We start from the raw sequence: 57,671 nt of genomic DNA on the forward strand, positions 1-57,671 counted from the left end.
ATCTATTTGATCAAGAATTGCACCTATAGATTGCGCATTGCCTGGTAATGTTTTTAAGACTAATAGATTGTCTGTTCCTTCGATGTTTACAAATGAATCCATCAAATATCTTCCAAGCTTTTCTAATGGATGATACTTACGATCATTAGGTAGGCTGTAGACATACTGACCTGATGGTGCTGGAACTTTGATTAGTTGTAATTCTTTAATGTCTCGTGAAACAGTAGCTTGAGTAACATTAAGGTCGTATTCATTTAGACGTTTAACAAGTTCATCTTGGGTCTCTATCTGTTCACTTGAGATAATTTCTCTAATTTTTATATGTCTCACTGATTTTTTTGTCATTATGAACACTCCTGGTTTCGAATATTTATACATTAATTTTAACACAACTATATATGAACTACTACTAAAGTTGATTTGTGTAAAATGCTGGTATGACGTGCATCTTATCTTGAAGTTAAGTTGGTTTGACATATTAAATTGTTGAATAATCCATTTGTATAATGTATAAAATTATAAATACTTATGAAAAAAGTTAGTGTTTTTTAAAATAATTAGCAAAATCTATTCTAAAAATAAAACCCTTCAAAGTCATTATGTATTTACTATCTACTTTGAAGGGAAAAGTTATTTAAATTGTTTAGTGTTCTCTATTATAAAAAAGATTTACAATATCTAGTAAAGGCTCAATATCATAGTTAGAAGACAATTGGTTAATTGATTGAATGGCGCTATTTTTATGATATTCTAGTTTTTCTTCAGCGCCCTCTTTACCTAATAATGATACATAAGTACTTTTATCATTTTCTAAGTCGCTTCCAATTTTTTTACCTAATTTCTCTTCATCACCATAAATATCGAGTAAATCATCTTTAATCTGAAACATTAAACCGAGATGTTCACTATATGTTTCAAGTGCTTCGAAAGTGGGTTGGTCGACTTCTGCTATTTCAGCGGCACTCAGAATAGCAAATTTTAATAATGCGCCAGTTTTAGCTTTGTGAATTTGTTCCAATGTTGCTATATCAATTGATGAATCTTCACTTTCCATATCAAGCGTTTGTCCACCGACCATACCTAAATGACCACTATCATGCGCTAATCTAGAGATAATTTTTACTTTAACATCAGCACTTAATAGGTCATCATTAGCGACTAATTCAAAAGCCTTAGTCAATAATGCATCTCCAGCTAAGATGGCTTTCCATTCACCATAAACTTTATGATTTGTAAGTTTACCACGTCTATAATCATCGTTATCCATAGCTGGTAAATCATCATGGATAAGTGAATAAGTGTGAATCATTTCAAGCGCAAGCGCAGTTTGACGTCCTTTGTTATAATCTGCATTTAATACATCTAGTGTTAGTAGTATGAGTAAAGGACGTATTCTTTTGCCACCTGCATTTAAAGAATATTGCATGCTCTCTTCTAAATTAGTTTTTAAAGGTGATGTCCCAATAATACCGTTAAGATCATTATTAATATTTTCAATCAAATCATTCATTGACTTCTTCATCATCTTCAACCTCGGTTTCGTCTTTGATCAATTGATTTACTTTGTTTTCAGCATCTTTTAAAGTTGAATCACATGCTGCAGATAATTTCATACCACGTTGATATAAATCTAGTGACTCTTCAAGAGAAACTGTTTCATTATCTAATTTCTGAACTATATTTTCTAATTCTTGCATCATTTCTTCAAAGCTTTGTTGTTCTTTACTCATCTTCACACCTTACTTTCTTAACAATGGCATCAACACTACCATCTTTCATAGATAATGTAATTTCATCATTTTCCGCTAAATCATGAGTACTCGTAATGACTTTGTCCTTTTTGTTAATAATTGAATAACCTCTCAACATTGTATTTGTAGGACTTAAATTATCGAGTTGTTCTATTTTATTCTTTAGTTTGTTATGACTATTTTGGATGTTTTTATTAGTCGTATTAATTAAGCGATTACGATAATTATTTAAGTGTTGTTGATTCTGGGTAATTGATTGGTTGAGCTTTTTCAAATTAAAATAATTGCGTAATAATTTAATTTCATTTCTTTTATTTTCAATTTTCGATGTTAGCAATTGTTTTAATTGTCTTTCTAAATCATCTCTTCTTTGAATTTGTTGGTCATACAGTAATGAGGGTTGCTTAAATTTATAATACGAAGAAAGATGATTTAAATGTTGTTGTTGTTTCTCGACAAATTGTTTAATAAATTTAGTTAATGAAAATTGATACTGTTTGATTTGTTGCATGAGTTCATATTGATCTGGCGTTGCAATAACGGCTGCTTGTGTAGGCGTTGCTGCCCTTACATCCGCAACAAAATCACTTAGTGTGAAATCCGTTTCATGTCCAACTGCCGAAATGATAGGAGTATTACAATTATAAATTGCTTTTACTACGTCTTCTTCATTAAAGTTCCACAAATCTTCAATTGAACCACCACCGCGCCCTACGATAATAGTATCAACGCCTAATGTATCAGCATATTCAATTTTTTCGATGATATCTTTTTTAGCTTGTGTCCCTTGTACTAAAGTACTTAATGGAATTTTTTCAACTAAAGGATATCTACTTTCAATTGTAGATTGAATATCTCTAATTGCAGCTCCTGTACTAGCTGTTAATATAGCTATTTTTTTAGGGAATTTTGGAATTGCTTTTTTATGTTTCTTATTAAAATAGCCTTGCTTAGATAGTTTGTTTTTAAGCTGCTCTAATTTTTGATAGAGATTACCTATCCCATCTAATTCCATTTTATTAACATAAATTTGATAATTCCCTCTACGCTCATAGACAGAAACCCGTGCCTCGAGTAGCACCTCATCTCCTTCTTTAGGATCAAAAGTAAGTTTAGAAGCACTTCCTTTAAACATCATTGCACTGATAACGCTATCCTTATCCTTTACATTAAAGTATAAGTGCCCACTAGAATGTCTTTTAAAATTAGAAAGCTCTCCTTTGAGCAGTACTGACTGTAAATGAGGATCTTGGTCAAATTTATATTTAATATATTTAGTTAAAGTTGTTATGCTTAAATACTCTGACATAATTATCACTCAATATTATTAGTTTATATTACTTAAAACACCATTGATAAATTTATAGTGGTCGTCATCACTAAATTGTTTAGTTAATTCTACAGCTTCGTTAATAATTACTTTTGGAGGAGTATCACTATGAAGTAGTTCGAATGTTGCCATTCTCAAAATGATACGGTCTGTTTTTAATAAACGTTGAAGTGACCAGTCTTTTAATTTAGGTTCAATCGTATTATCTAAAACTGGTTCATGGTCTTTTACACCAGTAACTAACCACTCTATAAATTTTAAATCTAAGTCTGGATAGTCATCTTTGATAAAGTTAATTGCTTCATTAATCGTTAAGTCAGTATTTTTTATTTCTAACTGAAATAATGTTTGAAACGCTTGTTTTCTCGATTCTTTACGACTCATAAATAACTCCTTAATTTAATGTTTCTTTATTTTATTCTGCAGTAATATGCATGATATGAACGTTAATCTCTTTAGGTTCTATAGCAGTCATAGTTTTAATTGAGTTGAAGATAGAAGTTTGTATTTTACTAGCAAATTTAGATATGTTAATACCATGTTTGATTGAGCAATATACATCTATTTGAATGCCATCTTCTTTTGCCTCAATTTTTAAATTTTTATTAAGGTTTTTACGACTTATTTTTTCGAGGTTACTATTTTTCAATTCGGAAAAATGACCTGTTACCCCTTCAACCTCAGAAACTGCGATACTCGCAATGACTTGAATTACCTCAGGTACAATTTCAATTTTACCTAAATTAGAAGATGAATAATCTGCTACATTTACCATATGATTTAACCTCCTACTCACTATCATCTATAATGTTGTATTTTTCTAAGAAATTAGTATTAAATGAACCACTTCTGAATATGTCATTATTCATTAGTTTGAGATGGAAAGGTATTGTAGTATCAATGCCTAAAATTAAATACTCACTTAAAGCTCTAATTCCTGTCATTATCGCTTCATCTCGAGTTGGTTCATGTACAATGAGCTTTGCCACCATTGAATCATAATATGGTGGTATCGTGTAATTGGTATAACATGCTGATTCGATTCTTACACCATACCCTCCTGGTGCTAAGTATTGAGTTATTTTACCTGGAGAAGGCATGAAGTTTTTATATGGGTTTTCAGCATTAATTCTATATTCAATTGCATGACCATTGATAGTTATATCATCTTGTGTGTATGGTAAAGCTTCACCCATTGCTACTTTTAATTGTAATTTAACTAAATCGATTCCTGTTACCATTTCAGTTACAGGATGTTCTACTTGAATACGCGTATTCATTTCCATGAAATAAAAGTTATCTTCATTTAAATCGTAAATAAATTCAATAGTTCCGGCATTTTCATAGTTAACGGCTTTTGCAGCTCTTACTGCTGCATTACCCATTTCTTGACGTTTAGCATCAGATAAAATTGGTGAAGGAGATTCTTCAACTAACTTTTGCATGCGTCGTTGAATTGTACAATCTCTTTCTCCAAGATGAATTACATTACCAAATTGATCTCCAATAATTTGGATTTCAATATGACGGAAGTTTTCGATGAACTTCTCAAGATACAATCCACCATTACCAAATGCAGTTTCGGCTTCTTGTTGAGTCATGCGATAGCCGTTTTCAAGTTCTTTCTCAGTGCGAGCCACTCGAATCCCTTTACCACCGCCGCCAGCAGTAGCTTTAATAATGACAGGATAGCCTATTTCTGATGCTATCTTTTTAGCATCTGCGATAGATTCAACTAAACCATCACTACCTGGCACAACGGGAACGTTAGCAGCTATCATTTCAGCTTTGGCTACGTCTTTTACACCCATTTTTTGTATAGACTCATAACTAGGACCAATAAATTTTAATTGACATGCTTCACATAGTTCAGCAAAATCACCATTTTCAGCTAGGAATCCATACCCCGGATGGACCCCATCACAGCCAGTTGAAGTTGCGATAGATAATATATTCGGAATATTTAAGTATGAATCTTTAGACTGAGTAGGACCAACGCAATATGCTTCATCAGCAATTTGAGTATGTAATGCGTCTTTATCTCCCTCAGAATAAATAGCTACAGTTTGGATACCTAAATCGTGACAAGCTCTAATAATTCTAACTGCAATTTCTCCACGATTAGCTATTAATATTTTTTTCATTATTTCACCTTGAATAACGGTTGGCCATACTCTACCATTTGCCCGTCTTCTACTAGGATTTCTACGATTTCGCCAGAAACTTCTGCTTGGATTTCATTAAATAATTTCATTGCTTCTAAAATACATACAGTTGAATCACTAGTTACTTTATCGCCCACTTGAACATAAGCGTCCTCTTCAGGTGATGGTGATTTATAGAATGTACCGACCATAGGTGCATTGATTGTTTGGTAATTTGTATCATCATTAGATGCACTATCAGCACTTGGTGATGCCGTAGCTTCATTATTGCTTGGAGCTTGAGTCATTGGCGCTGCTTGAGGTGCCATCATAGGTGCTTGTTGTGTATATTGTGGCGTAATTATTTCAGTTTCTTTTTGTTTCTTTAAATTAATTACACTACCCTTGTTATCTTCAATATTAATTTCAGTTAAACTCGATTGATCAAGAATTTCGATTAATTCTTTTACTTCTTTAAAATTCATAAGTTACTGACTCCTTGACTTAGTTTTCATCTACCAATCTATTTTACTTGACTGGAACAACCAATTCAAGCATGTCTCATTTTGGATGTGATAGAGTTTAGCTTATTACTATATTGTACTATTAATGGTAAAGTACATTCTATTATTAAGTATGTAACAAGTAAATTAATATAAAAAACAGCCAAGGATATTAATGTCCCTGGCTGTATAATTTAGATGTAGTTACAAGAATCCTATTACGATAAATTCTAGTTAACTAATATTAAAATTTGAGATTATGCTCTTGAGATGTAACTACCATCGCTAGTATTGATAACTAAGACATCGCCTTCGTTGATAAATAAAGGTACGTTTAAAGTGTAACCTGTTTCAACTGTAGCTGATTTAGTAGCACCAGTAGCCGTATCACCTTTAATTCCTGGTTCTGTTTCAGTTACTTCTAACTCAACAGTTTTTGGTAATTCTACGCCGATTGTTTCACCTTCATAAGACTGAATTTGAACTTCCATATTAGCTTTTAAATATTTTAATTCGTCTTTTAAATAATCAGCTGATAATTCAGTTTGATCAAATGTTTCATTATCCATAAATACATGGTTGTCACCATCTGCATATAAATATTGCATACGGCGATTTTCAATCATTGCTTGTTCTACTTTCTCGCCAGCTCTGAAAGTTTTTTCTTGAATAGCGCCAGTTCTAAGATTACGTAATTTAGAACGTACGAAAGCAGAACCTTTACCTGGTTTTACGTGTTGGAAATCAATAACTTTCCAAATACCATTATCTACAGAAATAGTTAAACCTGTTTTAAAATCATTAACCGAAATCATTCAGTTTCCTCCTCAATTATACGCTTACTTTAAAATAATAAGGTCTTTCGTGCATTTAGTAAAGACTTCACAACCATTTTCAGTAATTAAAATATCGTCTTCGATACGCACGCCACCAAGACCATCGACATAAATACCTGGTTCAATAGTAACACAGTTATTTACTTGAATTGTACCTTTAGCATTTTTAGATAATAAAGGTCCTTCATGAATATCTAAACCAATACCGTGACCTAATGAATGACCAAACTCTTTACCGTAACCATGAGCATCAATATAATCTCTAGATAAAGCATCAGCTTCTTGAACAGTCATCCCTGGTTTAATTTCATTAATTGCTTTAATTTGAGATTCTAGAACAATATTATATATTTCTTTCATTTTAGGGTCTGGTTCACCAATAGCGAAGGTTCTAGTAATGTCAGAACAATAACCCTCATAGTAAGCACCAAAATCTAATGTAATCATATCACCTTGTTCAATAACTTTATCACTTGCTACTCCATGAGGGAGCGCGCCTCTATAACCTGAAGCTACTATTGTATCGAATGAAGGACCCTCAGCACCTAAATGTAGCATTTTGCTTTCAAGTAATGCTTTTAATTCTTTTTCAGTCATACCGGCTTTCGCCACTTCTAAGATATAGTTGTACGTGTCGTCCACTATTTTAGCAGCATGTTTAATTTTCTCGATTTCATCAGGAGATTTAATTTGTCTAATTTCTTCAATTACTTCGCCAATACTAATGAAAGTAGCAGATGTTTCATTAAGAGATTGATATGTATCATAACTTATTAAATGACCTTCAAACCCAACACGTTGTAAATTAAGCTTAGTAATAATCGATTTAATTTCATCAATTAACCCCGCACTTCTATTAACTATTTCAAAATTAGTAGCTTGATTTGTTGCTTGCTCAATATAACGGAAATCAGTAATTAGTTGGTTTTGAGTCGATGTAATTACTAAAGCGCCACTAGTTCCCGTAAAACCTGAAAGATATCTTCTATTGTAATCTGATAAAATTACAATCGCATCAAGATTTTGCTGTTTAAGTATTTCGCGAACTTTAGTTAATTTATCCATAAAAATCACTCCTAGTATAACATTTGTACATTTTCCCTATTTACTTTAAAATAATAGCATACTTATTTTAGAAATAAAGAGATTTTGATTTAGGGAGATTTACATGAAAAAATTAATAGCAATTTTAGGAGCCTCTTGTTTATTGGTTGGTTGTGGGTCTCAAAACTTAAGTCCTTTAGAAGAAAAAACTACCAAATTAAGAGATGAAAATCATAATTTGAAGTTAGATATACAACAACTAAATCAAGATATTAGTAACCAAAAGTCTCAAGTTGAGGCCTTAAATAAAGATAAGAAGAACGTATCTAAAACCGTTGATAATAAAAAGCAAGCAAGATTTTTAGAAGCCTCTTCTCAATATTATCAAGATATTGTGAAAATCATTGGTAATTATAATCAAATTGATTTGAGTAAGAAAAAGAAAGAAGATAAAGAGCAAAATTTAGAAAAGCTTAATACTATTTCGAATGATATTGACGATGCATATAGTAAATATAAAGGCTCTATTTCAACTAATGAGATGAGTAGCAATAATAAAAAAGAAGATAAAAATATCCGTGAGATTAATAAAGATATTCAATCAGCATTTAAGGATATCAAAAATGGATATGAAAATAATAACAAGAATAAACTAAATCAAGGACGTACTAAATTATCACAAATAGACATGTCTAGTAGTTCTTAAATTAGGAGTTTTAAATTTGAAAAATGTAGTATTTTATATCATTTTAGCTATTGCAGCTATTGGTTTATTATTAAATCTAAATATGTTTTTAATGTCATTTGCTAAAACTATTTTTACTTTAATCATTATAGCTATAATCATTTATTTAATTTATTATTTCTTCTTCTTAACTGAAGAGCAAAGAAAATATAAAAAAGCAGTACGTAAATATAAAAGAAAGAATAGAAAATAATGACTTACGTTTAACATTACAAATATATATTTGTTTTAATATGAAAAACTCACGCTTATACTTTGCAAGTATGCGTGAGTTTTTTAGTAATAATTTAAGATTTGGTTATTTTTTGTATAACCATTCATCAGAACGATATTTTTCTTCAAGTTCTTTGACTTCAGCTAGTTGTTCCTCAGTTAATGTTAAAGGCTTGAATTCTAATCCTAAACCTTTTTTAAATCCTTCTTCAAAGGCTTGTTCCATTTCTTCTAACGTGATATGTCTATCTGAGATATCATTGATTGCAATTGCTTTATCGACAAACGCTTTTTTCATTTTTTCTTTTAAGCGATCATTTTTAAATGTAAACATATCAAATAATTCATCTACATCTACATCTTGTAATAATGAACCATGTTGAAGAATTACGCCTTTTTGACGCGTTTGAGCGCTTCCAGCTATCTTACGGCCTTCGACAACTAATTCATACCAACTAGGAGCGTCAAAACATACTGCACTTCTTGGTTGTTTTAATTTTTCTCTTTCTTCTTTAGAACGTGGAATAGCAAAGTATGCTTCAAATCCAAGTAATTTAAATCCTTCTAGTAGCCCTTCTGAAATAACACGATAGGCTTCTGTTACCGTTGAAGGCATATTTGGATGAGATTCAGGCACAATTACACTATATGTTAATTCTTTATCATGCAGCACGCCTCTTCCACCTGTTTGACGTCTTACTAATCCAAATCCTTTTTCTTTAACTTTATCAATATCTATTTCTTTTGTTAATCTTTGGAAATAGCCAACTGAAAGTGTTGCAGGGTTCCAAGTATAAAATCTGATAACAGGATCGATTTCACCTCGTGAAACAAAGTTAAGTAATGCTTCGTCCATTGCCATATTATAATAAGGGTCATGGCTACCAGTGTTTATAAAATTCCAAACTTCAGTCATAAAAAAACTCCAATCACAGCATTTAATCTTTTATAAAACTTAAATAAAAATTACTTACATATAATGTAACACTATAAATAAACGATAAAAAAATTTTGATAAATTTTGCTATCGGCCTTATAATTATAATATCGGTTAATTAGGGAGGATGCAATATGAATGTATCTTTGATCATAGCATTGATTATTATAGTTTTAATTATTCTTTACATGGTAGGAAATTGGTTTATTAATAAACGTGCAGTAACTGAATTAGATCAAAATGAGTTTCATAATGGTTTAAGAAAAGCTCAAGTTATTGATGTACGTGAAAAAGTAGACTATGACTATGGACATATCAATGGTGCGCGTAACATCCCAATGTCAATGTTTAGCCAAAGATATCAAGGTTTGAGAAAAGACCAACCTATATATCTTTGTGATGCAAATGGTATTGCTGGGTATCGTGCTGCTAGAATACTTAAAAAGAATGGCTATAAAAACATCTATATGCTTAAAGGTGGATATAAAAAATGGACTGGAAAAATTAAAACGAAAAAATAATTTAATAGTCCATGTTTAACTCTCAGAGAACTTGAATCTTTGAGAGTTTTTTATATTTTTGTTTGTCAGAGATATAAAATCTACGATTAAATATGATTACTCTATATGGTGGTTATGATTTTTAATTCTTAGTACAGAATAAATTTAATAAATAAAATGACCGCTTATGAAACTTAATATAATTCTAAAGAGTTCGGTCTCCCCCCTCTAAGATTGTTCAGAGATCAAAAATACGGTATTGATGCTTATATTCCCTTCAGTCAGCTACAAATAAAACTAAAAGCTGAGACATTCGTGTAAAAATGTCTCAGCTTTTCTCATAGTTCTAATTCAGTTCACTGCTCTATTACTATTCTTTTTCAGAATGTAAGTGTTCAAATTTAAGCACTGGTTTACGAGCAGCAGTTGTTTCATCTAATCTGTCGATAATTGTTGTATGAGGAGCTTCTAAAACTGTATCTGGATTTTCTTTAGCTTCTTCAGCAATTTGAATCATAGATTTAATGAAGTAATCTAATGTTTCTTTAGATTCAGTTTCAGTTGGCTCAATCATCATACCTTCTTCCACATTAAGTGGGAAATAGATAGTTGGTGGATGTACACCAAAGTCTAATAAACGTTTAGCCATATCTAATGTACGTACACCGTTTTCTTTTTGCTTAGAACCACTAAGTACAAATTCATGTTTACAATATTGTTCATATGGAATTTCAAAGTGGTCTTTAAGACTTGCTTTAATATAATTAGCATTTAATACTGCAGCTTCAGATACTTCTCTTAAGCCTTCAGCACCCATAGTTCTAATGTACGTATAAGCTCTTAAGTAAATTCCGAAGTTACCATAGAATGGTTTAACACGACCAATAGAATTTTCAATATCATTGTCATATTTAAATTTATCGCCGTCTTTAATTACCATTGGTTTTGGTAAATAGCTTGCTAATTCTTTTTTAACGCCTACTGGTCCTGAACCAGGTCCGCCACCACCGTGAGGGCCTGTGAACGTTTTGTGTAAGTTTAGATGTACTGCGTCAAAGCCCATATCTCCAGGACGTACTTTATCCATAATAGCGTTTAAGTTCGCACCATCATAGTATAATAAACCGCCTGCTTCATGCACAATTTCACGAATTTCCATAATGTTTTTCTCGAAAATACCTAAAGTATTAGGGTTAGTTAACATGATAGCTGCTGTATTTTCATTAACAACACGTTTTAAGTCTTCGATATCGACTTCTCCACGTTCGTTTGATTTTACAGTCACTGCTTTAAAACCAGCAAATGAAGCTGATGCAGGGTTAGTACCATGCGCTGAGTCAGGCACGATAACTTCGTCACGATGACTTTCACCGTTTTTAATATGGTAAGCTTTAAAAATCATTAATGCAGTCCACTCACCATGAGCACCTGCAGCTGGTTGTAATGTTACTTCATCCATACCAGTAATTTCTTTAAGTTCTTCTTGTAAACTATAAATGATTTCTAAAGAACCTTGGACTTGTTCTTCTTCTTGAAGTGGATGTGATTCAGCAAACCCTGGAATACGTGCTACTTTTTCATTAATTTTAGGGTTGTATTTCATTGTACAAGAACCTAATGGGTAAAATCCTGAATCAACACCAAAGTTTTTATTAGAAAGTTCTGTATAGTGACGTACTAAATCTAATTCTGCTACTTCAGGAAATTCAGCTTTATCTTTACGAATAAATTTATCGTCTAAGATACTCTCTACAGAATCACTTTTGATATCACTTTGTGGTAATGAATAAGCATATCTATCTGCGCGAGATCTTTCGAAAATTAATGGACTTGATTTACTTACTACCATTTAGCTCACCAGCTTTCTCAACAAATGTGTCAATTTCATCTTTTGTTCTTAATTCAGTAACGGTCACTAGCATATGATTTTCAAAGTCTTTTGAAGCTTCGCCTAAATCAAATCCGCCAATGAAACCTTCATGTGCTAATTTTTTATTGATTTCTTTAATAGGTTGATCGAATTTAACAACGAATTCGTTAAATGAAGTACCGTCTAGAACTTCGAAACCTTTATCTTTAAATTGATTTTTAGCGTAATTAGCATGTTCTAAGTTTTGAACCGCAATATCGTAAACACCTTGTTTACCAAGAGCAGACATTGCAATTGATGAAGCTAACGCATTAAGCGCTTGGTTAGAACAAATATTTGAAGTCGCTTTATCACGACGAATATGTTGTTCACGAGCTTGTAATGTTAATACAAATCCTCTATTACCATCTTCATCTTTAGTTTCACCAACTAATCTACCAGGTACTTTACGCATTAATTTTTTAGTTGTTGCGAAGTAACCACAGTGTGGTCCACCAAATTGTGTTGGAATACCAAATGGTTGAGTATCACCTACAACAATATCTGCGCCAAATGAACCTGGAGGAGTTAATAATCCTAATGCTAATGGGTTAGCATATACGATGAATAAGGCTTTTTTATCTTCAATAAATGATTGAATTTTTTCTAAATCTTCAATAGAACCGTAGAAGTTAGGATATTGAACTGCTACAGCTGCAGTTTCATCATCCACTGCTTTTTCTAGTTTATCTAAATCAGTAATCGTACCATCTAAGTCGACTTCAACAATCTCGAAATCTTCACGTATTTTTACATAAGTATTTAGAACTTGTAACGCTTGATAATGAAGACCTTTAGAAACTACAATTTTATTTTTCTTAGTATGGTTAAAGGCTAAAATACAAGCTTCTGCAAAACTAGTAATTCCATCATACATAGAAGAGTTTGCAACATCCATATTTGTTAATTCACAAATTAGTGTTTGGAATTCAAAAATTGCTTGTAATTCACCTTGAGAAATTTCTGGTTGATAAGGTGTATAAGCTGTATAAAATTCAGAGCGTGAAATCATAGCGTCTACTACGGCTGGCGCATAATGATCATAAACTCCTGCTCCTAGGAAAGAAGCATGTGTTTCTTTAGTAACGTTCTTTTTAGCTACATTACTTAATCTTCTTAATAGTGATGTTTCAGCTTCACCACTTGCGATATTTAAATCTCTATTTAATAAAATATCTTCTGGTACGTCACCAAATAATTCATTGATAGAGTTAGCACCAATCGTGTCTAACATTTCTTTTTTATCTTTTTCAGTTAACGGTATATAACGATGACTCACAATACACACCCCTTAGTTATTTTTCAATTTGGTTTTTCTTAACAATTGTAGCTTTTAGTTGTTTTTTACGGACTTGAACTAATAATTCACGTCCCATTTCAAATTCATCGCGTTTAATAATTGCCATAGCAATTGATTTACCTGAAGAAGGAGATTGTGTTCCTGAAGTAACTTCCCCAATTTCATTTCCATCAAGGTCATATACTGTATATCCAGTTCTAGCAATACCTTTTTCAAGTAATTCTAGTCCTACAGTTCTACGAGATGAACCATTTTCTTTTTGGTCTTTTAATACTGATTTACCAATAAAGTCTTCTTCAATTAAAGGCTTAGCCGCAAAAGCAATTCCACCTTCATATGGTGTAATTGATTCAGTTAAATCTTGACCATGTAAAGGTAATCCAGCTTCTAATCTTAATGTATCTCTAGCTCCTAAACCACATGGAACTACGTCATGTTCAACAAAGCCGTTCCAAATGTCTAGTGTATCTTTAGAATTACAATAGATTTCAAAGCCGTCTTCACCTGTATAACCAGATTGAGATAAAATAACATTTTTTCCGAATAGTGTTACATCTTGTTGAAAATCAAATGGTTTCATTTCACTTACATCGATGTCTACTAATTCACTAACTAAATCTCTTGCTTTAGGTCCTTGAACCGCTAATTGACCATATTGGTCTGATACATTTGATACTTCTACGTCAAATTTATCAGCGTGTTTTTGAACCCAATTAAAGTCTTTATCTGTGTTAGCAGCATTTACAATTAATAAATAACTATTATCTCCCACTTTATAAGTTACTAAGTCATCAATAATACCGCCTTCTTCATTACATAAAGCAGTGTATTGAGCTTTAGTATCAGTTAGGTTATTAGTATCATTTGAAAGTAAGTATTGGACAAATTTACTAGCATCATTGCCTTTAATAGAAATTTCTCCCATATGGCTAACATCGAACATACCTACGTTATATCGAACCGCATTATGTTCTTCTTTGATACTTGTAAACTGAACAGGCATAGCCCATCCACCGAATTCTACTATTTTAGCACCACTATCAACATAATTTTGATACAATGGTGTCTTTTTTAATTCGCTTGTCATTTGAAAACCCCCTATAATTTTTATAAATAAACAGAGTAGCAAAAAGCTACCCTGTTTATACACTTAATCCAGGAATGCGTAACAGTATTATCCTTTTGCCTGAGAGTTTCGTATGAATACTTGCACCTTCGGCGATAATGTTTAATTACTATGTGTAAATAGAATTAACATTATTCTCTCTAATACTGATCAACCGCAAGATAGATGATTTGTGATTAAATCACAAACATCTTTGATTGTTTTTTCACTATTCACTTTCATGAATGCGATTTCATTATATCTTGAAACCCTTGATAAATACAAGTTTTTTAACTGTTTTTTACTTTTGTCTTTTGCATTCGGTCTATGGGCATCGTTTCGAATTCTATTGTAAATTACCTCTATATCGCAATCTAACCAAATGACATGTTTGGATTTTTTTAAGATTTTTAGCGACTCTGGATATTCAATAATTCCACCACCGGTAGCGATAATGTCGTATTTCTCTATACATTCTTTCAAGTATTTGCATTCCAACTTTCTAAAACCTAACTCGCCTACCTGTTCAAATAGTTGTGGAATAGATTGTTCTTCCTTGAATTCAATATAAATATCTAAATCGACAAAAGACGTGTCTTGGGCTAGTGATAAGTATTCGCCAATAGTACTCTTACCAGTTCCCATGAAACCAATTAAAATAATTGGGGTTTGTTTATTATTCAATTCAATCACCTTTTTCAAATTTCTCAATAATTGTTCGGTCATAATAATTATTAATGTTCTGGATTGTTTTTAATTTTAAACCAAATTGAGTGGTATAAAAAGTGATTAAAGACAAGTAAATCATAAAGATCATTAAAGTGTAAGGGCTGATAAATGCTTTTAATTTAAATATATAATATTTTCTCATAGTATTGGTTAGCATCACCTATCTTTAGATTTATTACTATTACTTTTGAGTTAGTATTATGAAATTTAGCAGCGATAACATTATTAAGTAGTGTGATGTTCTCTCGTCCTTCATTTTCGTAGATTAGTTTATTATTCTTAAACTTTATATAATTTCGTTCATCCTTAGTTTGAACGATAATCGAATTGTGATTTTCTATTTTTAAGGTTGCATGTGAGTTGTTAACTATGTGGGATAAATCGGCTTGAAAAAATGAGTATTCGGTGCGGTTATTTTCATAGGCTTCATGAAAGTAGAAATTTGTTAATTTAATTATGTTTGGTAGTAACGTTAAAATTGTAATTGTGATTAAGAGTGAGAGCACCATTTCAATGAAAGTGAAGGCTTTAAGTTTAGTACTTAATGCAAATTTTCTTATTAAGAGAGAGATTGTCGTTACATATAGAGTTTTTAGAAAGTTTAATGTCATATTCACCTAATCTAATTCCTTTAAAAAGATCCTCCTTTTTATAATGATTAATACTAGTTAAAATAGCCTGTTTCATTTCCAATTTTTCATATTCGTCATCTAGAGATAATGTTAATTTCAATAAAATAGGGATAAAGATAGTTGATATTATCATAATGGTTAGAAAGCTAAGTAGACTATCGGCAAGAATACTAGCGTTAAATTTTGGCATATCTTATTCTTCCCTTATCGATATGGAAGATAATTCTGTATAAATGATTGTGTACTTGTAATATAAAGGAACCAAAGTTATTTATTGTACCCTCTTTATTAAATGTGATTGTTTTTACTTTTGAAACGTAAGTGATTTTTCCGTCTAGTATTTTAAAATTATATTTCTTACCCTTTTGTTCTATAACCTTGATTACAGATGAATTCTTACTCAATAATAGTGTTATAGATTGATTTTCACCAATTGCTTTTGATTTAAAATACTCAAGTTGAGTAATTAATTGATTTACTTTTAGTTCATCATTAACTCTTAATAACGTTGAGAAATTAAATGAGGATAAAGATAGTTGTAATAATATGGTTAGTACTAACATTACTAATAAACTCTCAACTAAAGTAAAGGCTTTTAGTAAACTAATTTGCAATCGCTTCACCGTTACTAATTGTAATCGATTCTCCAGATTTACAGTTCTTTTGTCCTTCTTTAATGTAGCCTTCTGTTACTAAATCATCAATACTTGAAGGCATTCTATTATGTTTTAAATTGTATGCTTCTATTTGACTATTAACCATCTTCACTTGTGCTTCGCATCCTGTAGACTGTATGTGTGCTGTTTGTTTAGCGATATTTGGAATAATTAAAATTAACAATACGCTTATGATTAGAAGTACTAATAACATCTCTATTAACGTGAAAGCTTTCATTTTTTTGATATATTGCAGATATTTTCTCATTATATTAACCTCATTTCTTATTTAATACTTTGCATTAGTTGGAACATAGGAAGCATAATTACTAAATATAAACTTATGATGAAAAAACCTAAGAAGAAAAATACTAAAGGTTGTATTATTTTAGTGTGCTTTGTAGCAGTATCTTGAAATCTTTTAATTAAAATTTGACTATAAATAGTAAGTTCAACATCTAATTTGCCACTTTTCTCTCCTTGTGAAATAAAATTAATTAAATCTTTTTGAAAACATGGAATTTTATCTAGACTATCAGCTAAAATAAGGCCGTTGTTAGTACTAGCCAGTAGTTGACGACCTAAGTATTGTAAAAAATTATTATCTTGTTGCGTATATATTTTGACTATATCCTGTAGGTTAATACCATTTTTATAAAATAGCGCTAAGTCTGTAGAAACTTGATAGGTTTTAATAATCTTAAAGTAAATGTTTAAAATTGGAATATGAGTTAATAACTTAATCTTTTTAGCAGTATCGTATTTAGTATAAATAATATATAAAGTCGCGCTTATGAGTATAAGTGAGATAATAAAGGTGAATATTGAAGCGGGCAACGTGGAAATGATATGCGTTAAAATTCTTTGAAACAAAGTTAGATTAACATTCAACGTCGTATATAATGCTTCAAATTGAGGCAAAACAGTATAATTTAGAAGTAAAATCATACTTAAAAAAATAATAATCAATATTAAGGGATACTGTATCGTCTTTATAATTTGTTGTTTAGCGTTAACATTAATTTTTAAATATTGAATTGATTCTTTTAAGGCGTTGTCTATATGACCATATGTCTGCGCGAAAAATATTTGGGTAATAATAGAATGTGGATAGCCTATCAGCTTTAATATTTCGCTACAAGTCATTCCATTTTTAATATTTTTAATAATTTTAGTGTCTAACTGTTTATCTTTATATTTAAAATATAGATTGATAAAGTTAAAGCATTCTAAAAGTGTAAATCCATTACTAAGTAAGCTTGTTAAATTCTCTAAAAGCATAATCTGTTGATAAGCATTTAAGTTCTTTTTAGGAAGTTTAAATATACTTATTTGCGATATCTTCACATATTGTTCCTTCTCTCGATAAAGATAGTAACTTATCTTCTAAATGATTAAAGTTGTTAGGTAATGTATTATTATGTTCGAAAAAATATTGGATTTGATTATTATTAATTATTTCACAAACAAGTTGTCGTTGGTTCTTGTTGTTAGTAATTAAACGTTGATTCGATATTAGATTAATAGCTTGGCATATTTCTTGGACACTAATGCCCATTTCAAGTAATCTTAAAATCGCTCCTTTACAATTACTCGAATGCATCGTGGATAACACGAGATGGCCACTCAAGCTTGCTTGTATAACACATTTAGCTACTTCAGCGTCTCTTATCTCTCCTATTAAAATTACGTCAGGATCACATCTTAAAATTGCCTTAAAGGAGTTCACGTAATCAATGCCAGCTTTTTTATTAATAGAAACTTGTGTAATTCCTTTTATAAGCTGTTCTACCGGATTCTCGATTGAAATAACATTGAGATTCAATTCCTCATGCGCATATAACACCATTTGATACATTAACGTACTCTTACCAGAACCAGTTGGTCCAGTAAATAATATAAGCCCTTGCTTTTTATTCATTAAATACTTAAAGTCTTTGAAATCTTTATATTCTTTTTTGCATTGAAAATATTGTGGAATGATTCTAATGACGCAACTTTCTATGCCAAGTGATAAAGGTAATGTAGAGACTCTTAGGTAATAAATTGATTTCGATTGGTATGTGTAACGTCCACTTTGTGCTACCTGGTGACTAGACACGTCCAATCCTGCTTGAAATTTCATGTAGACTAATAACTTTTGGTATATTTTCATTTTGAAAATGTCGTACAATTCCAAACCATCGTTAACCCTAAATTTAATATGTACTTCTTCTTCATAAGGAATAAAATGAATATCGCTAGCACTTTCCGATATGGCTTTGTTAATTATTTCTTGAAATAATATCTTCAAAAAATCACCTCCTACATATATAAACGTAAGAGGTGTTTAAATTACTTTATTTTATTGTCCATCAAGAAATGGATTTAATTGTTCATCATCAACAGTTGTGTATTGACCGTGACCAGGAAATAGAGGTAAATCGCCATCTAGTTCAAACAATTTATCTTTTATAGAATCAACTAAGGTTTCATAATCACCTTTATATAAATCAGTACGGCCTATACCATTATTAAATAATGTGTCGCCTACTACAGCAAACTCATCAAACACAAAGGTTAAACTACCAGGTGAATGCCCTGGCGTATGAAGTACATTAAACTTAAAGTCTTCAATAGTGAAAGGTCCTTCGTCTAATTGTGTAGGGTTTGCCTTACTTGTGATAAGCGGCATACCGTATTGTTTGAATTTAGCTGAGCCATTCTTTTCAGGATCAGTTAGAAAACCAAATTCTTCTTTATGCATATATAACGGTACATCATATTTAGCTAACACATCATCTAATGCAGCGATATGATCAAAATGAGCATGAGTTAGTAAAATTGCTTTTAACGGTTTATTAATCTGATTTAACTTTTTAAAGATTTTATCAGACTCACCAGCTGGGTCTACTAATATTACGTGCTCATCATTCTCAATGAAATATGCATTGGTATCAACTAACCCTAACGTTAAGTTTGAGATTCTCATATTATTCTCCTTGATTATCTAAGTGTTTTTGTACAGATTTTAATTTATCATTCATTTTGCGTGATTTATCTCTTCTGTCATCAATACGTAGATTTGTGCAAACTCTATCTAAACCTTTATCGAAAGGTAATTCATGGATTACTTGTAAAACTTCAAATAAATCTTTAAGATCACCTTCGATAAGTGTGTTCATTGGTGTTAATTGGTAATCAATTTTACCTTGCTTTTTGAATTCTTCTAATTTCTTTTGAATTTCTGCAATATATTTACTTACACTTGGACCATTAGTACCTACGGGAATAATAACTACGTCAACGATAGCCATTATCTAACACCATCCTTTTCAATAATATAAGTTTTGATTAAACCAGCTGCGCCAGTTATACCGGCATCGTTACCTAATTTGGCTTGTACAATTTCGGTATCCTTTTGCGCAGGCGTAAATGTTAAATTATGATATTCAGTTTTAATATTTTCAATTAAGATTAATCCAGCGGTAGACATGCCTCCACCTAAAACAATATATTTCGGATTACTTGTGGCACTAATAATACTACATAAATATCCAATATGATTAGCCACTTTTTCTGTAATGAAAATACAGAATTGATCCCCTGCTTTAGCGGCATCAAATACTGCTTTAGCCGTTACTTTATTTTCTTTAATTAGAGGTAATATAGAAGATTTAAATGTTAGTTTAGGATAATAAAAATTAACTAAATTGACTACCCCAGTTGCAGAAGCTACTGTTTCAATACAACCAGATTTGCCACAGTTACAATTAAATCTTTGGTCAAAGTCAGTTCTAATATGTCCAATTTCTGCGCCTGAACCATTATGACCGTGTACTAGTTCGCCATTGGAAATGATTCCTCCACCTAAGCCAGTACCTAAAGTAATAGCTACTACATCATCTGCGCCTTGTCCAGCGCCTTTATGTTTTTCACCTAGCGCAGCTACATTTGCATCATTATCTACGTAAATTGGACAATCAATAAATTCTTTAAATATTTCTCTAACGTTTACATTTTCCGGCCAGTGTAAGTTAACAGCACCATTAACAATACCTGTCTCAAAATCAACTGGGCCCGGCACACCTATCCCTACTCCAATAACGTCTGTAAGGTTCAAGTTGCGAGTTGGCAATATTTCGGTGAATGAATCATAGATGTTTTTTAATAAAGTTCTTCCTGTGTGATCTGAAGTATCAGTTTCAATTGACCACTTGTGTAGTTGTTCTAAATTCTCATCAAATATTCCCAATTTACAAGTTGTTCCACCAATATCAGCTGCTAAAATTATATTTTTCATTTATGCTCATTCCTTCTCTGATTAATTATTAAAATACATTTTAGATACTCATCTTTAGTTAATAAGTCGTAGTTATATAATGATTTGATTTCTTGTAACATCATCTCATGCATATCATTTGAGTCTTTAAAATAAATGATAAAGCCATATTTTTTTAAAAGTTGTTGGACATCATAGAAGCTCTTAATTTCCCGATTCATCTGCATGTCTCAATTCTTTTTCTAAATTTTTATAGTCGTTATTATGTGAATTTAACTTTACTGCATTTTTTATATATTTTAATGCTTTATCATTATCATCCAGGGCTCTATTAGCAACGGCAAGCTCATAGTTTAACATCCCAGAATTTGGATGATTTTGTAAACCTCTTTCCCAATCAGCCATGCCTTCAGCTCTTGAACTGGTCGTAGCAGTAATCAACCCTTTTAAATAATAAGTACGATCGTCATCGTAGCCCTTTTTTATGGTATGACTTACTAATGAATTAGCTTCTTTATAATTATAATCTAGCATCGCATCTTGAATTAATTTATCATAAATATTTTGTTCTTTGATGGTGAAAATTCTTATCTGTAATGCTACAAAAATAATTAATAGTAAAATTAAAAATATCCAAAATAGATTACGGTTCTCATTAAAATAGTAACCTATTAATATAATTAATACGCCCCCAACGAAACCGCCTAGATGAGCCATAATATTCACGTTCGACATAAATAATGATAGAACAATAAGGACTAATAATGCAATTAACATCTGGCCTAAAACTTTTCTATTAAAGTTTTTACTTACAAATATCATTGCAAAAATAGCACCAATTAAACCAAAAATAGCGCCACTCGCCCCAACTGAGATAGTATGCAAATTAAATGACAATGAGATGAAGTTACCTAATAATCCTGAAATTAAATAGACGCCTAACATCTTTAATGGTCCTATAATAGATTCCACTATCTTGCCGAATATGTATAGAGATAGCATATTCATTAAAATGTGTTCAAAATTAAAATGCAAGAACATGGAGGTTATGAGTCTATACCATTCACCGTGAACAACATTAAAGTGGACTAATCCGCCGACATCTAATAGCTTTATGTCTGAAAAATGATTTAAATAAAGAATCATGATTAACCAGACAATAACATTCACGGCTATTAGAAGATAAGTCATAGGAGTAAAAGTCATCATATACTTATCAATAAAATTCCGAGTTAAAACACGTTTCTTATAATAAAATGATGTCTTATTATCCTTTCTAACTATAGTCCTAGTTAAAAATGGATTAGATATCATCTTCTCTAAATGCTTATCTTCAGTGATTGCATTGCACTTAATTTTAACCGGATGGGTTTCAATAAATTCAGTTATATTTAACTGTTTATCGGAAAAGTAGAACAATTCAACCATTTTAGGATCAAATTGAACGGTCTCTTTAATGTGTTCATAATTATCTAGTATCTTTGATTTATCAAATCTAATTTCTTGAGTAGAAGTTATCTCTTTTCTAAAAATGGCAATTTTCTTTTTATGTTTATTAATTAACCAGATTTCATTTTCATTTTTCTCAATATTGATTAGCTGATAATTAAAATACCTTATCCAATAATAAATCGATTTCCAAAAGCGTTTTTCAATATCCATTAATTCCTCCAAAATCTATGTGTTGTAAATAATTAATTTATCAACTGGTTGATCATGACTTTCTATTTCAAAATGTGTTAATTGAAAGTCATAAAGTAAACTTAAAGTTGATGCATTTGAGTTACTTAAAAAACGGTCGAAATATCCGCCACCATAACCAATTCTATATCCATCTTCTCTAAAGGCAACGCCTGGGACAATGACTAAATCTAAGTCATCTGTAATTTCAGTATTCTCGCTCACATAATAAATACCTTTTTCATCTTTTTTTAGAGTAGATAAATCTTTTAATTCTTTAAAGTTCATACTATGGGAACTATAGTCAGTATTTGGCACAAATATTTCTTTATTTTTAGACAATGAGTCTTCAATTATCTTATATGTATCAACTTCATGTGGCATAGATAACACGATACCTATGCGTTGTGCCTTTTGGTAACTTGGACTAGTAAATAACTGTTCCTTTAACCACTTATCTGCCTTTACTTTATCTTCATCCGTAAAAGCTTTCATTTTTGTGAGTATGTTACTACGTATCTCTTTTTTTCTCATTAGAATCCCTACCCTTCGACACTAAATATATTATAACGTTATTAAATGATGATGTCATTTAGATGAAATATAAAAAAAGTGACTTTCCATTTAATTAGAAAGTCACTTAATAGTACTAATATGTTATTTAGTTTCACGATGTAAAGTGTGTTTGTTATCACGTGAACAATATTTTTTCATTTCAACACGTTCAGGGTTGTTTCTTTTGTTTTTAGTTGAGATGTAGTTTCTGTCACCACATTCTGTACAAGCTAATGTTACGTTTACGCGCATGTTAATTCCTCCTTACCTTTTCTAAATACGACTTTATTATCATACCACTTAGCAGAATAATTGAAAAGTATTAATTTTTTTATACTAATTTGAGTTGAATACGTTAAATTTTTTAAAATTACTTTTTATCTTTAAAGTAATAGTTAATAACGTCTCTACCTAAATCGCCACCATTTAACCATGGTGGTGGTACGGGTTGGTTAGTGTAAACAATTGAAAAGGCTAATTTAGGATCTTTCACCGGAGCGTAGCCAATGTAGGTTGAGTTAACTCTAGGTTCACCATCTTGATAAACCTCAGCCGTACCCGTTTTACCCGCAGAAGGAACAACTGTTTTATGGAAACTTGCGTATCCTGTACCATCTTTTTTATTGAAGGCCATGTTAAAACCTTCTTGAACTTCATCTACTTCTTCTTTAGAATTGTTTACTTTATTAAGTACATTACCTTTAATTTTTTGTTTTACAGGACCAACTTCATCACTATTAGTAGCATTATGTACTGCTAATCCAATATGTGGTTGAATTCTATAACCATCATTCGCAATAGTTGATACATACTGTGATAATTGTAATGGCGTATACGTATCATATTGCCCAATTGATAAATCAAGATAGTTACCTGAATTGTTTGTGAGTGGTTCAATTTGTCCAATAGTTTCATTAGGTAAATCAATACCAGTTTTAACACCTAAGCCAACTTGGTTTAGTCCTTTTCTTAATTTTTTACCTGCTTCAGAAATGTTATTAGGTAAACTCATGCCATATGAATAAGGGTCGCCGGCTAATTTTAAGGCCGTTTTAAACATATAAACGTTTGAAGAATGCATAAGTGCTTCTTTATCATTTATTTCAACTTTTCCGTCTTTATTAAAGTATGAACGTTTAGTTAAACCACCACTAAAATGTAAAGGCTCGTCAATCATCTCTTCTCCAACTTTTATAGCGTTGTTTTGATAACCGGCTAACAATGTTCCACCTTTAACTGAAGAACCTACAGCAAATTGGCCAGTAAAGTTACCTAAATCGTAATCTGTTAGTTTACCATCTTTATCAATTTGCTTACCTGCCATAGCAAGTATGTCTCCATTTTTAGGATTTTGCACTACTATTAAAGCATTATCCATATCACGAGCGCCTTGGCTACGGAGTGTTTTAATTTCATCTTCTAATAATGATTCTACTTTCTTCTGTAAATCGATATCAATGGTAAGTTGTAAGTCGTCTCCTCTTGATCCAGGATTTATAACTTCTGAGTTAATTACTTTACCAGATTTATCCGTAGTATATTTCATTTCTTTTTTCTTACCACGTAAAATATCTTCATATTGATATTCTAGATAGGATTTACCTACTCTATCATTTCTTGAATATCCTTTTGCTAAATATTGTTCAGTTAATTCTTTAGGAATACCTTCTGATGGAGTTGAAACATTTCCGAATATACTTCTGAGACTGTCTCCATATGGATAACGTCTGTCCCAATCCATGGTAGTGTTCACACCAGGTAATTCATCTAGTTGTTGAGATACAGCGGCGTATTCTTTTTCAGAAACATCATCATTCTTTATAGTTTGTGGATCCATAGTAGATCCGGCCGACATTTCTCTATATATTGCTAGAACTTGTAAATCATCTTTAGATAAACTTTTTAATTGTTTATCACCGATTTTATTATATAATTGTTCGTCATATTGATCTTGACTTATACTACCTTCGTCTAGCATGGATTTTTCTTTTTCCATTAATTTGTTAACTTCATCCGGATTTTTCTGAATCCAGAAATCTTGTTTGTCGCGTTCAGTTATTTTATCTGTTTTCATAGAAATTAACTTTGATAATTTTTCGGCGGTATGTAATATATCTTCTTGGCTCGTCTTTTTCGAACGTGTATATGTAATTGCCAATTTTGAAGCATTATCTACTAAAACTTTGCCGTTTCTATCCAGTATTCTCCCTCTAGGAACAGATTCGTTAACTGTGATATTCTCATCATTTTTGACAAGCTGACTGTAATGATTGCCTTGAGCAATTTGTAAATAGCCTAGGCGTAAAACTATAATTCCAAAAATTAATACAACCGCACCAAAGATAAAACTAATTCGCTTATTCATCGTGTGCTTTATTTTTTCATCATTTGATTTTTCTTTTAATCTTTTTAGCAAGATAACCTACCTCAATTATTAAACATGTTTACTTATAAATGATATATGAAATTTATAGATATTGCTATAATTTTCATAAAAAAAGTGGCCTCTTAATAGAGACCACTTAATCAGAGAATTTACTAAACTACTTATTTAGCAGCGTTGTATAATTCATCTACTTTTTCCCAGTTTACAACGTTCCAGAATGCACTGATGTAATCTGGACGTTTGTTTTGATATTTAAGATAATAAGCATGTTCCCAAACATCTAAACCAAGGATTGGAGTTTTACCTTCAGTTAATGGGTTATCTTGGTTTGGAGTAGTAACGATTTCTAATTGACCGTTATTAACTACTAGCCAAGCCCAACCTGAACCAAAGCGTGCTGCAGCTTTGTCAGCAAATTCTTTTTTGAATTCATCTAAAGAACCCCATTGTTCTTTAATTTTATCAACTACAGTACCTTTTTCTTCAGAATTAGGAGTTAATAATTCCCAGAATAATGAGTGGTTTAAGTGTCCGCCACCATTATTACGAACAGCTGTTTGAATATCTTCAGGTACGCTATCTAAATTAGCAATGATTTCTTCGATTGATTTAGATTCTAAGTCAGTACCTTCAACTGCAGAATTTAATTTTGTTACATAAGTGTTATGATGTTTGTCATGGTGAATTTCCATTGTTTGTTTATCGATATGTGGTTCTAATGCATCTGCTGCATATGGTAAATTTGGTAATTCAAAAGCCATAAATAATCATCCTCCTAAAATTTCGTTACCTTAATAATAACAAGTAGTTAGATAAGCAACAAACCTTTTGCTTGCAACTTATATACTTATTATTTGTTACGCTATTAATATAACTCAAAATGGTAAGGTTTAAACATCAAAACACTCTAGAATTAATGATTTTCTTGATAATTCATACTTTTGACCTATGATATAGTCGTTTTTTCTGCTAAATGAAAATTAAAAAAGAGATTGAGACGTTTATCTTTTATGTTATGGAAACTATAAATTAGATTCCCACATAATAATAAGGTCTCAACCTCGTGTAATATATTGAATTGGTTATAAATAGTTATTTGACGCCTTTATTATGACAACTTTCGCAAATGCCATAAACTTCTAATTTATGAGTGTGTATATCTACATTTGGTAAAAATTGTTTAATTTGATCAATTGGACAGAAATCAATGATCTTAGTATCTCCACAATTTTCACAAATAAAATGGTGATGATGGTGATTCATACATGCAATTCTAAATTTCATCTCACCATCTAATTCTGTACTTTCAATGATGTTTAAATCTTTAAATAAATGTAAGTTTCTATAAATCGTATCAAAAGAGATACCTGGGTAATCTTTATCAAGTTGTTGTTGGATATGTTTTGCATTAATATACTTATCTTCTTTAACGAAAATATTAATCATATCTTCACGTTTTTTCGTATATTTTAAACCATTATCTTTTAAAATTTTAATCGCATCGTTTGTATTCATATTTTAATGCCCCTTTTTAACTCTTACTATAGACTTTTGGTATAACATTGTAATTCCAAGTAATAAAACTAATAAAACTACAATAACACCACCAGGAGAAATATTCATATAAAATGCAAGCACTAATCCTAAAATTACCGAAAATTCCCCGATAATTACACTTAGGACAATAAGTTGTTTAAATCCTTTTGTAATTCGCATGGCAATAGCTATTGGTAAGGTAATTAATGCACTTACTAATAATATTCCGACAACTCTCATTGACGCTGAAATAACCATAGCTACTATAACGATAAATAAAAATTGAATCCATTTTGGAATATTGATTACCTTACTATATTCTTCATCAAAAGATAAAATAAATAATTCTTTATAAAATAGAACAATAAATAGTAAGACAAGAATAGAAATAATAATGATAGTTGTTAAATCACTTAAATTCACTGCGCTAATTGAACCAAATAATAAACCTACAATTTCTTGGTTAAAGCCATCTGCTAATGAAATAAAAATAGCACTTAGAGCAATACCAGCACTCATAATAATAGGAATAGCTATTTCTTGATAATTTGAGTATGAGGTTCTTAGCTTTTCAATAAGCAATGCGCCAATTACGGCGAATAGTATCCCAAACCACATTGGATTAATAATAGCTAATGCCGGTGATAATGTTAAAACAAACATCCCAAAGGATATACCACCTAATGTCACATGGCTTAATGCATCAGCTATTAGAGATAATCTTCTTACAACTATAAAAGCACCGATCAGTGGTGCTATAAAACCTATTAATATACCACTAATTAGTGAATACCTCATGAAGTCGAAATTAAGTAAGGCGTCAATCATTGGTATCACCACTTATACAAATTTTTAAACTCTTCATATTAAACTCCTATTATATTAATAATTTAAGCTTCGCAACATTCTCTATCGTGTTGATGATCCACAAATTTAACAGGATGGCCGTAAATTTTTGAAATTTCCACTTCATCAAGAGATTTAAAGGCTTCCGTTGAACCATGAAAATGTAAATGTCTATTTAAGCAAGCTACTTTAGTCGCTGTATCAGCTACTACGCCGATATCGTGCGTTACTAAAATAATTGTGATACCTTCTTCTTTTAAACGTTCCAATGTTTCGTAAAACTCATTCACATGTTTTGCATCAATACCATTTGTAGGTTCGTCTAATACCAATACTGTTGGATTAGAGATTAATGCACGAGCGATTAATACACGTTGTTGTTGACCACCAGAAAGTTCGGCAATATTTTTATCAATTAAATGGTGGATATTTAACCTAGATAGAACTTTATCTACTAATTGTTCGTCCTCTTTATTAAACCATTGAAATAGGCGTTTAGTTTTAGTTAAACCACTTAACACTACTTCTTTTACACTAGCAGGAAATCCAGCATTAAAGGCAGTAGCTTTTTGAGATACATAACTAATTTTTAAGGCCGATTGATTATTTTTCTTATATGATTTACCGTCTATATAAATCTCGCCTTTTTGTAGAGGAAGTAACCCTAAAATTACTTTCAGTAAAGTAGATTTTCCGGCGCCATTTGGTCCAACTATAGCTAGAAAATCCCCTTTGTTAATTTGAATATTTATATTTTCTAATACTTGTTTATTATCAAAGTGGTAATCAATATTTTTTAATTCGAATACTGGTTGACTCATTATTTCACCTCGGTTAATACTATACCGTTATCTTCTAAATTTGTAAATAGTAACGTTTACGACTTGAATTTGATATATTACTAGTTTTAAAGAAGACGCGACGTTAATATTTCGCGCCTTATGAAAGTAATAAGCGCTTTTAGTTTGGCCGCTTTTATTTACTTAATCGTTAATAGCTTTAATTTCTTTTCTAATACTAAGAAACCCGGTACATTCATTATAAATGTCCAGGTTTCTAAATTTTATATAATCATTTATTGTTGTAAAATCTTGTCTTTTAAATCAGCATCAAATTTTTGAGCTTTAAGCATTTCAATTTCAAACTTGTATGGTGGCTTTTTATTCTTTTTATCTTCGCCTACATATGGTGTTTCCAATATTTTTGGAATATCTTTAAATGAATTATGATGGACAACATAATTTAAAGCATCGAATCCAATATGACCAAAGCCGATATTTTCGTGACGGTCTTTATGCGCACCTTGTTCATTTTTACTATCATTAACATGTACCACTTTGATACGATCTAAACCAATAACTTTATCAAAGTGATTTAACACTCCATCGAAATCCTCTTTAATATTATATCCGGCATCATGAGTATGACAAGTGTCGAAACAAATAGAAAGTCTATCATTATGAGTCACACCATCAATAATACGTGCAATCTCTTCAAAACTACGGCCCACTTCTGAACCTTTACCTGCCATTGTTTCTAATGCGATTCTAACATCGTTATCGTGCGTTAAAACTTCATTTAAGCCTTTAATGATTTGTTCAATCCCTTTATCGGCACCAGCGCCAACGTGAGACCCAGGATGTAAAACAATATCTTTGGCACCAAGTGCTTGAGTTCTTTCAATTTCATTTTGTAAAAAATCTACGCCTAATTGGAATACTTCAGGTTTAGTAGTATTAGCAATATTAATAATATAAGGAGCATGAACTACAATATTTGAAAGTCCATAATTCTTCATTGCTTCATGACCTTTTTCGATATTTAAATCTTCAATACTTTTACGGCGTGTATTTTGAGGGGCACCTGTATATATCATAAATGTAGATTCACCAAAGCGATGTGCTTCTTCAGCTGAACCTTCAAGCATTTTTTTACCACTCATAGATACGTGAGAACCAAGTAGCATTTTATTCACCTATCCTTTTTTATTATTTTTACGTTGTTGACGGTTTTGACGTTTACTATATTGTTTACGTTCTTGGCGTTTCATTCGATCAACTTCTTGTTTAAATTTCTTTTTATATCCTGGTTTAACTTTATTTTTAGTTTTACTACGTACTTTATGTTTAACTTCATTAGTTAAATGATCATCTTTTCTTTCACGCTTACGTCGAGCATTATGAGCTTTGATCGGTGATAATTCACCGTTTTTCACATCCACATTTTCAAAGTGATATCCTTTATTTTCTATTAAAGATATATTGTGCTCTTCATCGGGACTATATAATGTAATAGCGACACCTTTATAGTTGCCTCTTCCTGTACGTCCAACTCTATGCGTAAAGAAGTCAATATCATTAGGTACATCAAAGTTTATCACATGGCTTACACCTTCGATATCAATACCGCGAGAAGCTAAATTACTTGCGATAACATATTGAAATTCTAAATTACGAATTCGTTTCATTTGTTGTTTACGTTCTCTAGGAGTTAAGCCACCGTGAATCATTCCAACTTTAATACCAGCTTGATTTAATGAATTAGTTAATTCGTTTGCGCTATCTCGACTATTACAAAATACGATACATAAATACGGGTTGAGAATATCAATTAACTGAAGTGTTTTATCAACTTTTTCTGTACCTTTAGTAGGAATTAGATAAAATTCTATATTTCTTTTATTGTGAGTTTTAGAATCCACAACAACAAATTCTGGATTATTTAAATATTTATTTAAAAATGGTTGTAATGATTTAGGAATGGTAGCACTAAATACTGCGATATGCGCACTATCATCAAGACGTGAAGCAATATGATCAACATCTTCAATAAGTCCTAGGTCAATCATTAAGTCTGCTTCATCAATAACGAGATTTGAAGCTAGATGAGCATGTAAGTGACCACTTTGAGCAAGGTCATTGATACGCGTAGGTGTACCAATAACTAGTTGTGGTTGATAATTAGTACGTTGTCTGTCTTTCTCAATATCAGTACCACCAATAAATAAACTTACTTTTACATCAGTTTTAAATTTAGCTAAGTGGCTCGCTGCTTGGAACAACTGTTGAGCTAATTCTCTTGTAGGAGCAACTACAATGGCCTGTGGTTCTTTTATCGTTGTATCTATTAAATCTAATAAAGGTAATAAGAATGCATGCGATTTACCCGTACCAGTTTGTGATTGTCCGATTAAATTTGTTCCTTTTTTAATTCTCGGAATAATTCTATTTTGTATTTCAGTTGGTTTTTCAAAATTTAGATCTTTAACTGCATCTATTAATGTAGCATCTAAATTAAATAATTCGAATGGGTGGTTTGCCATTAAATTGGCCTCCTTTAATATCCTCTTTAGAGGTTGAAAATAATTTATAAATAATTGAATGGATCAGTATTAATATCTGATGATTCAATTTTGAAGTTGGTACTATAGTCGAATAACCATTGATGTAGTAAGTCTTTAAGCCCATCTTTCATGACATATTCACTATAGTGGTTAATATCTAATAAATTGATACCATTAGTTTGAGCATCTAAGGCATCATGATGTTTAATATCACCTGTTATAAAAATATCAGCGCCCTTTTTAAAGGCAAGTTCTTCAAAGCCTATACCAGCTCCGCCAATAATAGCTACTTTACTAATCATTGCATTAGTATCCCCCGTAAAACGAACACTTGGAATTTGTAGTTGAGATTTAACTTGCTTAACAAATTCTTTAATTGGCATAGGTTTTTTCAATTCGCCTAATTTTCCAAGACCATAATTTGCTTCTCTTGTCATTTCGATAAAATCGTAAACGGGTGTCTCATAAGGGTGATTTTTTATAATTGTTTTTTCGGTTAACATACGTTGATGATGCTCAATCATAAATTCAATTTTAACTTCATTAACATATTCTATACTGTCGATTTGTCCAATATGAGGATTAGCTGCTCCCACGGGTTTAAATTGGCCTCTTCCTTCTGATTCAAAGAAACAATACTCATAATTACCTTCTTGAGCTAAACCTACTTGATTTAGTGCATCTTTGAAAGATTCGACATTTTCTTTCGGTATATATGTTTGTACTTTATAATAAGTTTCTTGGTTTGTATTTAAGAACTTAATATTATGGAGGTTTAGTTTTTGAGCAAGCATTTCATTAACGCCATCTACGTGATTATCAAGGTTGGTATGCAACGCAATCAATTGAAGATCGTTAGATATAATTTTACGAATAAGTTTACCATAACCATCGTCTGTTATTGATTTAACCCCTTTGAAAATAAGCGGGTGATGTGCCACGATAGTATTATAGCCTTTCATTATTGCCTGATCTACTATCGCATCTGTACAGTCTAAAGTAGTTAATATACCGGTAATTTCGGTGTCATTACTACCAATCAATAAGCCGACGTTATCCCAGCTTTCGGCAGTATGTAAAGGAACATTTCTATCTATAATTGACATTAATTGTTTAATCTTCATTAACAAGCACCTCTTTAATTAAATCCATTTCACTTTCTATCTCTTTAAGTCTCTCATGATGCACTTCAGAATTCAATTGTTTGCGGATATGCTCTAAGGCATTTAATTCTCGACGCCATTTCTTATAAAAAATTTCAGTTCTATTTTTGAGAAGTTCAGGTCCGAATTTTAGTTGTTTTTTAGTTAGTTTTTTAATATTATCAGTAAATTCGCTAACTACTATCTCATACACATGGCCTTTTTCCTCCATAATTTCTTCAGCGATGATGGTATAGTTTAAAGATTCTAGAGTTTGTCTAAGAACTTCAGTTTGAATATTACTCTGTAAAATTAAACGAGGTTTATTTGAAAGACGAGATTTTCCTTCTCTCAAAATTTTAGCGATTAATGGACCGCCCATACCACAGATTGTTATATTTTGAACATTATCCTCTTCTCTTAATACACTTAGCCCATCACCTAGCCGAACATTAATTAAATGGTTGAGTTGATGTTCATTAACGTTTTTCTCTGCCGCCTCAAAAGGACCTTTAATTACCTCGCCAGCAATAGCACGAGAACATAAATTATTTTCAATAGCATATATCGGTAAATAAGCATGATCAGATCCAATATCAGCCAATGTATGAGGTGTAAGATAACGGCTTACATGTGTTAATCTTTGATTTAAAGTTACCATAGCTAACTCCTTTATTTATAAAAATAGACTGGGACAATAAAGTGTCTCAGTCTAAGTATCGTTTAAGCAAAATAAAGCTAAATTAATAAGTAAACGTAATAAAATTTAAGACTGGTTAGTATTGGAATTAATATATTGATTTGTTCTAAAAAGCATTTAAAGTCTTCTAACAAGATTTACGATAACTGTTATTGCGATTAGGATAATTAATATAGAATTCCACCTAATCACTCGAATCTTCTTAAGTCTATAATGCTTTTGTGCTAAACTCTTTCAAACCTAACCGTCTACTAGGATTAATCCATGAAATCTTTAAGTCGTTTACTACGACTTGGATGTCTAAGTTTTCTAAGGGCTTTCGCTTCTATTTGACGAATACGTTCTCTTGTAACACCAAATACTTTACCCACTTCTTCTAGCGTTCTAGTTCTACCGTCATCTAAACCAAATCTTAAACGTAATACATTTTCTTCACGATCAGTAAGCGTATCAAGTACATCTTCTAACTGTTCTTTTAGTAATTCGTAAGCAGCATGGTCAGAAGGACTTTGAGCTTCTTGGTCTTCGATGAAATCGCCTAAATGGCTGTCATCTTCTTCGCCAATTGGTGTTTCAAGTGATACAGGCTCTTGGGCAATTTTAAGGATTTCGCGAACTTTTTCAGGTGGTAAATCCATTTCTTCACCAATTTCTTCCGGTGCAGGATCACGGCCTAAGTCTTGTAATAATTGTCTTTGAACACGAATCAATTTATTAATTGTTTCTACCATGTGAACTGGGATACGGATAGTACGTGCTTGGTCAGCAATTGCTCTTGTGATTGCTTGTCTAATCCACCAAGTAGCATAAGTAGAAAATTTAAATCCTTTATTGAAGTCGAATTTTTCTACTGCTTTAATAAGCCCCATGTTACCTTCTTGGATTAAATCTAAGAATAACATGCCACGGCCTACGTATCTTTTAGCAATACTTACAACTAAACGAAGGTTTGCCTCAGCAAGACGTGATTTAGCGATCTCGTCCCCTTGCTCAATACGTTTAGCTAATTCGATCTCTTCTTGTGCACTAAGAAGATTTACACGACCAATTTCTTTTAGATACATTCTAACTGGGTCGTTGATTTTTACACCTGGAGGGGCACTTAAGTCATTAGGGTTTAATTTTGCATCAGTATCTGAGCTATCCTTCTCATTCACTAAACTAATATCATTGTCATTTAATTGATCAAAGAAATCGTCCATTTGATCAGAATCTATATCGAAGTTTTGTAGCTTTTCAGCTATTTCTTCGTGGCTAAGATGACCTTCCTTTTTACCTTTTTCAATTAATTGTTTTTTAACATCTTCTAATGTTAATGTCGGATCAATTGTTTGTTTTTTAATTTTAACTTGGTTATCAGACATGAAAAGGCCTCCCAATTTTAATATATGCTTTCAATCAAGAAATTAATTATATAATATTACAATATAATAAGAAAAGTATAGAGAATTTCTATAATAATTCTAACATGTTAAAAAATATTATTATATATTCTGTAATAAACTTAATTTCGTTAAGTTGATTTGTATTTGATTAATATACAGTATATTCCATATTTACCCATTAAAAGCGCATAATAACCATTATACAATAATGGTTATTAAATAGGAATACTATAATAAAAGTTCTTTAATACTTTATAGCTTAAAAGTAAGCTATACAAATGAGCCTACATTCGTTGTTTGTTTTTATTAACAATTTGTTGTAGGTAATATTTCTGTAATTCAATATCTCCAATTCTCGTGGCTTCACGGAGCTTATGATTTAATTCCTCAATTGAGTCATCAAATTTTGATTCATTTATAATGTCTATATAGTCTTCAATTTCACTGTCATAAGGTTCTTCGTTCATATCATAATTATCAAGCGTAATAAGCGCTTCTCTAAGATCATCATTATCCGTGTAAAGGATAATATCACTAATCATATATTGGTCATTTTCAGCATAAAATTCTTGCAAAACATTAAATATACGCTTGAAGAAATTATTTGTAAAATCATCATTCTCTAATTGTTTTTGATAATTTAAAAATAAATCTTTGTCGTTCATAAAATGTTTAAGCAATGCTCTTTCAGCCTTTTCATGTTTAGATAGGTTAGTAAATAAGCTTACTGTATTTTGAGCACTATCGTAATAGTTACCTTCATCTATATAGCTATCAGGAAAGTATGATTCGTTAGGGATGTTTTGTTGTGCAACATCACCATTGAGCGTTCTAGGATCAATATTGAAAATGTCTGCTACATCTCTAATAACTTTATTTTGTAATATTGAAGATTTCATCAACGCAAAATCATGTGTGATTTCTTTTAAGTATTTTTCATAAGCTAAATCATTATTATTAATTTCATCTTTATGACGATTTACTTTATATATAATGAAGGATTTCTTCTCATTATTAACAAATTCTAAAAATTTATCTTTACCATATTTAGCAATATACTCGTCAGGATCCATATCTTTAGGTAATTGTACTACAAAGACATTTAATCCCTGTTGCAGCATATGTTGACCTGTTTTCATCGTAGCTTCTTGACCAGCAAAATCACCATCAAACATTAACGTAACATTTGTAGCTAGTTTCTTTAAGACTGTAATATGTTCATCTGACAACGCAGTACCCATACTAGCTACTACTGATTTCAAGCCAGAATCATCTGCTTTGATGACATCCATAAAGCCTTCTAATAAAACAGCCTCATCGTTCTTTCGGATAGCCTTTCTAGCATTATCGAGATTGTATAATAGTCTTCTTTTTTGAAAAATAGGCGTTTCAGGACTATTCAAATATTTAGGTTCTTGGTTATTATAGGTTCTACCAGAATACCCTACTATTCTTCCTTGCGCATTTCTAAGTGGAAACATGATGCGGTCTCTAAAACGGTCATAATAGCTAAAGTTCTCTTCATTTCGCGACAGTAAACCTGCTTCATAAGCTAGCTCAATATCATAACCTTTATTTTGTAAAAAATCATGACAGAAATGAGAGTTATTAGGCGCATAACCTATGCCACGTGATTTGATTAAAGATTCTGAGAAACCACGTTGTGTTAAGTAATTTAAAGCTTCTTCGCCTTCAACTGATTTCATCAAGGCATATTGATAATACTCTTGAATCAATTCATGCATTTTAATCATATTTAAATCATCAGAAGCAATTTGAGTTGATTGCTCAGCTGAATTACCAACGTCAACAGAAATATTGACACGTTCACCTAATTCCTTCACAGCTTCCACAAATGAAATGTCTTTAATGTCTTGTATAAATTGAAAGACATTTCCACCTTTTTTACATCCAAAGCAATGACAAATTTGTTTATCTTCAGAAACTGTGAAAGAAGGCGTTTTCTCATCATGAAAAGGACACAAACCTATGTAATTGCGTCCTCTTTTTTCTAATTTGACGTATTCACTTACTAAATCTAAAATATCCGTCTTATCTTTAATTTCATTTATTACTGACTGTTCGATACGCAAAATAAATCACCTATTAAATATTAATTATAATATTATACCTTCCTAAAGTAATAATTGAAATTATTTTGCTTGTTGCTCTATAAGATGTATCACGTCATTAGCGGTTTCTTCAATAGCTTTGTCTGAAACATCTATAACAGGACAACCAATTCGTTCAACTATCTCTTCAAAATAGCTAATTTCTTCTTTTATACGAGCCTCATTAGCATATCTAGCAGAATCACCTAAACCCAATTGTTTTAAACGTTGTTTACGTATACGATTCAGTTTCTCTTCACTTATTCTTAGAGCTATACATTTAGAAGGATCAATTTCAAATAAATTCTCAGGAGGAGTAACTTCAGGTACTATTGGTACATTCATTACCTTATAACTTTTATGTGCTAAGTATTGAGATAATGGCGTTTTGGAAGTTCTTGAAACCCCAATTAATACAATATCAGCTTTTGGCAATCCTTTAGGGTCTTTACCGTCATCATATTTTACAGCAAATTCAATTGCATCAATTTTTCTGAAATACGCATCATCTAAACGATGCACTCTACCAGGCTGGTTATATGGGTTTTCATCGTAAGCTTCATTTAATATATTCATTAAAGGTCCCATAATATCAATTGATTGTAGATTGTATTCTTTAATTTTTTGTTGCATATAATTTTTAATATCAGATTTAACAAGGGTGTAAACAATGATTGCTTGTTTGTCATGCGCAACTTGAATGACCTCATCAATATTTTCAAATGATTCAATATATGGGTATCTTAAAAACTCATGTTTACATTCTTTAGGATTAAACTGTGAAACACAAGCTCTCGCTACTAATTCAGCAGTTTCACCAATTGAATCAGAAGCAATGATTATCTTTATATTTTCCATCGATGTACCACCTATTCTTTAAATAATGAGACAAATACTTTTGTAATAGTAGTCTTTGAAATTCTGCCTATAACTTGAAATTTGTCATTTTCTTTCTTTCTAATTAAAGGGATTGAATCTATCTCTTTTTCTATCATTTGATCAGCTGCATAAATCACTAATTCATCTTCTGTTAAATAAGTTAAGTTAGGCATACGTGACATATTTACACTAATAGGCATAGTGTGAATATCTTCCCCAATCATAGAAGCACGTAATAAATCTTTTCTAGAACATACCCCGATAAAATCATTATCATCATTTATTATAAATAATGTACCAGCATCTTCTAAAAAGATTGTGCATATCGCGTCATAAACCGTCATGTCTTCTTTAACTACTACAGGAGGAGACATATAGTCTTTAACTACATATTGACGTAACTGATCACTCATCAATTTGTTTTTTGATTTACCTGAGTAGAAATAACCTACTCGAGGTCTAGCTTCTAAAAAACCAGACATAGTAAGGATAGCTAAATCAGGTCTAAGTGTTGCACGTGTGAGCTCTAATTTTTCGGCTATGTGTTCACCAGTTATTGGGCCGCCTGTTTTAACAATTTCAATAATTTGTTGTTGTCTTTTACTAAGTTCTATAGGTCTTCACCCCTTTTAAATTCATATCTATTATACCTATTTATCTATCTCCCTACAAATACGTATAAATCCTTGCTAATAAATAATGAATGAATTAAACTATTGTTAAGCGAGTTAAGGATGGTGTAAGCTTAACAACTTATTTTGGCATATTAAATAATTTTATAAAAGTGAGTGGCTACACTAATTTGGGTGGAACCGCGGGTTAAATTAGGTATAAACTATATATTTTAGATATATAGCTTAATAAATCAACTCGTCCCAAGATGATAATAAGTGTTTTTACATTTATTTATTGTCTTGGGGCGTTTTTCTATTAAAAAGGAGAGATTATATGGTTAAAGATATGGATACAATTGTATCATTAGCGAAACACAGAGGTTTTGTATTCCCTGGTAGTGATATCTATGGCGGTTTATCAAATACATGGGATTACGGTCCTCTAGGTGTAGAATTAAAAAATAATGTTAAAAAAGCTTGGTGGCAAAAATTTATTACTCAATCACCATATAACGTTGGTATTGATGCAGCAATTTTAATGAATCCTAAAACTTGGGAAGCATCAGGCCACTTAGGTAACTTCAATGATCCTATGATTGATAACAAAGATAGTAAAATTCGTTATCGTGCTGATAAATTAATTGAAGATTATATGCAAAATGAAAAAGGCGATGAAAACTTTATCGCAGATGGTTTAAGTTTTGATGAAATGAAACGTATTATTGATGATGAAGGTATTGTATGTCCTGTAAGTGGTACAGCAAATTGGACAGATATCCGTCAGTTCAATCTTATGTTCAAAACATTCCAAGGTGTAACTGAAGATTCTACAAATGAAATCTTCTTACGTCCCGAAACTGCACAAGGTATTTTTGTAAACTATAAAAATGTACAACGTTCTATGCGTAAGAAATTACCATTCGGTATAGGTCAAATTGGTAAATCTTTCCGTAACGAAATTACTCCAGGTAACTTCATTTTCAGAACTAGAGAATTTGAACAAATGGAATTAGAATTCTTCTGTAAACCTGGTGAAGAAATCGAATGGCAAAATTACTGGAAGACTTTTGCTAGTCAATGGTTAAAAGACTTAAATATTAATGAAGATAATATGCGTTTACGTGATCATGATGAAGAAGAATTATCTCATTACTCAAATGCAACTACTGATATCGAGTATCGTTTCCCATTTGGTTGGGGCGAACTTTGGGGTATAGCTAGTCGTACTGACTTCGACTTGAAAAAGCATAGTGAGCATTCTGGTGAAGATTTCAAATATCATGATCCTGAAACAAATGAAAAATATGTACCTTATTGTATCGAACCATCACTTGGTGCAGACCGTGTAACGTTAGCATTCTTATGTGATGCTTATGATGAAGAAGGCGTTGAAGGAAGTAAAGACGCACGTACAGTAATGCACTTCCACCCTGCATTAGCACCATATAAAGCTGCTGTATTACCTTTAAGTAAAAAATTATCTGAAGAAGCAATTAAAATCTTTGAACAATTAAGTTCTAAATTTGCAATTGACTTTGATGAGTCTCAATCAATTGGTAAACGTTACCGTCGTCAAGATGAAATTGGTACACCATACTGTATCACATTTGATTTTGACTCATTAGAAGATAATCAAGTAACAGTACGTGACCGTGACTCAATGGAACAAGTCCGCATGCCAATTGCTGAACTTGAAACATTCTTAGCTGAAAAAGTTAGTTTCTAGGTCATCATTATTATCATTAACTCTATAACTTTAAAAAGTTAAATAAAGCTCTCTTCAATTGTTTTCACATTGAAGAGAGCTTTATGTTTATATTAGATAAAATTATTCATTTCCTAGTCTTTTAAGTTGATTGATTAACTTTTGACTCTTGAAATACATTCCAGCATATTCTTTATAAAGTAAAATGATTAGCTCTGACATTTCATCTAAAATATCCTGACTAATATTGAACTGATTCATTTTAGTTATAGGTAATTTTTGAAGGATATCTAATAAATAGAATGTTTTATTAGATATTCGAAAGGCATACGGGTCTTTCATTAATTGATCCTGAGATATTGTGCCGTCATATCTAAAGCTATAGGCAACTAGTTTAGATTGATCTTCATCTCCTGAAATTGCACAGTGATCAAAGAAAGCCGTAAAACCAAAACGGCTCATACATTTAAGTAGTACAATTATTGACATTAATTGAGCAGAATCCCCTCTAGATATATTCTCCAAAGAAAAATGTAATAATTGATAATGATATGGCGAAACTTCATCTTGTTCCATTGAACGATCAATCACTTCTGCACATAAAGTTGCGTAACTACTATTAAAAATATCTAAACGTAAGTCATAATATTGATTAATGACATCAATAGAATTTAATGTACCCATGCCTTTCCATTTATTATAAATAAATAAGCCATACACAAATAATTGCGTATGGGCTTGTAAGCCGGTTTTAGATTTTTTAGCACGTCTCACCATTAATGGAATTTTAGCACCATGCTCATTTAAGACAGTAATAATTTTATCAGATTCACCATAATCGACTGATTTAATAATAATTCCTTTTTGCTTATCGAGCATTCATCCCACCGGCTTTCTTTCACATAATCAATATTAATCTTGGTCTTCAATATAACCCATTTGACGAATAAAGTTAACTTTATTGCGCCAATCTTTTTGAACCTTAACCCATAGTTCTAAGTACACTTTTGAACCTAAGAGCATTTCAATATCACGTCGAGCTCTTTTACCTACTTCTTTTAATTTCTTACCGCCTTTACCAATAACGATACCTTTTTGCGAATCACGTTCTACAAATATAGTAGCTTCTACTCTCACACGGTCTTCGCTTTCTTTCACCATTCTATCTACGTTAACCCCTATTGCGTGAGGGATTTCTTCGCTTGTTAAATGCAATATTTTCTCACGAATAATTTCACTAACCACGAATTGTTCAGGATGGTCAGATATCTGATCATCTGGATAATATTTAGGGCCTTCTGGTAAATATGTTTTAAGCACATCAATAAAGTGATCTACATTAAGACCTTCTAACGCTGAAATAGGTACTATTTCAGTGAAATCCATATATTCTTTATATTGTTCAATTCTTGGCATTAAGGCATCTGGATGCACTAAATCAATTTTATTTAAGACTAAAAATACTGGCGTTTTCACATTTTTTAACATTTCAATAATATATTCATCGCCACGTCCAATTTCTTCATTTACATTTACCATAAACATAATAGCGTCAATTTCAGATAATGTATTTTTAGCTACACGCATCATATAGTCGCCTAACTTGTGTTTAGGTTTATGAATACCTGGCGTATCTAAAAAGATGATTTGGGCATCTTCTCTAGTCATAACACCTTGAATTTTATTACGTGTTGTTTGAGATTTATCAGACATAATTGCTATTTTATGACCAATCACTCTATTCATAAATGTTGATTTTCCAACATTTGGTCTTCCTATAATTGAAACAAATCCTGACTTATGTTCTGTCATTTATTCTAAATCCTTTCCTGAAAAGCCGTATGGCAATAACTCAGCCACTGTTGACTCTAATAATTCGCCTGTATGATTTGTCATATAAACCGGCATGTCATCATCACATAATTCTTTTAACACTTGTCTGCACGTACCACAGGGAGAAGATGGTTTATCAGCATCAACAGTAATTGTAATTGATTCAAACTCTCCTGGGCGATAACCTTCTGAAATCGCAGCGACTAAACTTGATCTTTCCGCACAAATACAAGAAGGATATGCTGCATTTTCAACATTAGCTCCATAAAATGTACGTCCATCTTTAGTTATTAAATATGCACCCACATTGAATTTACTATATGGTGCATAGGCACGCTTTTGGGCTTCTTTCGCTTCTAAAAAATAATGTGATTGATAACTCATCTATTATATCCCCTTTTCCCCTAAAAAATATGTGGTATAAAAACAATTAGTCCAATAATTGATGCTAATATTGAAACTAATAACACACTAAATGCTGCGATATCTTTAGCTTGCTTAGCCAGTTCATGATACTCCATAGTTACTAAATCTACGACACATTCAATAGCAGTATTCACAGCTTCTAATGTTAACACTAAAAATATTGCTAATAATATAAACATCCATTCAATACTATTTAAATTGAAAACGAATCCTAAAACAATAGTGAGTATTGCAATAATAATATGCAGTATATAATTATGATCTTTTAGAAGAAGTGTTTTAAAACCATCGAAGGTATGTTGAAACCTTTTAAAAAGTTTAATCTCTTGTCAGTCCATATGCATTTAATATAGTGTCTTGACGGCCAAACATTCTTTTTTCATCTTCTTCATTCATGTGATCATAGCCTAATAAATGTAAGAAACCGTGTAGAGATAAGAAACCAAGTTCACGTTCGAAGGAATGCCCATACGATTCTGCTTGTTCTTGAGCTACATCCGTACAGATAATAATATCGCCAAGCACTCTTGGCATATCTAATCCAGTAATCTCAGGTTCATCTTCTTCTAAAGCAAATGAAATAACATCTGTAACTTTATCTTTGTCTCTATACATTCTATTAATTTGTTGGATTTCTTCTTTATCTACAAATGTAACAGAAAGTTCAGCATCCTCTTTGATGCCCTCTTGTTCTTTGGCGAAAGTAAGGAGTTTATCAATTTGTTGATACCAATCTTCCTTTACTAATTCAGTGTGATCATTAAAATCAATTGTAAACATTTAGATATCTCCTTCATAACGGTCAATGATTTTACTAACTAATGGATGTCTTACAACGTCACTTTGGTCTAATTGCATAATAGTTATACCTTTCACATCTCGTAGTTTTTTAACGGCTTCTTTTAAGCCACTCTTAACCCCTTTAGGTAAATCAATTTGAGTTTGATCTCCTGTAACTACCATTTTCGAACCAAAGCCTAATCTTGTTAAAAACATTTTCATTTGAGCATGTGTTGTATTCTGAGCTTCGTCTAGTATAACGAATGCATCATCGAGCGTACGACCACGCATATATGCTAAAGGTGCAATTTCAATGGTACCACGTTCAATGAAACGCGCAGTTTGTTCTCTGCCTAGAACAGTATTCAAACCATCATATAAAGGTCTTAAGTAAGGATCTACTTTCTCTTTTAAATCCCCTGGTAAGAACCCTAGTGATTCTCCGGCTTCTACTGCTGGACGTGTTAAAACGATACGTTTAACATTTCCTTTTCTTAATTGTTTAGCAGCATAAACCACAGCTAAAAATGTTTTACCTGTTCCAGCTGGCCCAATACCGAATACTAAATCATTTCTTTTCATAGCATTCACATATAAACGTTGACCCATTGTTTTGGCACGTATAGTTTTACCAAATGCATCCTTAGTAATTTCTTCGTCATATAAATCTAATAGATATTGAATTGTATCATTTTGAGCCATTTTTATTGCGGCTTCAACATCTTTTAAAGTAACTGTATTTCCTAATTCAATTACCTTCAATAAATTTTTTAGAACTAATTCTGCTTTTTCAACATGCTCTAATACTTGTCCTTTAACAGCGATTTCTTGTCCACGAGCATGTATCTCAACATCAAATGATTCCTCAATAGCTTTTAAGTGTTCATCATTATTTCCAATTAAAGCTTGAGAATGATTGATGTCTTCTATTTGAATTATTCCAGGCATATAAGCGCTCCTTTTCACTAATACAAAGTTATATATTTCAATGTAAATTGGTTATTAATTCACATATGTAATAATTTGAAAATGAGTAATCAAATTTAGCAAATGATTCTCACTAAAACAAGTATATATTAAATTATAGTAATAACGTCTTCCATATAAATTTTACTAAACAATGCTTAAGTATACAAATTTTATTGATTTATAGGGCTTGTTAGTTGTAAATATCATCGTATAGTTATTTAAATAAAAGCTTAATTTGCATATTAAATCAAAAAAGCCTAGAAATCTTTCACTAGGAAAGTTCTAGGCTTCGCCAATATAACTATAATTGCTTTGGTTTATTCAATATTTCTTGCCATATGACGCCATTAATAACTGGATCGCTATCGAATTGTAGCTTTTCATGGGTCATATTTTGCTCTATATTCTTGCTATTAAGCAATTGCTTTAATTTGAATCGTTTAGTACGTTCGGATAAGTTTTTGTCATTAATAATTGAACGGGCTCTGTTTTCAATATGAGTAAGTTGCTTCTCTTTTTCTCTATCAATTTCAGCTCGAACGTTATATAGATTATCGACTAACTCTGATTCCAATTCTTTTTGTAATTTTTGACGTTCTTGGTCACTACCGCGAGTTGAGTTTGTTTGTCTAGTCTGACGGTCGGTATGACGTTGAACAGTTCTTTGTGAACGTTCTAATTCTTCAGAAGATTGTTCCTCTAAAATTTCCCTTTCAAGTTGTTGGTCTTGATAAACGGATTTTTTGTTTTTAGGAACTTCTTTTCTTTTTTGAGAAGTTGTTTCATCATCTGAAAATCCCTTCTCTAATTCGCTAAAAGCTTCTTCAATTTGTTCGAAAAACCCTTTTTGTTGCTTGGGCTTTTGATTAGGTGAAGTAGCTTTACGTTGAGGTGGACGTTGGTTCTGACGTTGCTCATGACTTTTATCACGTAAAGCACTAACACCTGAAATAATGATAGATATTATAAATATGATAATACCTATATTCATTTAATCACCCCCTTATCGTTTACTCTGGTGATTCATCGTCATTTTGTTCTGAACGTTGATTAATGGCGTTTCTCATTCCTGTATCGGCTTCAATATTTTTCAAGTTATAATAATCTTTAACGCCAATATTACCTTTACGTAAAGCTTCAGCCATTGCAAGTGGAACTTCAGATTCTGCTTCTACTACTTTAGCGCGCATTTCTTGAACACGAGCTTTCATTTCTTGTTCTGAAGCTACAGCCATTGCACGACGTTCTTCTGCTTTAGCTTGTGCAATATTTTTATCAGCAAGTGCTTGTTCAGTTTGTAAGTCAGCACCGATATTTTTACCGATATCTACATCGGCGATATCAATAGATAGGATTTCAAATGCTGTGCCTGAGTCTAATCCTTTACTTAACACTGTTTTAGAGATGTTATCTGGATTTTCAAGTACTTGAGTATGGTGTTCACTTGAACCGATAGTTGAAACAATACCTTCACCAACACGAGCGATAATTGTTTCTTCACCCGAGCCACCGACTAAGCGTGAAATGTTCGCACGTACAGTAATTCTTGCTTTGGCTTTAACTTCGATACCGTTCATAGCCACACCAGTTATAAATGGCGTTTCAATAACTTTAGGATTTACTGACATTTGAACAGCTTCTAATACATCACGGCCTGCTAAGTCAATCGCAGCAGCACGTTCGAATGGTAAATTGATGTCTGCACGTTGAGCAGCAATGTTAGCATCGACTACTCTGTCTACATTACCACCTGCTAAATAGTGAGACTCTAGTTGATTAGTTGTTAAGTTCAAACCAGCTTTATGTGCTTTGATTAATGGACCAATCACTTTACGTGGGGAAACACGACGTAATCTCATACCTACTAAAGTACCAATACCTACTTTAACGCCAGCAGCTATTGCAGATATCCAAAGTCCTACTGGTACAAATGAGAATAAAATTAATAATGCTATGACAATAATGACAGCAATTATGATAATACCTATTCCAAACATTAAATCGCTCCTTTATAATTATTCAATTTCTCTAACTATAACTCTTGTACCTTCAACTTCAAGAATTTTAACTTGCTTATTTCTAAGTATGAATGCACCATCAGAGACAGCATCAATTCTTTCATTATCTAGGGAAATAATTCCTGCTGGTCTAAGATCAGTTATAGTTTGTGCTGTTTGTCCTATTAAGTGAGAACGGTCATCGTGAGATCTATAACCTGCTTCTGCATTCGTTGAATCTTTTAAAACGACTTTATCTAGAAATGGAATTTTACGTTTGAAAATTTTCACCAATATCACCCATTCAATAATAGCTAGAATAGAAGCAATCACTACATTCATTAACATTAATAATATGTTATCTCCAAGCATAATTATACTTAATACAATTAAAGTGATTCCTATGATTCCAATAATAGCTCCAATTACAAATAATTCAATAATAACCAGTATCGCACCAACGAAAAATAAGAGTACAGATACTAAGTTAACATCGCCACTTACTAGGAAACCTAAAAATAGAACTAAAAGTGCAAGACTTGCAATAATACCCATAAGATTTACTCTTTTCGAGTATAATTGATAGAGAAAGCCTAAAAAGATAATACAAGTCAGTATTAAGGAGATAAGTGGGCTAGTAATAATATCGGATAATTGGTTCATCCATGTATTAGTAGATAAAATCGAATTGAAAATGATATGTATCGCATTAAAATAGTTCACAATTTCACCTCGCTCTCAATTTCGATTATACATTAATATATAGGGAGTTTATAGTGTTAGAATAATATCTTTAAAAAGAAAAAACTCCCGATTAGTTTACACTAATCGAGAGCATATTTATAATTAATATTCTTGTTGAGGGAGTCAACAGAGCTATTAATTATTTGAATTTACGTTTACGTGCAGCTTCTGATTTCTTTTTACGTTTAACACTTGGTTTTTCGTAAAATTCACGTTTACGTACTTCTTGGATAGTACCACTTTTAGATACTGAACGTTTAAATCTACGTAATGCATCTTCTAGTGATTCATTTTTACGTACTACTGTTTTAGACATCTGTATTTCCCTCCCTCCAAATATCAACGAAACTTTAAAGTCATTAGTCGCATAGTGCTATATGACTATGCTTTACTTAGTATAATATATGAAATAATTATGGTCAATTGCAAATCTTTATAATTTTAAAAATTTATAATAGTACACCTTGTTCTGATTTATTAGTTGCATGGTCTACTACTCTAATAGCATTACCAATATTAATTGGATAATCAGCTTTTAAGATTTTAACTTTTACAATTTGGCCGATTAATGATTCATCAGCTTCAAATTCCACTTTCATATAATTATCAGCATAACCTACTAATGTGCCTTCTTTTTCGTCTGCTTCTTCTGGAATGACTTCTAACACTTCATTTTCAAATTTAGAAGCATAGTCTTTAGCAAGTTGATCACTTAATGCAATCAATTTATGCACACGTTCATTTTTAATCTGTTCATCAATTTGGTCATCCATACGTGCTGCAGGTGTACCGATACGTGATGAATAAGGAAAAACATGTAACTCTGAAAATTTATGCTTAACAATAAAATCAAATGTTTCTTGGAATTCTTCTTCAGTCTCACCTGGGAAGCCAACAATGACATCGCTAGTAATAGCTAAGTCTGGTAATGCATCATGTAATTTCGTTAATCTTTCAGAGAAATGTTCCATAGTATATTTTCTTCTCATACGTTTTAACACTGTATCAGAACCTGATTGCAATGGTACGTGTAAGTGTCTAACAACTTTATTGGATTGTTTTAAAACGTCGATGACTTCATCAGTAAGTTGACTAGCTTCGATTGATGAAATTCTAATACGCTCTAAGCCATCAATTTCTTCTAAATCTCTTAACAGTTGTGCTAAGTTGTAATTTTTTAAATCTTGGCCATATCCACCAGTATGAATACCTGTAAGAACGATTTCTTTATATCCTGATTGTACTAGTTGAGTTGCTTGTTCTACTACTTTTTCAGGATCTCTAGAACGCATTAATCCACGTGCCCATGGAATTATACAAAACGTACAGAAATTGTTACATCCTTCTTGAATTTTAAGAGACGCTCTAGTTCTATCAGTGAAATAAGGAACATCTAATTCTTCATATGTACGGTTCTTCATAATATTTCCAACACCGTTAATCGGTTGACGTTCTGCTCTAAACTGGTCAATATAGTCTAATAATTTATATCTATCTTGTGTGCCGACAACGACATCTACTCCAGGAATTTCCATAATTTCGGCAGATGATGTTTGTGCATAACATCCTGTCACACAAACTACTGCATCTGGATTTTGACGAATCGCTCTACGTATAATTTGTCTACTTTTTTTATCGCCAGTATTAGTTACGGTACAAGTATTGATAACAAAGACATCTGCATTTGTTTCAAAGTCTACTCTATCGTAATCTGCTTCTTTAAATAATTGCCAAATTGCTTCAGTTTCATAATGGTTAACTTTACAACCTAATGTGTGAAACGCAACTGTTGACATGAAATTCACCCCATTAATTCTTTTTCAAAACTTATAGCACTCAATGCGTAAAGCGGTGCTGTTTCTGCCCGTAAAATTCTTGGACCTAAGCCAACATTTGTACTTACATCTTTGAAGGTTATGATTTCTTTTTCAGAAAATCCACCTTCTGGCCCAAATATGATTAATATGCGATCGTTAGTCTTAAATTGTCTCAAAGCATCCTTGAACAAGCTAATTTCCCCACGTTTCGCTTCATCTTCATATGCTAATAAAATATAGTCATAATGACTAATAGTATCATAAATTTTATTTAAATTCGACTCGAATTTAATATGAGGAACGATTAAACGATAACTTTGCTCAGCTGCCTCTTTGATAATTTTTTGCCAACGTTCTAACTTCTTCTGAGTTTTGTTAGGTGGTAATTTGGCAACAGATCTATCCATTTCTACAGCGATAAATTCTGATGCACCCATCTCTGTAGCCTTTTGAATCATCCATTCATATTTATCGGATTTTATTAATCCACTACAAATTGTAATATGCATAGGTAATTCGGTATTTATATCTAACTTTTGAATGAGTTTAAGTTCAATTTCTTGAGGTGTAATTTGCGTAATCTCAGTTGTATAAACTTCTTTGTTTTTGAAAGTTACGATAACCTTATTACCAACTGAATTTCTCATTACATTCGTTATATGATGTATATCTTCCTTATTTGTTATAAAAAAACGCTGATCTTCATCAGCGTTTTGATCTATAAAGTACCTTTGCAATTTATTCACTCACTTTCTGACCAACGATGCATACCCAACCGTTGTCATGATTGATTGATACTATTTCAAATCCTACACGCTTCATGTGAGATAGAATTTCTTCATGTTTTTCTTCAATTATACCAGAAGTAATAAAATAGCCTTCGTTATTTAAAGTATTATATGCATCTTCAATCATATCATCAATAATATGAGCTAAAATATTTGCGATTACAATATCAAATTTTTCAGTTTCATCTTGCAATAAATTTCCTGGCACAGCTTCAATTGAATCTTCACAATTATTTTTTCTAAAGTTTTCTTTAGCAACATTTACAGCCATTTCATCTATATCGAGTGCTTTAATTCTCTTAACACCTATTAAGTGAGAAGCGATACTCAATATTCCAGAGCCTGTACCTACATCAATCACTGAGTTTTGAGGAGATACATAATGCTCTATTGCTTTTAAACACATACTCGTTGTCGGATGGTCACCTGTTCCAAATGCCATTCCAGGGTCTAATTCGATGCATAATTCTGCATCTGTTTCTTTAGTATAGTCTTCCCAGCTAGGAACGATTGTAAATCTCTTTGACGCTCTAAAAGGATGAAAGTAGTTTTTCCATTCGTTTGCCCAATCTACTTCTGCGATAGTTTTTTCAGAAAAGTTCACCATATCAGTGTCAATTCCTTCTAGTGATAAAATTTGATTCTCTAATTTATCTCTGAATTGAGACGAATAAGTTAAATCATTGAAATAAGCTTTTAATCTAACGCCTTGTTCAGGATAGTCCTCTTTTTTCAATTCATAAATTTCGCCAAATTTATCTGCAGGTTGATTGATTAAATCATGAGAATCTTCTATAACTACACCGTTTGATCCATTATCTTCGAGTATATCAGTTACTAAAGGCTCAACTTCATGGTTAACTACAATTGAAAGTTCTGTCCAGTTCATCATTTATTCTCCTCTAAAAAATTTGCGTGCTTTATCTTTGAAATTAGAAGGTTGTTCTTCTAAAGTTTCCCCACTAATTTCTGCAAATTCTCTCATTAGTTCTCTTTGTTTATCTGTAAGTTTAGTTGGTGTAACCACTTTAATGTTAACAAATAGATCACCGTGACCGTAACCATGAACATTTTTGACACCTTTGTCTTTTAAGCGGAACTGTTTACCTGTTTGTGTGCCTGCAGGAATAGTTAACATGACATGCCCTTTAAGTGTTGGAACTTTAATTTCGTCACCTAATGAAGCTTGTGGGAAACTAACATTTAGATTGTAATATAAATCATCGCCATCACGTTCAAATTTATCTGAAGGTCTAACACGGAATACTACATATAAATCACCGTGTGGTCCACCATTTTCTCCTGGTGTACCTTCGCCTGCTAAACGAATTTGTTGATCGTTATCGACACCTTCTGGAACTGTTACTTCTAGTTTAACTGTTTTATTTTCTGTACCTTTACCATGACAAGTTGGACATGGTTCTTCAAACTCTTGACCAGAGCCATCACACTTAGGACAAGTTTGTTCAGTTCTAACTCGGCCTAAAATAGTATTTTGTTCTACTGAAACATGGCCTGCGCCGTTACAATAACTACAAGTTTTCTTACTAGTGCCAGGTTTAGCGCCATCACCATTACATGTGTGACAAGTGACGTCTTTACGGATAGATATTTCTTTTTTAGTTCCAAAGACTGCTTCTTCGAATTCTAATGTCATTGTATATTGTAAATCATCGCCTTTACGTGGCGCATTAGGATCTCTTTGACGTGAGCCACCGAAGAATGAACTAAATATGTCTTCGAATCCGCCACCAAAGCCACTGAAATCTTGGCCGCCAAATCCTTGGCTTCCGAAGCCACCTTGCGGACCTTCGTGACCAAATTGATCATAATTAGCACGTTTATTGTCATCACTTAGTACTTCGTATGCTTCAGAGATTTCTTTGAACTTCTCGTCGGCACCTTCTTCTTTATTAATATCAGGGTGATATTTTTTTGATAATTTACGGTAAGCTTTTTTTATTTCATCTTTTGATGCGCCTTTGCTAACGCCTAAGACTTCATAATAATCTCTTTTAGCCAATTTCATCTCTCCTTTTAAAGCGGTATTTTTATGAGCATCTCCAAGTATTGTAAATATAAAAGAAAAAGTCAAAGCCAATGTTCAATTGACTTTGACTTTTTGGCTGACATTTATAGTGGTTTAACTAAATTAGCGAACCTTATAAACGATTAGCGATTATTTTTTATCTTCATCGTCATTTACTTCTTTAAATTCAGCATCTTCTACATTGCTGTCATTATTGCCTTGTTGTTGAGCATCAGCACCTTGTGCTTGTTGTTGAGCTTGTTGATAAACTTTAGCTGATAAATCTTGAATTACTTTTTCAAGTTCTTCTTTTTTAGCTTTAATGTCTTCTAAATCTTGACCTTCAAGGGCAGATTTTAAAGCATCTTTTTTACTTTCAGCATTAGATTTGTCATCTTCGCTAATGTTTTCACCTAAGTCTTTAATAGTTTTTTCAACTTGGAATACTAAGCTATCTGCTTCATTTCTTAAGTCTACTTCTTCACGACGGCTTTTATCTGCTTCAGCATTTTCTTCTGCATCTTTAACCATACGATCGATTTCTTCATCAGATAAAGCTGAGCTTGATTGAATTGTGATATTTTGTTCTTTGTTAGTACCTAAGTCTTTTGCAGTAACATTTACGATACCGTTTTTATCAATATCAAATGTAACTTCGATTTGAGGTACGCCACGTGGAGCAGGTGGAATATCAGTTAATTGGAATCTACCTAATGTTTTATTATCTGATGCCATTGGGCGTTCACCTTGTAACACGTGAATGTCTACTGCTGGTTGGTTATCAGCTGCAGTTGAGTATACTTGAGATTTTGAAGTTGGGATAGTTGTATTACGTTCAATTAATGTGTTCATACGTCCACCCATGATTTCAATACCAAGTGATAATGGTGTAACGTCTAATAATACGACATCTTTAACATCACCAGTGATAACGCCACCTTGGATAGCAGCACCCATTGCTACTACTTCGTCAGGGTTAACACCTTTGTGAGGGTCTTTACCAATTTCTTTTTTAACTGCTTCTTGAACAGCTGGGATACGAGTTGAACCACCTACTAAGATAACTTCGTCGATTTCCGAAGTAGATAAACCAGCGTCTTTAAGTGCTTGACGAGTAGGTTCCATAGTTCTTCTAATTAATGAATCAGCTAATTCTTCAAATTTAGAACGAGTTAAACTAATTTCTAAGTGTAATGGACCATTTTCACCAGCTGAGATGAATGGTAATGAAATTTGAGTTTGAGAAACACCTGATAAGTCTTTTTTAGCTTTTTCAGCAGCATCTTTAAGACGTTGTAATGCCATTTTATCTTGTGATAAGTCTACGCCATTTTCTTTTTTGAATTCTGAAACTAAGTGATCGATAATTACTTGGTCAAAGTCGTCACCACCAAGTTTATTATCACCAGCAGTTGAAAGTACTTCAAATACGCCATCGCCTAATTCAAGGATAGAAACGTCAAATGTACCGCCACCTAAGTCGAATACTAATACTTTTTGATCTTGTTCAGTTTTGTCTAAACCATAAGCTAATGCAGCAGCAGTTGGTTCGTTAATAATACGTTCAACTTCTAAACCAGCAATTTTACCAGCGTCTTTTGTAGCTTGACGTTCAGCATCATTGAAGTAAGCAGGAACTGTGATAACTGCTTTATCAACTTTATCTCCTAAATAGCTTTCTGCAGTGTTTTTAAGGTTTTGTAAAACCATTGCTGAAATTTCTTGAGGAGTATATGATTTGCCTTCAATATCAACTTTATAGTCAGTACCCATATGACGTTTAATTGATTGAACTGTATTAGGGTTAGTAATAGCTTGACGTTTAGCTACTTCACCAACTTGAGTTTCACCGTTTTTGAATGCTACTACTGATGGAGTAGTTCTAGCACCTTCAGGGTTTTGAATTACTTTAGGTTCGTCACCTTCTAAAATAGCTACACATGAATTTGTTGTACCTAAGTCTATACCGATTACTTTACTCATAATAAAATTCCTCCAATATAATTATTTGTTAAAATGGTATTTTCATCAAATGCTTTATTGATTTACTTTAACCATTGATGGTCTTAGAACTCTATCCTTTAATTTATACCCTTTTTGTAGTTCTTGAGTAATTTCTCCAGATTTGAAATCAGGATTATCATCTTGAACTACAGCTTGGTGATAATTAGGATCAAATTCTTGACCTTCAGATTCAATTTCTTCAAGACCATTTTCTTGAAGTGCTCTTAATAAGCTTTCATGAACCATTTGTACACCTTTTTGCAATGATTTAAATGATTCATCGCTACCTTCAATTTGTAAAGCACGTTCAATATTATCAATTGTAGGTAAAATATCAGTTAACACACGTTGTGATTGATATTTTTTATTAGTTTCATTTTCTTTTTGAATTCTACGTTTATAATTTTCGAATTCTGCATACAATCTTAAATATTTTTCTTCATTTTCATTTGCTTTTAATTGTAATTGCTGAATTTCCTCATCTTTAGGATCTACTGATGTTTCTTCACTTTCATCACTATCTTGTGAATTATCATTTTCAACTGTAGCAGTTTCAGCATTTTCTACTGATGATGTTTCTTCATTAGTTGTTTCATTTTCTTCAGTATTTTCAGTAGTATTTTTTACTGATTCATCTTTTTCTGTCATTTTTTACCCTCCAATATAATTACAATTAAACTCACCAAATTTGGTTAAGTAATTGAATCACATTTTGATAATGCATTGCAGTTGGTCCAATAACCGCTATTTGTCCTTTTAGAGAATGATCAAAGTGATATTGACTAGTAACGATTGAAATATCACTAAGACTTTCATCAATTTCTTTTCCAATTTTGACATTAATTTCTGAAGAAGAAATGTCTTCTAACAATTCAGTAATCCGCTCTGACTCTAAATACTGCAAAATTGGTTGAATTGACGAAACATTTGATTCATTCAATGCATCAATTAGTTTAACCTTTCCACCCATAAAAATGCTATTACTTTGTTTGTGAAGATGTGAATTAAGCATATGAACAATATTATTAATAAATAATTCTTCTTCATTAGAGTTAACAAATGCTTTAATTTTATCTTTAAAGTTAAAATTTTTATCGCTATATTGTTGACTAATGAAATTAGAAATATCAATTAACCTATCATTGTCTAAATTGATGTATGAATGCAAATGTAAGTGTTCTACGTGCCCTGAATTGTAAATAATTACCATTATAATAATCGATTGATTTGCACGTATTAAATGAACGTTATTTATAATATCTTTATTGTGGTCTGGACGAACAACCAACGTTGCATATTGAGATTTCATTGATAATTCATTTGCAAAATAATTTAATGCTGAAGAAATATCGTAGTGATTCTCAATCAAGAGTTGATTTAATCGTTGAACTTTATTGTGTTTTTGATGAGATGTTTTCTTTAACAATTGATTGACATAAAGTCTAAACCCTTCTTCTGAAGGAGAACGACCTGAGGATGAATGTGTTTTTTCTAAAAAGTTTAATTCTTCTAGATATTTCATTTCATTCCTAATCGTTGCTGGACTGACATCTAAGTGATGTCTGTCAATCAATGTCTTAGAACCAATTGGTTGTCCTAAATCAACATAATCTTCAACAATTGCATTTAAAATGCTTAATTGTCTATCTGTAATCATGTTTTCACCTCATTAGCACTGTTTCCTCTCAAGTGCTAATTATAATTTATCAAATTGGTCAAAGTAAGTCAACGTTAAAGCATTACTTTTTTTAAAATATCTATATATTTAACAGAAAAGCTTCAAAAACCTCATTTCCAATCACTTTTCCACGCTCAGTTAAAGAAATATATCCATCTTGTTCTTTTAATAGTTCTTTAGTTTTTAAACTATCAATAGTGTAACCAAAAACCTTATCTATAGAAACGTTAAATTTAAGGTAAAATTTTTCTCTGCTTACGCCTTTATTCATTCTTAAACCTAGGAACATTTCTTCTTCCATTTTTTCCTCAAATGTCGGTGTATTGCTGGTTAATATAGGCTTTTCATCATTATTCACTTTATTGATGTAATGTTGGACAGGATTTAAGTTTGTATACCTTACTCCATTTACATAACCACTTGCCCCGGCTCCGAAACCATAATACTCCTCATTAAGCCAATACACTTTATTATGATATGACTCATGGTTATTTTTAGCGAAATTAGAAATTTCATATTGTTTAAAAGGTGTATTTTCGAGAGTATTCATTAAATACTGGTACATTTCAGCGCCTAAGTCTTCATTTGGTAATTTCAACTTACCTTTTCGATACATATTATAAAATTGAGTTTTAGGCTCTAAAATTAGGCCATAACTTGAGATATGATCAATATCCATATTTATTGCTCTATTTAAACTGTCTGAAAAGTCTTCTAAAGTCTGTTCGGGCAAATGATACATTAAATCGAGGCTTATAGATTGAATGCCTGCTTTTCTAGCATTATTTACTGCATTATATATATCTTCCGTCTTATGAGTTCTGCCAAGAATGCGTAATAATTCAGGTTTGAAAGTTTGTACACCCATTGAAATCCTATTCACCCCGTATTGTTTTAGCAATTTCACTTTATCAAAAGTTAATTCATCTGGATTAGCTTCAAAACTAAATTCTCCACTAATTGAAAAGATAGAAGTGATTGCTTTTAATAATCTTTCAAGTTGTGCTTCACTAAGTGCAGTAGGTGTTCCTCCCCCTACATACATAGTATCTAACTCCCTATTAGAACTCGTCTCCATTTCTTTTATTAACGCAGTTAAATATTCGTCTACAGGCTGTTTATCAATAAAATACTTATTGAAATCACAATAAGTACATATTCTAACGCAAAACGGAATATGGATATATGCACTTTTGACCGTCATATTTACACCTTCACTTATTTTATAATTGAATTAAAAAGAGACTGAGACAATAACATTGAAGATTTTAATAATGGGAGAAAATAAATAGTTTAATAGTACATACTTTCCGCCTTAAACATTAAAATCTTAATTTATAACTGTCTCAACCTCTTTGTTAACTATTCGTCGTCCATTTTTAATACTGCTAAGAAAGCATCTTGTGGTATTTCTACGTTACCAACTGCTTTCATTTTAGCTTTACCAGCTTTTTGTTTTTCTAATAATTTACGTTTACGACTTATATCGCCACCATAACATTTAGATAAAACATTTTTACCCATTGATTTAATGTTAGTTCTAGCTACGATTTTTTGACCAATAGCAGCCTGAACAGGTACTTCGAACTGTTGTCTAGGAATTAATGTTTTAAGTTTTTCAACTAGTGCTTTACCTCTTTCATAGGCGAAGTCTCTATGCACGATAAAACTTAAAGCATCTACAGTATCACCATTTAATAAGATGTCCATTTTAACCAAGTTACTTACTTTATTCTCAATGAATTCATAATCAAATGAAGCATAACCTTTAGTATTTGATTTTAATTGATCGAAAAAGTCGAACACTACTTCAGATAGTGGAATTTCATAAACGATGTTAACTCGAATGTCATCTAGGTAGTCCATGTTGATAAATTGTCCACGTTTACGCTGACATAATTCCATAACGGCACCTACATAATCATTTGGAACCATCATAGTAGCTTTAACATATGGTTCATAAATAGCTTCTATTCTATCACGCTCAGGCATTTGAGCTGGGTTATCTACTGTAACTTCTGAGCCGTCTTTCATTATACATTGATATATAACAGATGGTGCAGTAGCAATTAATTCAATTCCGAATTCACGTTCAATACGTTCTTGAATAATCTCCATATGAAGCATACCTAAGAATCCAGTTCTAAAACCAAAGCCTAATGCTTGTGAAGATTCAGGTTCAAACTCTAAAGAAGCATCATTTAATTGTAACTTCTCTAACGCTTCTCTTAAATCATTATAATCTTTATTTTCAATTGGGAATAAACCACAATATACCATTGGGTTCATTTTCTTATAACCTTTAAGTGGTGATTCTGCTGGACTATTAGCATGTGTGATAGTGTCACCTACACGTGAGTCATCTACATTTTTAATACTAGCAATGATATAACCAACGTCACCAACAGTTAGTTCCTCTACTGGTAATTGTTTAGGTGTATTAATTCCTACTTCACTTACCTCAAACTCTTTGCCAGTAGCCATCATTTTAATACGGTCGCCAGCTTTAACTACGCCTTCCATTACTCGTATAGATGAAATTACACCTCGATAAGGGTCGTACTCAGAATCAAAGATTAATGCTTTAAGTGGAGCACTAGGATCCCCTTCTGGTGGAGGAACTACTTCAACTATTTTTTCTAGAATTTCTTCAATACCTATGTTAGATTTCGCACTTGCTAACACCACATCATCTTGATCTAGACCGATGACATCTTCAAGTTCTTGTTTAACTCTTTCAGGTTCAGCAGCAGGTAAATCAATTTTATTTACAACAGGTAATAATTCTAATTCATTATCTAGTGCTAAATAAACGTTTGCTAGAGTTTGTGCCTCAATTCCTTGAGCAGCGTCAACTACTAGAATAGCACCTTCACATGCAGCTAATGATCTTGATACTTCATAAGAAAAGTCTACGTGTCCTGGTGTATCTATAAGATGGAAAGTATAAGTTTGGCCATCATTAGCCTCGTATTTCAAACGTACTGCATTTAATTTGATTGTAATGCCTCGTTCTCGCTCTAAATCCATTGAATCTAATAATTGATTTTGCATGTCTCGTGTTTCAACAGATTTCGTATTTTCTAAAATTCTATCTGCTAATGTTGATTTACCATGATCAATATGAGC

At 31.8% G+C, this 57,671-nt stretch carries 63 protein-coding genes and 1 riboswitch (2 of these 64 running past the window's edge); of the genes, 4 read left to right on the forward strand and 59 right to left on the reverse strand.

From position 1 onward, the window contains the following. From ahrC to FH144_RS04085, 10 genes are all read right to left on the reverse strand, one after another. Positions 1 to 345 carry the 5' portion of a transcriptional regulator AhrC/ArgR gene (gene ahrC, locus FH144_RS04040; RefSeq protein WP_242313847.1) on the reverse strand. Its footprint begins 108 nt before the window's first position, so 345 of the gene's 453 nt are visible here — the first part of the coding sequence; its start codon is at positions 343 to 345; its stop codon lies beyond the left edge, outside the window. Positions 346 to 643: 298 nt separating this feature from the next. Further along, positions 644 to 1,525, reverse strand: a complete 882-nt coding sequence (locus tag FH144_RS04045) for a polyprenyl synthetase family protein (protein ID WP_242313849.1) — start codon at positions 1,523 to 1,525, stop codon at positions 644 to 646. After that, a complete protein-coding gene (locus tag FH144_RS04050; RefSeq protein WP_103166147.1) occupies positions 1,503 to 1,730 on the reverse strand; it encodes an exodeoxyribonuclease VII small subunit in 228 nt (75 codons plus the stop codon). The genes FH144_RS04045 and FH144_RS04050 overlap by 23 nt, the downstream gene beginning before the upstream one ends. After that, the gene (gene xseA, locus FH144_RS04055; protein WP_242313851.1) at positions 1,723 to 3,060 is read right to left on the reverse strand and encodes an exodeoxyribonuclease VII large subunit; all 1,338 of its coding nucleotides are present in this window, start codon (positions 3,058 to 3,060) and stop codon (positions 1,723 to 1,725) included. The genes FH144_RS04050 and xseA overlap by 8 nt, the downstream gene beginning before the upstream one ends. 18 nt (positions 3,061 to 3,078) lie before the next feature. Then, positions 3,079 to 3,465, reverse strand: a complete 387-nt coding sequence (nusB, locus tag FH144_RS04060; protein ID WP_242313853.1) for a transcription antitermination factor NusB — start codon at positions 3,463 to 3,465, stop codon at positions 3,079 to 3,081. Positions 3,466 to 3,496: 31 nt separating this feature from the next. After that, entirely contained in the window at positions 3,497 to 3,856 is a 360-nt protein-coding gene (locus FH144_RS04065) for an Asp23/Gls24 family envelope stress response protein (protein WP_242313855.1), read from the reverse strand. 13 nt (positions 3,857 to 3,869) lie between these two features. Continuing rightward, the gene (gene accC / locus FH144_RS04070; protein ID WP_242313857.1) at positions 3,870 to 5,225 is read right to left on the reverse strand and encodes an acetyl-CoA carboxylase biotin carboxylase subunit; all 1,356 of its coding nucleotides are present in this window, start codon (positions 5,223 to 5,225) and stop codon (positions 3,870 to 3,872) included. After that, complete coding sequence (gene accB / locus FH144_RS04075) at positions 5,225 to 5,710, reverse strand: acetyl-CoA carboxylase biotin carboxyl carrier protein (RefSeq protein WP_198611469.1); 486 nt, start codon at positions 5,708 to 5,710, stop codon at positions 5,225 to 5,227. The genes accC and accB overlap by 1 nt, the downstream gene beginning before the upstream one ends. Positions 5,711 to 5,985: 275 nt before the next feature. Beyond that, entirely contained in the window at positions 5,986 to 6,543 is a 558-nt protein-coding gene (gene efp, locus FH144_RS04080; protein ID WP_107508110.1) for an elongation factor P, read from the reverse strand. 24 nt (positions 6,544 to 6,567) lie between these two features. Further along, positions 6,568 to 7,629: a M24 family metallopeptidase gene (locus tag FH144_RS04085; protein WP_242313858.1), complete on the reverse strand. Its 1,062-nt coding sequence runs from the start codon at positions 7,627 to 7,629 to the stop codon at positions 6,568 to 6,570. A gap of 103 nt (positions 7,630 to 7,732) precedes the next feature. On the opposite strand from FH144_RS04085, the gene FH144_RS04090 reads away from it, so the two are divergent. Together FH144_RS04090 and FH144_RS04095 are read left to right on the forward strand one after the other, a co-directional pair. Beyond that, positions 7,733 to 8,314, forward strand: coding sequence for a putative periplasmic lipoprotein (locus tag FH144_RS04090; RefSeq protein ID WP_242313859.1), 582 nt, complete (start codon positions 7,733 to 7,735; stop codon positions 8,312 to 8,314). A gap of 16 nt (positions 8,315 to 8,330) precedes the next feature. After that, positions 8,331 to 8,546 (forward strand): SA1362 family protein, encoded by a 216-nt coding sequence (locus tag FH144_RS04095; protein ID WP_107508113.1) that lies wholly within the window; start codon positions 8,331 to 8,333, stop codon positions 8,544 to 8,546. 105 nt (positions 8,547 to 8,651) lie between these two features. Here FH144_RS04095 and FH144_RS04100 read toward each other — a convergent pair whose 3' ends face one another. Further along, positions 8,652 to 9,482 carry a lipoate--protein ligase family protein gene (locus FH144_RS04100; RefSeq protein WP_242313861.1) on the reverse strand — a complete coding sequence of 277 codons (831 nt, stop codon included), beginning with the start codon at positions 9,480 to 9,482 and terminating at the stop codon, positions 8,652 to 8,654. A gap of 155 nt (positions 9,483 to 9,637) precedes the next feature. Between FH144_RS04100 and FH144_RS04105 the strand changes: the two genes are divergently transcribed. Further along, the gene (locus tag FH144_RS04105) at positions 9,638 to 10,024 is read left to right on the forward strand and encodes a rhodanese-like domain-containing protein (protein WP_198611473.1); all 387 of its coding nucleotides are present in this window, start codon (positions 9,638 to 9,640) and stop codon (positions 10,022 to 10,024) included. A 349-nt stretch (positions 10,025 to 10,373) separates the two neighbouring features. Here FH144_RS04105 and gcvPB read toward each other — a convergent pair whose 3' ends face one another. The 29 genes from gcvPB to ccpN all read right to left on the reverse strand — a co-directional run bounded on the left by gcvPB (position 10,374) and on the right by ccpN (position 37,772). Continuing rightward, positions 10,374 to 11,852: an aminomethyl-transferring glycine dehydrogenase subunit GcvPB gene (gene gcvPB / locus FH144_RS04110; protein ID WP_242313863.1), complete on the reverse strand. Its 1,479-nt coding sequence runs from the start codon at positions 11,850 to 11,852 to the stop codon at positions 10,374 to 10,376. Continuing rightward, positions 11,839 to 13,191 carry an aminomethyl-transferring glycine dehydrogenase subunit GcvPA gene (gene gcvPA / locus FH144_RS04115; RefSeq protein WP_242313865.1) on the reverse strand — a complete coding sequence of 451 codons (1,353 nt, stop codon included), beginning with the start codon at positions 13,189 to 13,191 and terminating at the stop codon, positions 11,839 to 11,841. Before gcvPA ends, gcvPB begins: the two co-directional genes overlap by 14 nt. 16 nt (positions 13,192 to 13,207) lie before the next feature. Then, positions 13,208 to 14,299 (reverse strand): glycine cleavage system aminomethyltransferase GcvT, encoded by a 1,092-nt coding sequence (gene gcvT / locus FH144_RS04120; RefSeq protein ID WP_242313867.1) that lies wholly within the window; start codon positions 14,297 to 14,299, stop codon positions 13,208 to 13,210. A gap of 77 nt (positions 14,300 to 14,376) precedes the next feature. Beyond that, positions 14,377 to 14,492: riboswitch (glycine riboswitch) on the reverse strand. Beyond that, on the reverse strand, positions 14,489 to 15,007 hold the full coding sequence (locus FH144_RS04125; protein ID WP_242314119.1) for a shikimate kinase: 519 nt from the start codon (positions 15,005 to 15,007) through the stop codon (positions 14,489 to 14,491). Its footprint overlaps the riboswitch before it by 4 nt. A 573-nt stretch (positions 15,008 to 15,580) precedes the next feature. After that, a complete protein-coding gene (locus FH144_RS04130; protein ID WP_242313869.1) occupies positions 15,581 to 15,868 on the reverse strand; it encodes a hypothetical protein in 288 nt (95 codons plus the stop codon). Next, entirely contained in the window at positions 15,855 to 16,301 is a 447-nt protein-coding gene (gene comGD, locus FH144_RS04135; RefSeq protein WP_347341113.1) for a competence type IV pilus minor pilin ComGD, read from the reverse strand. Before comGD ends, FH144_RS04130 begins: the two co-directional genes overlap by 14 nt. Then, positions 16,282 to 16,602: a competence type IV pilus major pilin ComGC gene (gene comGC, locus FH144_RS04140; RefSeq protein ID WP_103167425.1), complete on the reverse strand. Its 321-nt coding sequence runs from the start codon at positions 16,600 to 16,602 to the stop codon at positions 16,282 to 16,284. Before comGC ends, comGD begins: the two co-directional genes overlap by 20 nt. 17 nt (positions 16,603 to 16,619) lie before the next feature. After that, a complete protein-coding gene (gene comGB, locus FH144_RS04145) occupies positions 16,620 to 17,681 on the reverse strand; it encodes a competence type IV pilus assembly protein ComGB (protein WP_481914032.1) in 1,062 nt (353 codons plus the stop codon). Further along, the gene (comGA, locus tag FH144_RS04150; protein WP_242313871.1) at positions 17,653 to 18,627 is read right to left on the reverse strand and encodes a competence type IV pilus ATPase ComGA; all 975 of its coding nucleotides are present in this window, start codon (positions 18,625 to 18,627) and stop codon (positions 17,653 to 17,655) included. Before comGA ends, comGB begins: the two co-directional genes overlap by 29 nt. A 51-nt stretch (positions 18,628 to 18,678) precedes the next feature. Continuing rightward, on the reverse strand, positions 18,679 to 19,305 hold the full coding sequence (locus tag FH144_RS04155) for an MBL fold metallo-hydrolase (RefSeq protein ID WP_242313873.1): 627 nt from the start codon (positions 19,303 to 19,305) through the stop codon (positions 18,679 to 18,681). A 1-nt stretch (position 19,306) separates the two neighbouring features. Beyond that, a complete protein-coding gene (locus FH144_RS04160; RefSeq protein WP_242313875.1) occupies positions 19,307 to 19,630 on the reverse strand; it encodes an MTH1187 family thiamine-binding protein in 324 nt (107 codons plus the stop codon). Next, positions 19,630 to 20,616, reverse strand: a complete 987-nt coding sequence (locus FH144_RS04165; RefSeq protein WP_242313877.1) for an ROK family glucokinase — start codon at positions 20,614 to 20,616, stop codon at positions 19,630 to 19,632. Before FH144_RS04165 ends, FH144_RS04160 begins: the two co-directional genes overlap by 1 nt. Then, complete coding sequence (locus FH144_RS04170) at positions 20,613 to 20,816, reverse strand: YqgQ family protein (RefSeq protein ID WP_107508128.1); 204 nt, start codon at positions 20,814 to 20,816, stop codon at positions 20,613 to 20,615. The genes FH144_RS04165 and FH144_RS04170 overlap by 4 nt, the downstream gene beginning before the upstream one ends. Next, positions 20,800 to 22,257, reverse strand: a complete 1,458-nt coding sequence (locus FH144_RS04175) for a rhomboid family protein (RefSeq protein ID WP_242313878.1) — start codon at positions 22,255 to 22,257, stop codon at positions 20,800 to 20,802. The genes FH144_RS04170 and FH144_RS04175 overlap by 17 nt, the downstream gene beginning before the upstream one ends. A 15-nt stretch (positions 22,258 to 22,272) precedes the next feature. Further along, positions 22,273 to 22,809, reverse strand: a complete 537-nt coding sequence (locus tag FH144_RS04180; RefSeq protein ID WP_242313879.1) for a 5-formyltetrahydrofolate cyclo-ligase — start codon at positions 22,807 to 22,809, stop codon at positions 22,273 to 22,275. A gap of 123 nt (positions 22,810 to 22,932) precedes the next feature. Next, a complete protein-coding gene (gene rpmG / locus FH144_RS04185; protein WP_001830957.1) occupies positions 22,933 to 23,082 on the reverse strand; it encodes a 50S ribosomal protein L33 in 150 nt (49 codons plus the stop codon). A 118-nt stretch (positions 23,083 to 23,200) separates the two neighbouring features. Beyond that, a complete protein-coding gene (locus FH144_RS04190; RefSeq protein ID WP_242313882.1) occupies positions 23,201 to 25,246 on the reverse strand; it encodes a peptidoglycan D,D-transpeptidase FtsI family protein in 2,046 nt (681 codons plus the stop codon). 131 nt (positions 25,247 to 25,377) lie between these two features. Then, entirely contained in the window at positions 25,378 to 25,977 is a 600-nt protein-coding gene (locus tag FH144_RS04195; protein ID WP_103167404.1) for a superoxide dismutase, read from the reverse strand. 331 nt (positions 25,978 to 26,308) lie between these two features. Further along, entirely contained in the window at positions 26,309 to 26,731 is a 423-nt protein-coding gene (locus FH144_RS04200; RefSeq protein WP_242313884.1) for a Fur family transcriptional regulator, read from the reverse strand. A gap of 3 nt (positions 26,732 to 26,734) precedes the next feature. Continuing rightward, positions 26,735 to 27,580: a metal ABC transporter permease gene (locus FH144_RS04205; RefSeq protein WP_198611486.1), complete on the reverse strand. Its 846-nt coding sequence runs from the start codon at positions 27,578 to 27,580 to the stop codon at positions 26,735 to 26,737. A gap of 62 nt (positions 27,581 to 27,642) precedes the next feature. Next, a complete protein-coding gene (locus tag FH144_RS04210; RefSeq protein WP_107508134.1) occupies positions 27,643 to 28,419 on the reverse strand; it encodes a metal ABC transporter ATP-binding protein in 777 nt (258 codons plus the stop codon). Between the two features lie 254 nt (positions 28,420 to 28,673). Next, positions 28,674 to 29,564 (reverse strand): deoxyribonuclease IV, encoded by an 891-nt coding sequence (locus FH144_RS04215; RefSeq protein ID WP_242314125.1) that lies wholly within the window; start codon positions 29,562 to 29,564, stop codon positions 28,674 to 28,676. Positions 29,565 to 29,573: 9 nt separating this feature from the next. Further along, complete coding sequence (locus FH144_RS04220) at positions 29,574 to 30,920, reverse strand: DEAD/DEAH box helicase (RefSeq protein WP_242313886.1); 1,347 nt, start codon at positions 30,918 to 30,920, stop codon at positions 29,574 to 29,576. Positions 30,921 to 30,964: 44 nt separating this feature from the next. Further along, positions 30,965 to 32,065 (reverse strand): Nif3-like dinuclear metal center hexameric protein, encoded by a 1,101-nt coding sequence (locus FH144_RS04225; protein ID WP_242313888.1) that lies wholly within the window; start codon positions 32,063 to 32,065, stop codon positions 30,965 to 30,967. Continuing rightward, positions 32,055 to 32,744 (reverse strand): tRNA (adenine(22)-N(1))-methyltransferase, encoded by a 690-nt coding sequence (locus tag FH144_RS04230; protein WP_242313890.1) that lies wholly within the window; start codon positions 32,742 to 32,744, stop codon positions 32,055 to 32,057. Before FH144_RS04230 ends, FH144_RS04225 begins: the two co-directional genes overlap by 11 nt. Before the next feature lie 296 nt (positions 32,745 to 33,040). After that, positions 33,041 to 34,147 (reverse strand): RNA polymerase sigma factor RpoD, encoded by a 1,107-nt coding sequence (rpoD, locus tag FH144_RS04235; RefSeq protein ID WP_107508139.1) that lies wholly within the window; start codon positions 34,145 to 34,147, stop codon positions 33,041 to 33,043. 305 nt (positions 34,148 to 34,452) lie between these two features. Continuing rightward, complete coding sequence (gene dnaG / locus FH144_RS04240) at positions 34,453 to 36,261, reverse strand: DNA primase (protein ID WP_242313892.1); 1,809 nt, start codon at positions 36,259 to 36,261, stop codon at positions 34,453 to 34,455. A gap of 60 nt (positions 36,262 to 36,321) precedes the next feature. Then, positions 36,322 to 37,137 carry a pyruvate, water dikinase regulatory protein gene (locus FH144_RS04245; RefSeq protein ID WP_242313894.1) on the reverse strand — a complete coding sequence of 272 codons (816 nt, stop codon included), beginning with the start codon at positions 37,135 to 37,137 and terminating at the stop codon, positions 36,322 to 36,324. An 11-nt stretch (positions 37,138 to 37,148) separates the two neighbouring features. Further along, entirely contained in the window at positions 37,149 to 37,772 is a 624-nt protein-coding gene (ccpN, locus tag FH144_RS04250) for a transcriptional regulator CcpN (RefSeq protein ID WP_242314127.1), read from the reverse strand. A gap of 334 nt (positions 37,773 to 38,106) precedes the next feature. On the opposite strand from ccpN, the gene FH144_RS04255 reads away from it, so the two are divergent. Then, positions 38,107 to 39,498, forward strand: a complete 1,392-nt coding sequence (locus FH144_RS04255; protein WP_107508143.1) for a glycine--tRNA ligase — start codon at positions 38,107 to 38,109, stop codon at positions 39,496 to 39,498. Positions 39,499 to 39,600: 102 nt separating this feature from the next. On the opposite strand, the gene recO is transcribed toward FH144_RS04255, so the two are convergent. The 19 genes from recO to lepA form a co-directional block, all read right to left on the reverse strand. Further along, positions 39,601 to 40,356, reverse strand: a complete 756-nt coding sequence (recO, locus tag FH144_RS04260; RefSeq protein WP_242313896.1) for a DNA repair protein RecO — start codon at positions 40,354 to 40,356, stop codon at positions 39,601 to 39,603. Between the two features lie 33 nt (positions 40,357 to 40,389). Next, positions 40,390 to 41,289: a GTPase Era gene (gene era, locus FH144_RS04265; protein ID WP_242313898.1), complete on the reverse strand. Its 900-nt coding sequence runs from the start codon at positions 41,287 to 41,289 to the stop codon at positions 40,390 to 40,392. After that, positions 41,290 to 41,694 carry a cytidine deaminase gene (cdd, locus tag FH144_RS04270; protein WP_242313900.1) on the reverse strand — a complete coding sequence of 135 codons (405 nt, stop codon included), beginning with the start codon at positions 41,692 to 41,694 and terminating at the stop codon, positions 41,290 to 41,292. 20 nt (positions 41,695 to 41,714) lie between these two features. Next, the gene (locus FH144_RS04275; RefSeq protein ID WP_242314129.1) at positions 41,715 to 42,059 is read right to left on the reverse strand and encodes a diacylglycerol kinase family protein; all 345 of its coding nucleotides are present in this window, start codon (positions 42,057 to 42,059) and stop codon (positions 41,715 to 41,717) included. Then, positions 42,055 to 42,516: an rRNA maturation RNase YbeY gene (ybeY, locus tag FH144_RS04280; RefSeq protein ID WP_242313902.1), complete on the reverse strand. Its 462-nt coding sequence runs from the start codon at positions 42,514 to 42,516 to the stop codon at positions 42,055 to 42,057. Before ybeY ends, FH144_RS04275 begins: the two co-directional genes overlap by 5 nt. Then, a complete protein-coding gene (locus tag FH144_RS04285; RefSeq protein ID WP_107508552.1) occupies positions 42,517 to 43,464 on the reverse strand; it encodes a PhoH family protein in 948 nt (315 codons plus the stop codon). A gap of 322 nt (positions 43,465 to 43,786) precedes the next feature. Beyond that, complete coding sequence (locus FH144_RS04290; RefSeq protein ID WP_242313903.1) at positions 43,787 to 44,476, reverse strand: hypothetical protein; 690 nt, start codon at positions 44,474 to 44,476, stop codon at positions 43,787 to 43,789. A gap of 19 nt (positions 44,477 to 44,495) precedes the next feature. Then, positions 44,496 to 45,482: a flotillin-like protein FloA gene (gene floA, locus FH144_RS04295; protein WP_242313905.1), complete on the reverse strand. Its 987-nt coding sequence runs from the start codon at positions 45,480 to 45,482 to the stop codon at positions 44,496 to 44,498. 18 nt (positions 45,483 to 45,500) lie between these two features. Continuing rightward, the gene (locus FH144_RS04300) at positions 45,501 to 46,145 is read right to left on the reverse strand and encodes an NfeD family protein (protein WP_277953132.1); all 645 of its coding nucleotides are present in this window, start codon (positions 46,143 to 46,145) and stop codon (positions 45,501 to 45,503) included. A gap of 220 nt (positions 46,146 to 46,365) precedes the next feature. Continuing rightward, a complete protein-coding gene (rpsU, locus tag FH144_RS04305; protein WP_000048060.1) occupies positions 46,366 to 46,542 on the reverse strand; it encodes a 30S ribosomal protein S21 in 177 nt (58 codons plus the stop codon). Between the two features lie 133 nt (positions 46,543 to 46,675). After that, positions 46,676 to 48,022 (reverse strand): tRNA (N(6)-L-threonylcarbamoyladenosine(37)-C(2))-methylthiotransferase MtaB, encoded by a 1,347-nt coding sequence (mtaB, locus tag FH144_RS04310; protein WP_242313909.1) that lies wholly within the window; start codon positions 48,020 to 48,022, stop codon positions 46,676 to 46,678. Positions 48,023 to 48,027: 5 nt separating this feature from the next. Then, positions 48,028 to 48,780 (reverse strand): 16S rRNA (uracil(1498)-N(3))-methyltransferase, encoded by a 753-nt coding sequence (locus FH144_RS04315; protein WP_277953129.1) that lies wholly within the window; start codon positions 48,778 to 48,780, stop codon positions 48,028 to 48,030. Between the two features lies 1 nt (position 48,781). After that, the gene (prmA, locus tag FH144_RS04320) at positions 48,782 to 49,720 is read right to left on the reverse strand and encodes a 50S ribosomal protein L11 methyltransferase (RefSeq protein ID WP_242313914.1); all 939 of its coding nucleotides are present in this window, start codon (positions 49,718 to 49,720) and stop codon (positions 48,782 to 48,784) included. 3 nt (positions 49,721 to 49,723) lie between these two features. Beyond that, positions 49,724 to 50,854: a molecular chaperone DnaJ gene (dnaJ, locus tag FH144_RS04325; protein WP_107508557.1), complete on the reverse strand. Its 1,131-nt coding sequence runs from the start codon at positions 50,852 to 50,854 to the stop codon at positions 49,724 to 49,726. A gap of 156 nt (positions 50,855 to 51,010) precedes the next feature. After that, positions 51,011 to 52,843, reverse strand: coding sequence for a molecular chaperone DnaK (gene dnaK / locus FH144_RS04330; protein ID WP_107508558.1), 1,833 nt, complete (start codon positions 52,841 to 52,843; stop codon positions 51,011 to 51,013). A gap of 54 nt (positions 52,844 to 52,897) precedes the next feature. Continuing rightward, a complete protein-coding gene (grpE, locus tag FH144_RS04335) occupies positions 52,898 to 53,512 on the reverse strand; it encodes a nucleotide exchange factor GrpE (RefSeq protein ID WP_242313916.1) in 615 nt (204 codons plus the stop codon). Positions 53,513 to 53,543: 31 nt separating this feature from the next. Next, positions 53,544 to 54,521: a heat-inducible transcriptional repressor HrcA gene (gene hrcA, locus FH144_RS04340; protein ID WP_242313918.1), complete on the reverse strand. Its 978-nt coding sequence runs from the start codon at positions 54,519 to 54,521 to the stop codon at positions 53,544 to 53,546. 100 nt (positions 54,522 to 54,621) lie between these two features. Then, positions 54,622 to 55,746: a radical SAM family heme chaperone HemW gene (hemW, locus tag FH144_RS04345; protein WP_242313920.1), complete on the reverse strand. Its 1,125-nt coding sequence runs from the start codon at positions 55,744 to 55,746 to the stop codon at positions 54,622 to 54,624. Between the two features lie 158 nt (positions 55,747 to 55,904). Beyond that, positions 55,905 to 57,671 carry the 3' portion of a translation elongation factor 4 gene (lepA, locus tag FH144_RS04350; protein ID WP_242313922.1) on the reverse strand. Its footprint extends 57 nt past the window's final position, so the window shows 1,767 of its 1,824 coding nt (coding positions 58-1,824); its start codon lies off the right edge, out of view; the stop codon is at positions 55,905 to 55,907.

The organism is Staphylococcus sp. acrmy, assembly GCF_022690565.1.
GTDB lineage: Bacteria > Bacillota > Bacilli > Staphylococcales > Staphylococcaceae > Staphylococcus > Staphylococcus caledonicus.

What these genes read in the sequence shown, in the direction of transcription:
- FH144_RS04105 (WP_198611473.1), top strand. Translation starts at nt 9,638, where the DNA reads ATGAATGTATCTTTGATCATAGCATTGATTATTATAGTTTTAATTATT.
- gcvPB (WP_242313863.1), bottom strand. Translation starts at nt 11,852, where the DNA reads ATGGTAGTAAGTAAATCAAGTCCATTAATTTTCGAAAGATCTCGCGCA.
- FH144_RS04065 (WP_242313855.1), bottom strand. Translation starts at nt 3,856, where the DNA reads ATGGTAAATGTAGCAGATTATTCATCTTCTAATTTAGGTAAAATTGAA.
- FH144_RS04300 (WP_277953132.1), bottom strand. Translation starts at nt 46,145, where the DNA reads ATGAACCAATTATCCGATATTATTACTAGCCCACTTATCTCCTTAATA.
- floA (WP_242313905.1), bottom strand. Translation starts at nt 45,482, where the DNA reads ATGTTTGGAATAGGTATTATCATAATTGCTGTCATTATTGTCATAGCA.
- FH144_RS04130 (WP_242313869.1), bottom strand. Translation starts at nt 15,868, where the DNA reads ATGCCAAAATTTAACGCTAGTATTCTTGCCGATAGTCTACTTAGCTTT.
- ybeY (WP_242313902.1), bottom strand. Translation starts at nt 42,516, where the DNA reads ATGTTTACAATTGATTTTAATGATCACACTGAATTAGTAAAGGAAGAT.
- era (WP_242313898.1), bottom strand. Translation starts at nt 41,289, where the DNA reads ATGACAGAACATAAGTCAGGATTTGTTTCAATTATAGGAAGACCAAAT.
- FH144_RS04215 (WP_242314125.1), bottom strand. Translation starts at nt 29,564, where the DNA reads ATGCTACTTGGTTCTCACGTATCTATGAGTGGTAAAAAAATGCTTGAA.
- rpmG (WP_001830957.1), bottom strand. Translation starts at nt 23,082, where the DNA reads ATGCGCGTAAACGTAACATTAGCTTGTACAGAATGTGGTGACAGAAAC.
- FH144_RS04255 (WP_107508143.1), top strand. Translation starts at nt 38,107, where the DNA reads ATGGTTAAAGATATGGATACAATTGTATCATTAGCGAAACACAGAGGT.
- FH144_RS04200 (WP_242313884.1), bottom strand. Translation starts at nt 26,731, where the DNA reads ATGAATACAAACGATGCGATTAAAATTTTAAAAGATAATGGTTTAAAA.
- mtaB (WP_242313909.1), bottom strand. Translation starts at nt 48,022, where the DNA reads ATGTCAACAGTTGCGTTTCACACATTAGGTTGTAAAGTTAACCATTAT.
- FH144_RS04205 (WP_198611486.1), bottom strand. Translation starts at nt 27,580, where the DNA reads ATGATTGACGCCTTACTTAATTTCGACTTCATGAGGTATTCACTAATT.
- FH144_RS04285 (WP_107508552.1), bottom strand. Translation starts at nt 43,464, where the DNA reads ATGCCTGGAATAATTCAAATAGAAGACATCAATCATTCTCAAGCTTTA.
- FH144_RS04085 (WP_242313858.1), bottom strand. Translation starts at nt 7,629, where the DNA reads ATGGATAAATTAACTAAAGTTCGCGAAATACTTAAACAGCAAAATCTT.
- FH144_RS04160 (WP_242313875.1), bottom strand. Translation starts at nt 19,630, where the DNA reads ATGGCTATCGTTGACGTAGTTATTATTCCCGTAGGTACTAATGGTCCA.
- prmA (WP_242313914.1), bottom strand. Translation starts at nt 49,720, where the DNA reads ATGAACTGGACAGAACTTTCAATTGTAGTTAACCATGAAGTTGAGCCT.
- FH144_RS04045 (WP_242313849.1), bottom strand. Translation starts at nt 1,525, where the DNA reads ATGATGAAGAAGTCAATGAATGATTTGATTGAAAATATTAATAATGAT.
- FH144_RS04155 (WP_242313873.1), bottom strand. Translation starts at nt 19,305, where the DNA reads ATGAGAATCTCAAACTTAACGTTAGGGTTAGTTGATACCAATGCATAT.
- FH144_RS04290 (WP_242313903.1), bottom strand. Translation starts at nt 44,476, where the DNA reads ATGAATATAGGTATTATCATATTTATAATATCTATCATTATTTCAGGT.
- gcvT (WP_242313867.1), bottom strand. Translation starts at nt 14,299, where the DNA reads ATGACAAGCGAATTAAAAAAGACACCATTGTATCAAAATTATGTTGAT.
- grpE (WP_242313916.1), bottom strand. Translation starts at nt 53,512, where the DNA reads ATGACAGAAAAAGATGAATCAGTAAAAAATACTACTGAAAATACTGAA.
- FH144_RS04210 (WP_107508134.1), bottom strand. Translation starts at nt 28,419, where the DNA reads ATGAGTCAACCAGTATTCGAATTAAAAAATATTGATTACCACTTTGAT.
- comGC (WP_103167425.1), bottom strand. Translation starts at nt 16,602, where the DNA reads ATGAGAAAATATCTGCAATATATCAAAAAAATGAAAGCTTTCACGTTA.
- FH144_RS04175 (WP_242313878.1), bottom strand. Translation starts at nt 22,257, where the DNA reads ATGGATATTGAAAAACGCTTTTGGAAATCGATTTATTATTGGATAAGG.
- efp (WP_107508110.1), bottom strand. Translation starts at nt 6,543, where the DNA reads ATGATTTCGGTTAATGATTTTAAAACAGGTTTAACTATTTCTGTAGAT.
- FH144_RS04225 (WP_242313888.1), bottom strand. Translation starts at nt 32,065, where the DNA reads ATGAAGATTAAACAATTAATGTCAATTATAGATAGAAATGTTCCTTTA.
- dnaK (WP_107508558.1), bottom strand. Translation starts at nt 52,843, where the DNA reads ATGAGTAAAGTAATCGGTATAGACTTAGGTACAACAAATTCATGTGTA.
- accB (WP_198611469.1), bottom strand. Translation starts at nt 5,710, where the DNA reads ATGAATTTTAAAGAAGTAAAAGAATTAATCGAAATTCTTGATCAATCG.
- FH144_RS04100 (WP_242313861.1), bottom strand. Translation starts at nt 9,482, where the DNA reads ATGACTGAAGTTTGGAATTTTATAAACACTGGTAGCCATGACCCTTAT.
- FH144_RS04245 (WP_242313894.1), bottom strand. Translation starts at nt 37,137, where the DNA reads ATGGAAAATATAAAGATAATCATTGCTTCTGATTCAATTGGTGAAACT.
- accC (WP_242313857.1), bottom strand. Translation starts at nt 5,225, where the DNA reads ATGAAAAAAATATTAATAGCTAATCGTGGAGAAATTGCAGTTAGAATT.
- hemW (WP_242313920.1), bottom strand. Translation starts at nt 55,746, where the DNA reads ATGACGGTCAAAAGTGCATATATCCATATTCCGTTTTGCGTTAGAATA.
- FH144_RS04230 (WP_242313890.1), bottom strand. Translation starts at nt 32,744, where the DNA reads ATGGTAACTTTAAATCAAAGATTAACACATGTAAGCCGTTATCTTACA.
- rpoD (WP_107508139.1), bottom strand. Translation starts at nt 34,147, where the DNA reads ATGTCTGATAACCAAGTTAAAATTAAAAAACAAACAATTGATCCGACA.
- FH144_RS04050 (WP_103166147.1), bottom strand. Translation starts at nt 1,730, where the DNA reads ATGAGTAAAGAACAACAAAGCTTTGAAGAAATGATGCAAGAATTAGAA.
- rpsU (WP_000048060.1), bottom strand. Translation starts at nt 46,542, where the DNA reads ATGTCTAAAACAGTAGTACGTAAAAATGAATCACTAGAAGATGCATTA.
- FH144_RS04090 (WP_242313859.1), top strand. Translation starts at nt 7,733, where the DNA reads ATGAAAAAATTAATAGCAATTTTAGGAGCCTCTTGTTTATTGGTTGGT.
- hrcA (WP_242313918.1), bottom strand. Translation starts at nt 54,521, where the DNA reads ATGATTACAGATAGACAATTAAGCATTTTAAATGCAATTGTTGAAGAT.
- nusB (WP_242313853.1), bottom strand. Translation starts at nt 3,465, where the DNA reads ATGAGTCGTAAAGAATCGAGAAAACAAGCGTTTCAAACATTATTTCAG.
- recO (WP_242313896.1), bottom strand. Translation starts at nt 40,356, where the DNA reads ATGCTCGATAAGCAAAAAGGAATTATTATTAAATCAGTCGATTATGGT.
- cdd (WP_242313900.1), bottom strand. Translation starts at nt 41,694, where the DNA reads ATGAGTTATCAATCACATTATTTTTTAGAAGCGAAAGAAGCCCAAAAG.
- FH144_RS04195 (WP_103167404.1), bottom strand. Translation starts at nt 25,977, where the DNA reads ATGGCTTTTGAATTACCAAATTTACCATATGCAGCAGATGCATTAGAA.
- FH144_RS04165 (WP_242313877.1), bottom strand. Translation starts at nt 20,616, where the DNA reads ATGAAAAATATAATTTTAGCAGCTGATATTGGTGGAACAACTTGTAAA.
- FH144_RS04180 (WP_242313879.1), bottom strand. Translation starts at nt 22,809, where the DNA reads ATGAGAAAAAAAGAGATACGTAGTAACATACTCACAAAAATGAAAGCT.
- FH144_RS04220 (WP_242313886.1), bottom strand. Translation starts at nt 30,920, where the DNA reads ATGGCAAACCACCCATTCGAATTATTTAATTTAGATGCTACATTAATA.
- FH144_RS04170 (WP_107508128.1), bottom strand. Translation starts at nt 20,816, where the DNA reads ATGAATCGGGAAATTAAGAGCTTCTATGATGTCCAACAACTTTTAAAA.
- xseA (WP_242313851.1), bottom strand. Translation starts at nt 3,060, where the DNA reads ATGTCAGAGTATTTAAGCATAACAACTTTAACTAAATATATTAAATAT.